Genomic DNA, 56,865 nt, shown 5'->3' on the forward strand with positions numbered 1-56,865 from the left:
CTTGTGCGAAGTCATGAGCATGGTCCTGAGCGTAGTAACCAATGTTGCTGTTTTCAGACCACTTAATCACACCTTCCATTTGCGTCATAGCACCAGCAAGCGTGTTAAGGAAAGTTGATTTACCGATACCGTTCTCACCGATGATTGCGATGCGCTCACCTACTTCAACCATTAGGTTTACACCGTTGATCAGGATGTTGTCACCGTAACCCTGTTTCAGGTCAGTCACTTCTAGTGCGTTACGGAACAGCTCTTTTTCCTGTTCAAAACGGATGAACGGGTTTTGACGGCTTGAAGGTTTCACTTCTTCAAGTTGGATCTTGTCTAGCTGCTTCTGACGAGACGTTGCTTGTTTTGCTTTTGATGCGTTTGCAGAGAAGCGGCTTACGAACGTTTGAAGCTCGGCCATTTGTGCTTTCTTCTTCGCGTTGTCAGCATGCAGACGGTCACGTGCCTGTTCAGCAGCGATCATGTATTCGTCGTAGTTACCGTGGAACAGACGCAGTTCGCCGTAGTCTAGGTCAGCCATATGAGTACATACGGTGTTTAGGAAGTGACGGTCGTGTGAAATGATGATCATTGTGCAGTTACGTGCTAGTAGAATTTGCTCCAACCAAGCAATAGTATGCATGTCCAAGTTGTTGGTTGGTTCGTCTAGTAGCATGATTTCTGGTTCAGCAAACAGAACTTGAGCCAATAACACACGTAGTTTTAGACCCGGTGCAATTTCGCTCATCAGACCGAAATGTTGCGCTTCTGGGATACCCAGACCTAGCAGTAACTCACCTGCGCGAGCTTCTGCTGAGTAACCGTCCATCTCAGCGAATTCAGTTTCTAAGTCACCAACGCGCATACCGTCTTCGTCAGACATTTCAGGAAGTGCGTAGATACGATCACGCTCTTCTTTCACTGCCCAAAGTTCTTTGTGACCCATAATAACGGTATCAACAACCGTGTATTTTTCGAAAGCGAACTGATCCTGACCCAGTTTCGCCATACGCTCGTTAGGGTCTACAGAAACGTTACCACCAGATGGTTCAAGCTCACCACCTAAGATCTTCATGAATGTAGATTTACCACAACCATTCGCCCCAATAAGGCCGTAACGGTTGCCATTACCGAATTTGATCGAGATATTTTCAAATAATGGCTTATCGCCAAATTGCATGGTGATGTTTGCAGTTGTTAGCACGTGAAATTCCTAAGTAGTAAACAAGAAAAAAGTTGGCTCAACACCAACTTTTCAAACTGGCGCAATAGTAGCAGCTTTTGTGATAGACATCACCCCTCATTGAAGGCTTTTATTTCTACTCATTACGCGTTTTTGAAGCCCATTTTGCCACCAAATAGCATAAAGATTAGCTAACAGCAGGCACTGCAACTGGTGGAAATACTTTAAAAAATGCTGCTCGTGCGATAGGGCCGACCACGACAAATTGCAATGGCAAAGCAACCACAATATTTAACGCAAAAGTTTTTGCGTATGCCGCTAATAACGAGCCTTCATAGCCTTGTGCGATGGTTGCAATCAGCGACATCACGGTACACATGAACAGAACCATCAAGCTAGAAATGAGCATAACTTTCTTAATAAACGGTGTTTGTTCAGTGGTCATTTTCTTCACCAAGCCTTTCACAATCGGTGCAACCACATACCAGTCAATGGCAAATGCTACGGCAAAAATGGCAACGAAAGTGATTGATGTTAAAGCACTAACGATATTCACATGCCCAGTGGCTGCGTGAAGGTAGGTATTGTAGATGGTCATACCTAAAACCATTAAAAAACAAACCATTAATGAAAAAATAAAGTTCTCAAACTTGTTCTTACCCATGAATTCCTCAAATCTTATTGTCAACTTAATTGACAATAATGATAACTGCGACACATTTTTTGTCAACTAAATTGACAATTAAAATTCCCAGCAATACCATCGTCACTATTAGAGATATCAGCAGTGACAGATCAAATGGAATCCACCGACTTTCTAGAAACCCTTGGTATGATTGACTTAATCAGTGAAAAACATAAACAGCTGCGTCACACCACAATGAGTAAAATAGCGCAGCAACTCGATGATAAATTTTCTGAAATGGATATTTATTTGCTAAGCCTAAATCAACATACTTCGATGAGCTTGAGTGAATCAGCACGTTATATGAACATCAGCAGACAAGCGGTTCACAAACACGCCCAGTACCTCACTTCTCTTGGATATATTGAAATGACGACTTCTGAAACCAACCGTAGAGATAAAATGGTGACACTGACTGACTCAGGTGAAGTGTTGGGAAGTAAAATTGCGGCAATAAAAGCGCAGTTGGAAGCAGAACTGGAAAAAGAGTTAGGAAGCGAAAACTATCAAAAGATCATTGGATTGTTTCGCTCCCAGTGGCATTTACCTTCCTAATCGAAATTCCTTAGATAACAAACTGACTAAGGAAAATGCCTTTTAAGCAAAGCACTTCTGAATAAACTGAGCCGCTAACATCGCACCTTCCGAAGAGATGGTATGCACAGTGTTAGGCTCATAGCTTTGCTCAACACTAACGTTCAATTCGTTCAGTATTTTGGCGGCATTTTGGCTTTCAGACCAAGGAATAACCGGATCGCTCTTACCGTGAATCAACAGCACAGGTGTTGAAAGACTTGGCTCATAAGGTTGCGGTGAAGAAAGACGACCGGAAAACGCCACTAATCCCGCCAATGGGAATCTCGCACTCACCAAAGCATCCAGTGACATAATTGAACCTTGTGAGAAACCAACAAACACAACTTTGTCTTTGGTTGCATCGATATTGTGTTCAGCGAACAGACCTTTAATCGTCTCATCGAATGTTTTTCTAGCTTCAACTATGCGTTGTGGACGATTCTGCGCGGTCACGCCAATCAGGCTAAACCACTGATAACCGACACTGGCTTGATCAAAAGCGAACGGAGCATTCGGTGACAGAAACAGAGTATCAGGCAACATTGGCTGCCAGAAATCCCCTAATGCACTTAAATCTTCACCATTACTTCCCACCCCATGGAGCAGAATAACTACTTGCTTAGACATTTGATTAACCCTTAAAACTGACTGATGTTTCAATCATAACTTAAAATGTTTTGATGATTATGTAGTGTTTATATGAATGATTAACAACACTGTGAAGATAAAAGTACTCTGTCTTCTTTATCTTTGATCTTCTCTGACTTCGAACACTAAACACCTCGCGAAGCGTGTTTAAGATCGTCAACCAGAAAGTCCAAAAAGGCTTTGTGCAACTTAGGTTGATAGTGTCTTGAAGCATAAAGAGCCCAGATGCCAAATTGATTGACGTGATACTCATCCAGCACGGTTGTAAGCAAACCAGACTCAATATAATCGCGAACATCTGGCACAGGAAGGCAACATAAACCGCGACTGCTCAAGGTTGCTTTGAGCAAAATAGTGGTGTCATTAACGGTGTAATTACTTTTGACCTTCACACTGAGCCCATTTTTGGCGTTGCCTTTGTCCGTAAAACTCCACACCTGACCGAGCTTCTTGTGCACCAGACAATTGTGTTGAGTCAGATCTTGCGGTTCGCGAATTGGCTCATGGGTGTTGATGTATTCGGGCGTCGCGCAAATCACTGAGGGGAAATCCGCCAGTCGGCGACCAATCAGCTGATCGGGAAGTCGGTTTCCGCCTTCGATAGCAATATCAACCCCCTCTTTAATCGCATCAACCGGTTTATCAAAAATATGCAGTTCAATGGAAACATTTGGATGACGCTCTAAAAAGCGTTCTACACTTTGCGCCAAGTAGAGTTGCCCAAATGAGATACTGCTTGCCAGCGCGATTTTGCCTTCTAAAGCACTATGTTGGTGTTGCGCTACGTGATAGAGCATCTCACTCTGCTTTAAAATCTCACGACAGAAAGGCACGAGTTCCTCGCCATTTGAAGTCAGAACTAAATTGCGGGTTGAGCGATACAGAAGCTTAACGCCCAAAGATTCTTCCAAAGCGTTTATGTGACGTGTCGCCATCGAGCGAGAGATATCCAGCTTGGATGCAGCAGCCGTCAAACTTTTCTCATCGACCACAGCAACAAAGACTTCCATCGATTTCAGCCTGTCCATTCCCTCTCCATATGTTCGATATGTGCAACAATCTATTGACTGATACCATGTTTATTCAGCCACATCAATCATTCATACTCGCAGCCAATTGCTTAGAAACAATAAAGACAATCAATATCAACATGTACCGATAGGAGTATGAATGATGATAGTCGGTCCTGTGTTGAACAGTTGTGCGATTATATTAGGCGGAATCATTGGCGCATCTTTAGCGAAATACATTCCGAAAAGACTTGAAAAAGGGTTACCAGCCACCTTTGCGCTCTCGTCTATAGCGATTGGTATTACCATGATAATTAAGGTTCACGATGTCACCGTCGTCGTCATGGCATTTATTCTCGGCACAGCGTTAGGTGAACTCATTTTTCTTGAATCTGGTATTGGTAAAGCAGCGACTTACATTCAAAGCAAATTTGAACGCTTTCTGCCATTACCTAGAGGATTAACCAAACTCGATTTCACCATGCAGTTTACCGCCCTAATCGTGTTATTCGGCGCTAGTGGTTTGGGTGTGATTGGAGCCATGACCGAAGGTTTAAACGGTGATTATCAGCTACTGGTTGTGAAATCCCTGATGGACTTCGTCACTGCCATGATCTTCGCCATTACATTAGGTCCCAGCATTGTGCTGATTGCCATCGTACAATTCACCGTTCAAGTGGCATTATTTTTGGTTGCGAAATCGATCATGCCGTATATGGATGCTGAGGTGTACGCCAACTTCGCGGCAATTGGAGGCATCATCATGCTAGCGGTAGGTCTGCGTATTGCCAAAATCATGAATTTTGCGGTGGTGAACTTCTTACCGGCTCTGTTCTTGGTCGTCCCATTTACCTATTTGTGGCGCCACTTTATGTAGTAGAACCCCTTATAGACACCACTGATTTTATCTAAATTGGCTTATATCAAAGACGATGAGAAAAGGCTCTTTTATGCTGATGCAAATTCCATCTTTTGAATTCAGCTATGAGCCAGCCAGACATACTCAAAACCATCGCAAGTTTTACCTCTATCGAGCAGGCTCTCGACCATTTTGAAATTGAATTTGATAGCCGTTTTATCAATGAATACCGAATGCAGGTAACAAAGATATTTAACGGCTATTTGATCATGCAAAAACCCGATGACTGGTTTGCAGCAAGGCGGGCTTTGAAAAATGCCTACTGTAAAGTTCAGCGAGGTAGATTAGATCCACATACCCGCTCAGCCTGCCGAGGCTGTACCTCTTGTCAACGCCGATAATGCTCGTTTTCGTTTTGCAGCGTTAACCTCCTATATAAATACCCTTTGTTCTCGTATTTCCATTTACATTGTAAATCACAGTTTTATCCCGCTAGCGCATATCAGTATTGAGCATTTCTTTTGAAGCTGATTGAATGGATGGGAATCTGCGTAAGGAAACACTATGTCTGACAAACTCTCTACCTCTGCATTGGCCAAACTGCGTAACATCGATGCAAAGCAGCTATTTTCCGATCTTTCTAAAGCGGGCTATCTCAGTCGTCACGAAGGACAGTGGTTGCTCACCGATCTCGGTGCAAAGTTTGGTGGTGAGTATGTTGAACATGCAAAGTTCGGCAAGTTTGTCGTCTGGCCGGAAAACTTGCTGATTGATCTTGTGGCGACCGGCGGCAATACCTTAACGGCGACCCAAGTTGGGGATTATTTCAAACTTAATCCTAAGAAAATCAATCAGCTTTTTAGCGAACTCGGTTGGATTAATAAACAGGAGGATGGTTGGATTGCGACCCCTTCTGGTATCCGCGTAGGTGCAAAACAACGTGAAGATAAGCAGTCTCAGCAAAAGTTCGTCGTCTGGCATGATTCGATTCGCCACAACCCTCATATGCGTCAGTCTGTGGTTGAGTTTTTAGGGCAAGATGCGCAAACACAAGCAACTGATAAGTCCTATTCCAACTTCCGTCAAAAGTTCGAAGCCAAACACCGAACTCTGGACGGACATTACGTCCGTTCAACTGGCGAATTGCTGATTGATAACTGGCTTTACCTAGCGGGAGTGATGCATGCCTATCAGCGCCCTCTCCCTATTGAAGAAGCCGTTATGAGTGACTTTTATCTTCCGACAGGCAAAGTCTACATTCAGTATTGGGGAACCGATAACGGAGAGCTCTCCCAGAAAGAGCAAGATAAAACTCGCCAACTTTATGTAGAGCATCAATTTAATTTAATTGAGATTTCGGCTGAGGAAGTTCATCAATTAGATGACATTTTGCCTGAGAGACTGCGTCAGTTTGGTATCAAAGCTTATTAATAGCCTGTTTATCAAGAGCGGTTTATTGCGAGATCTGCTCTGATACCAAACCTATATTGGGAATTAATGGCGCCCGTATCTCGCGCCGTACGCCACTTCTTTTGGCACAATAGTTTGACCGATCGGCGCCAGAGAAATCACAGCCAATTTTAGATGCTGTAACGCGAACGGAATGCCAATAATAGTCACGAAACACGCTACTGCGGAAAGCACGTGGCCAATCGCTAACCAGATACCTGCTAACAAGAACCAAATAACGTTGCCAATTTTACCCCAAATGCCCGTACCCACATCGTCTCGGAATGTGAGTTCATTGCGATATACCGCTTCTTTGCCAAACGGGAAGAATGAGAAAGTGCCGATGACAAAGCACGCGCGTCCCCATGGAATACCAATCAAACAGACGAACGCAATCAAACCAACCAGCCACCACGCCAGTCCCATAAAGACGCCGCCACATAAAAACCAAATAATATTTCCGATCGTTCTCATTAAAACCTCTGACTTGAGACGTTAATAGCAATGCCCCAGTGTCCATGCAAATGAGGGGAAAAATCACCCTGTTTAAACAAGCGACGGCTGAGTAAACGGCTCATATAAAACTAAAGAATCCTCAGACCTTCAACGCTGAGATGGCTAATGCTACTAGACCAAGACTTAAAAGACTTTCTGCTAGCGCCAAAATCAGCGTTTTCCCATGAGGTTTGTTGAAAGAGTATTAGTGAAACTTCCTTAACAGGAGATGAACACTAAAAACTCCCAAGCAGATTGAGCTTGTTGTTACATAAAACTGCGCCAAATCGCTGTTGTGCCACTGATCAAACACAGCGCCAGAGCACCTAAGCGAATTTTCTCTTTCGGCAGAGCATGAGTCGTTTTACGCGCCAAAACATAGCCTAACCAAGCTGCTGGTAACAGAGGAAGGCTCAACATCAGATGATGGCTGTTTAAGAATCCTGCTGGCACTTGAATCGCTAATGAGATAACCGAACTGAACAAGAAGAAAGCAGATAGATTTCCGCGTAACTGGTTCGCTTCTTGATGCTGAAGAAGAAGCGCCATTGGTGGACCACCGATAGAGCTGCTAGTACCAAAGAAGCCTGAGAAGAAACCAGCCACCACCATACGCCCCGGTGTCGGTTCAATACGATATGGCAGCAAGCTTACAATAACGGCAAACCACACCAACAAACCAAGCCATAATGCCAGAATGTCGCTCGACACCATCACCAACATTACGCCACCAGCGATAGAGCCGGGTACTCGCCCTATCAGCGCCATTTTCAATCCGCCAATCGAAATGTCCGAACGTAACTTAATGGCATTCAGCAGCGAAATAAACAGAGCACAAATAACGATAGGTGCAGGAACATAATCAGGAGAAATAGAGAATAGAAGTGGCGCTGCAACTATAGCTAACCCAAATCCTATTGCCGTTTGAACATACGAACCAACAAATATCAGAAACATTGCAATAAGAGTGGTACTACTTAAATATTCCATCGTGCTGCCTTAAAAGACCAAAATAGGGAGATTTTTCCTTTGGTAAGATCGATTGACCTCATAGATGGTGCATTCTTACACAATATGGTGATTTTGTAGAGCCACACTTTGATTTGATTAATACGCACAGAAGCAAGGGGTCATAAGTCAGCGCATTCCTACACGCAAACCTCTGTTATGTAAAAAAGGCGTAAGAACCCGTCAGAGGTTTGTCAGAACCCAACTGGACTGATGTCTTTTCATACTGGCTTTGGCTTAAATCCGCCCTCCAATTTATAGAGGTGCCACACCAATGAAGACAACACCATTACTGATATCGATGTCAGCTCTTGCCACTGCAAGCTTGATTTCGGCTACTGCAACAGCAGCCGGCTTTCAGGTCAATGAGCACTCGGCTACAGGTCTTGGTCGTGCTTTTTCAGGTGATGCAGTTATCGGTGATAACGCTTCGGTACTGAGTCGCAATGCAGCAGCAATGACGCTGTTTAAACGCGATGCCATGTCTATGGGGTTGACTTATGTTCGTCCAGATTCGACGGTTAAAGATGCGCAATACCATTCAGCGCAAATTGGTGGAAATGTACATGCCGTCAATAATGGCACTGTCCTCCGTCCAGACTTATCTCTTGAGGTCACACCTTACGCGACCTCAACCGTCACCGATGTCGATGATGTTGAAGGTATCGGCAAGCAAGCTGTGGTACCTAATATTTATTACATTCATCGCCTAAGTGATGATTGGTATCTTGGCCTAGCCGCCTATTCCAACTTCGGTACTGATATTGAATTCGAACCAGACTATGCGGCTGCTGTGTTTGGTGGCACTACCAAGGTCACCAGTATGAATGCTGGGATAAGTTTGGCGTATAAAATGAATGACCATCTGAGTTTTGGTGGTGGTATCGATGTGATCTACGGGATCGGTACTCTGTATCGTGATATGGGATTAGAGCTGTGTTTGAGCGCAACTGTCCCTGGCTCTGGTACTTCGGAGCGATGCAGCGGTGTTCAAGGCAATGCACTGAGTGTTGAAGCTTCGGGCGTGGGCGTGGGCGCTAACTTCGGCATGATGTACGAAGTGAATGAAAATCACCGCTTTGGCTTGAGCTATAAATACAGCCCAGAGATAGAAGCACAAGGCGACATTCACTATGTCGGCCAAACGCTCGATACATTATATCTAGCCTTGCCTGATATCGCTGAGTTCTCCGGTTATCATCGTGTGCTACCTCAAGTTGCTCTGCATTATTCCGTACAATGGATCAGTTGGTCTAAATTCGATGCACTCAAAGCCGATGACATGGCACTGAAAGAGTTTGAATGGCAGGACTCTTATCACTACTCGTTGGGTGCAACTTGGTACGCCACTGATAACTGGACGCTACGCACTGGTTACATGTTTGACAAAACTCCGGTTGATCAATTGGCATCTATCTCTATTCCAGACTCAAATCGTCAGTGGTTATCAGCAGGTGCAACCTATCATTGGTCAGCCAACACCAGTATTGATTTCGGTATGACATATCTGATTGGTGAAGATGTAGAAACCACTGAATATTTGGAAGAGCATGTTTCGCTGCCTCGTATCGATGCAACTACACGTTCTGATGCGATGCTATTTGCAATGCAGTTCAGTCACAGCTTCTAGGAAAAAGGCGCTTATTAAAACAGCTTTTCAATTGATAGAATTGCTCTACAATAGCGCCTCTTCCGAACTCATCCGAACTTAAAAAAGCAGGCATTTCTTTCATGTCGAATACGATTACGAGATCCATTTTATTATTGATTCTCGCAAACTTAGTGGCGTCGTTTTCCGATGTTTCACTAAAAATACTCAATGGCGAAGTGCCTACTTTCCAATACGTATTTATTCGCCAATTTATTGGTACATTGATACTGCTGCCTTTCTGGTTGAGATTACCTAAAGAACAACGTCAACAAGGGCGTTGTAAAGTCGCATTCACCCGCGCGCAGCTCATTCTGCTCGGCAGTGCTTGTGCGATGATAACTATTACTTACATTCCACTAGCGACCGCGAACGCGATTTTCTATGTTGGTCCAATTCTGATGCTGCCACTTTCCGTGTTCTTACTCGGCGAGAAGCCAGCACTGAAGCAGATCATTGCTACCATTATCGGTTTTATCGGCGTGTTAGTGGTTTTACGTCCTGAGCAGTTCCACTGGGCAGGTATTGCAGGCTTAGGCTGTGCACTATCGATGGGCTTAGGAAACATCTTGATTCGCCGCTTGCCATCGAATCAACCTCTGGTCAGCACTTTATTTTGGACCAACGTGATGACGCTACCGCTCGCGTTAATCCTCGCGATTCCAAGCTGGTCTGCTATTTCTTGGACACACCTTGGTTGGATTGTGATTATTAACCTCTTGGTTCTGGCTTGGCACGCATTGGTTGTGATGGCTTATAAGAAGGTTGAAGCAAACCGTATTGCACTTGCAGAATACTCAGGTTTGGTGTTCGTTACATGGTTCGGCATCATGTGGTTTGACGAAATACCAGACATGCTAACTGCGATTGGTATTTTGCTGATTGTTGTACCTATGATGCCTGTTAAATGGTCGAAACTGTTTAGAATAAAGCAAAAGGCAGAACCAGTAGCTGCCGAAAACAGCTAAAAGCAATAACAGTGATAACCCAAGACGAAGCAATCACCACAGCGCTGATTTAGAACTGACAACTAAGAACAGACAACAAAAAAGCGAGCTAATAAGCTCGCTTTTTTTATTCATTTTACGTGAGCAAGATTACTTGTCTTGGTTCTCTTGCTCTTCCTTCTGACGCTTGTGCTTCGGCACATAGTTCAGAATAGAAATAGGCACAGGTTTACGAGGTTGGAAACCTTCCACTTCGCGACGCTCAATCAAGTGACCTAAACGGCTCTCAATCATGCAAAGGTTCTTGAAGTTATCTTTCGATACGAAGGAAATCGCTTCACCACTTGCGTTTGCACGGCCAGTACGACCAATGCGGTGCACATACTCATCTGCTGGGAATGGCAAATCATAGTTCACCACGCGAGAAAGCTCTTCAATATCGATACCGCGCGCAGCCACACCCGTCGCTACTAGGTATTTAATCTTGCCGTTTTTGAAATCTTCCAGTAAGCGCGTACGCACTTCCTGACTACGACCACTGTGGAATGCTTCAGCGGCGATTTCACGCTTTTCTAGCTGTGATACCAACTTCGCTGCACCGTGTTTTGTCTCGATGAAGATCAAAGCCTGATCCCACTGGTTTTCTTTAATCAGATGGCTGAGTAGTGCTGATTTCATGTCTTTATCGACGGTGATCAACCACTGCTCAATGTTGGACTTCGAAGCCTGATTCGCCGCAATTGAAATTTCATACGGATCGTTAACAGCTGTTTTTGCAAGGTCACGAACCTTATGAGACAGCGTCGCAGAGAAAAGTAGACACTGAGCATCGGTTGGAACACGGTCAATGATCTTGTTAATAGATTCAATGAAGCCCATGTCTAGCATGCGGTCAGCTTCATCCAGCACCAGCATTTCGATCTCTTCGAAATACACTGCGCGCTGACCATACATATCAAGTAGACGTCCCGGTGTCGCCACCAGCACATCCACGCCATCAATCAACGCCTGTTTTTGCGCCTTTTCGTCTACACCGCCGTACATCGCAAGCGAAGTGAGCTCAGTAAACTGACCGTACTCTTTGACTTTTTCGGCTACCTGAATTGCCAACTCGCGAGTTGGAACCAGAATCAGTGCACGAACACGTTTTTTCTTCTGTGTTTTTCCGCGCTGTAATTTTTCCAGAATCGGCAGAACAAAACTCGCGGTTTTACCCGTACCCGTTTGTGCCGCTGCAATTAAATCCTGCCCTTGCAAAATCACTGGGATGGCTTTGGTTTGAATAGATGTAGGTTTTTGATACCCAAGATCCGCCACTGCTTTCGACAGTGCTTCACTCAATCCTAGTTTTGCAAATGACATGAATCGACTCTGAAAAGATTAATTTACGAAAAAGATAGAACAGCTTTTGAACCTTTGCTCTAAGCCGCTCAAAATTGAGCCGCGAATTCTAACATGAAGTTAAATAAGAAGAGACATAAAAGAACTTAACGGTGGCTGCTTTCTTGGTTAAACACTCAAATAAACCAAGACCAGACTGCCTGTAAGCCTGCGTAATGTGGGAACGCACCAGCCACCGTTAAGAAACTGGTATTACTTATTATATTTATCGTTGGATTAGAGATTTGACCGATATTGACAAACAAACCCTATTTGCCATGGATGGCAAATAGGAGCCCCAAGGATGGGTTTATGCGTGTTTGTGTTCAATATCGGTCACTTTCATTGCTACGCAAAGTATCAGAGGTTCATCTCGGCACTAATTTGCTCAACCCAACCTGCGATGCGTTGCTCGGTCATACTTGCTTGATTGTCTTTGTCGAGAACTAAACCCACAAAGTCATCACCATCAACCGCATTTGAAGCGTTGAACTCGTAACCTTCCGTTGGCCAGAATCCAACCATCTCAGCGCCGCAGTTCGCCACGTAATCATAAAGCTCACCAAGAGCATCGACGAACTCATTGCTGTAGCTCACTTGATCACCTAAGCCATATAACGCAACTTTCTTGCCTGTCAGATCCATATCGGAAAAGTTAGGAAGAAACTCTTCCCAGCTCTCCTCTTGGCAATCCACTGACAAGCCCGGAAGCTGACCTTGTCCTAATGTCGGCGTACCGAGAATCAAACATTCGTAGCTGGTGAACTCTTCCACATCGACTCGGTTGATGTTCTTTGGTTTGTCCGCAATTTCATCACCCAGTTGCTTTTGAATCAGCTTCGCCATTTTGCGAGTGCTACCTGTATCGGTACCAAAAAAAATGCCTACTTTAGCCATACATCACTCCTTTGAAAAATATGTCCTGACCATTCCTAAATCGTTTCAGTGACATTGATTGACCTCTATCTGTAGTGCAATAGCTGTACCTGATTGAGATCTTTTAAATTCAATAAGTTATAAACATCATAAAACGTACAAACGACAAATTGTCACAAAGCCGACATCAATCGTCGTCATCATCGTCTTCCTCGGGTTTCCATATCAGAGGACGATAAATTTCCACTCGGTCACCATTTTTCAACGGTGCATCGAGAGTGGTGATCTTGCCGAATATGCCAACCTTCTGGCTGTCGAGTTCAATGGTCGGATACATTTCTAAGATCTTCGAACCATGAATGGCACTTAAAACGGTCGCCTGTTCATCCACCGTCACGGGAAGCCACACTTGCTCGGTTGGCAAAGCATAGACAACGCTTACTTTCATCCTTGCTCTCCTTGCATATCCAGTTTCTCAAGGCGATTGCTTTCTAAAACCGCAAGCAGTTTCTGCTTCAAAGCCAGAACCAAGCCCAATGCGAGAAAACCGCCGGGCGGCAAGATTACTAGCAACAAACCGTGATAATCAGGAATGACGGTGGTTTCCAAAAACGAAAAACTCTTGCCGAGTAACAAGCTCGCATTACTAAACAAAGTGCCGCTACCAACCACTTCTCGGATACCTCCAAGTACGGTCAGCACCCAAGTAAAACCTAAGCCCATGAACACGCCGTCAATAATGGAAGGCACTAAGGGAGAACGGCTGGCATAGGACTCAACCCGTCCTAAAATTGCGCAGTTGGTTACGATGAGCGGAATAAAAAGCCCCAGCACTTTATGCAGTGGATGCAGATAGGCGTTAAGTAAAGCATCGATAACAGTCACAAGAGTCGCGATGATGATAACGTTCACGGGGATCCGAACCGCTTTGCTTATCACGCCTTTTGCTAGGGAATTGAGAGCATTCGAGAGCACCATCACCACCATAGTCGCTAGCCCCAAACCTAAACCGTTGGTGGCACTGCTGGTAACCGCCAACAGTGGACATAACGCTAACGACTGACTGAGGATAATGTTGTTACTCCACAGCCCTTGCTGAATGATATTTTTGTACTCACCATTTGACTTATTGCTTGAAGAACAATCACTCATGGTTTGCCTCCTGCTCTTGTGCTAATGCGAGTAGCGCTTTATGGACACCCTTTACCACACTGCGTGGCGTGATAGTCGCGCCACTGAACTGATCAAAGTCACCGCCATCTTTTTTCACTGCCCAAAGTGGAGTGCTTTCTAGTGAACGTTTGGCAAAACTCAAAATCCATGAGCTTTTCGCTAATTCGATTTTGTCACCCAAGCCCGGCGTTTCACTGTGGCTGATGATCCGAACTCCAAGAATTTCGCCTTGTGGTGTAGTCCCTACCAAATAGCTGATAGGGCCGCTATAACCATCTTGCACGCCACGAATAACCCAACTGATCACTTCGTGTTGACTGTTCTCAACCGCAAATAAATCAAACTGTGAACCTTGATACTCAATGACTTTTCCGCTGGCAAACACATCGTTGCTGTACTCCTGACCCGCCAGTACTTCACTCAGAAGCGCGTTCTGATCTTCTGCGATACGCTGTTCAATCAAAGGCTGGGTAATCCACTGAGTCAGCACCAAAAATATGGCAGCCAGACCGCATGTCACCGCAAGCAAACCTGCTTGGTAGCCAACCTGTTCTTTCCATTTTTCAATCTGCTCCATCATGACGATTTCTCCACCGCAGAACGACCAAACACATTCGGACGCATGTAGTAATCAATGAGCGGACTGGCAGCATTCATCATTAATACCGCAAACGCCACACCCTCGGGATAGCTACCAAATGTTCGAATTAACCAGACTAAGAATCCGCAACCCAATCCATACAGCATCTGACCGCGAACACTGGTTGGTGATGTAACGAGATCGGTCGCGATATAGAACGCGCCGAGCATAGCGCCACCACTGGTCCATTGAACCCAAAACGGAAGGTAGCTCTCTGGAGAGATAAAATGCGCCACCAATGCAGGTGTGCCCAGCCCTAACATAAAACTGGTTGGAATTGCCCAATGAATAATGCGGCGATAGAGCAGATACAAACCGCCAAGCAAGATAAACAGTGCGTTAGTTTCACCGAAACTGCCTGATTGCTTACCCAGCAATAGGTCAATAAATACGATAGGTTCGGTACGCTCGGTACTCAGAGCAGTCGCGGAAGTGACACCATCAAAGTGAAACCAAGCATCCGGTACTGAAACCAAGTTATGGCTTAAATCAATGGGAGTTGGGTCTGCCCAAAGCGTCATTTCCACAGGGAAGCAGACCAACAACATCACGCGGGCTAACATCGCTGGATTGAAAAGGTTTTGCCCTAACCCACCATAGATATGTTTACCCAAAGCGATAGCAAAAACAGCACCAAATACCCCAAGCATGACCGGAAAAGTGGGTGGCAAACTCATCGTCAGTAATATGCCAGTAAGTAACGCCGATCCATCCATACAAGCAATTGGGTTCTTTTTCATCGCCATCAAGCATAGCCACTCAGCAACTACAGCAGCTAAACAAGTTGCCAGCATTAGCACTACGCTGTTTAAGCCAAACTGAAAAAAGCCAAAAATGCAGGCTGGCAGCAAGGTCAAAATCACGGTGTACATGATGCGAGTGCTGGAGTTCGCATTGTGGGCAAATGGCCCTATCGCAGCGTCATACTTAATCATGCTTGCTCCTCCTTCGCTTGTCGTTGAGGTCTGGGTGGTCTTGCTGGGCGAACGGGTTTGTCAGAAACCAATGAGATGCTTTCTTCAACCACTTCAGCACTCGGATTTCTCGCTGGACGAGCCGGTCTTGCTGGACGCTGAGGTTTTAATGCCACCTCATTTAATACAGCCTCAGCTGATACAGACTCGTTGTGCTCAACACTTGAAACTCGGCTTGGTCTAGATGGACGTGCTGGTCTGCGCGTTTTATCCGCTGCCATATCTGCAATGACACTTTCTGAAACGGCAGCAACACGAGCAGTTCGGGAAGGTCGTGGTGCCGCTTTCGCAGCAGCAACAGCAAGCGCCTCTTGTTCTAAGCGTTGCTTGCGAGCTTCATTGAGCGCTTTCACTTGCGCTGATTTTCTCTCTTGCTGAGCGTTAGAATTAATCACTCCTTTGGCGTGCATAAAGTACTGCACTAACGGAATGGAAGAGGGGCAAACATAGCTGCACGCACCACAAGACAAACAGTTTTGCACACCAAGTTCTTGAGTGCGTTTGAAATCAGAAACTCGCGTGTACGCGGCCATCTGAAACGGCATTAGATTCATCGGACATGCACGAACACATTGACCACAACGAATACACTCCTGATGTTTGTATTCATCGATCACTTCATCTTCTGTCAGAGCTAGAATGCCGCCGACCGTTTTATCTATCGCCGCCTGAAGTGACGGGATCACTTGCCCCATCATCGGTCCACCAAAGATCAAGCGTTCTGTACTGTCACTTAACCCGCCACAATAGTTGATCACATCATTGACGGGTGTACCGATAGGTATATCTATGTTGCATGGCTGATCAATACCTTTGCCTGAAACCGTCACGATGCGCGAAACCAAAGGTCGTTCAAAACGCACCGCATGATACACAGCGCGAGCGGTCGCAATGTTGTTAACCAGAATGCCGATTTGAGTCGATAATCCACCCGCTGGCACTTCATGACCAGTGAGGGTTTTGATCATGTGCTTTTCTGAGCCCATAGGGTAAACACTTGGCACCAGACGGATCTCAACATCCGGTTCGGCATTGGCCGCATGGAACATCTCATCAAAAGCATCGCGCTTGTTGTCTTCAATACCGACGATGGCTTTTTTCGCACCGCTTGCGGTCATCATTAGCTTTATGCCGGCAATGATTTCAGCCGGATACGACTGCATAGTGAGATCATCACAGGTGAGATAGGGCTCGCACTCGCCACCATTAATGATGAGCGTCTCCACATTCGCTTTGCGTGCAAACATCAATTTGGCGGCGGTTGGGAAACCTGCACCTCCCAAACCAACAATCCCCGCTTCTTTTACTCGCTCGATAATTGTTTCAGGGTCGAGGTTAGTGATACTGCCACTGGATGCTGGTTTTCCCCATTGGCGATCTTCGTTTGCACGAATGATGATGGTATCGCACTTCACTTTGGCAGGATGGGTAGTCAAATGCTCAGTAATCGCTGTCACAATACCATTCACTGGCGAATGAACCGGAGCTACCATATCGGTATGCCCGACTGCAATTTTCTGACCGCGATAGACGTGTTCACCCACAGCCACCAGCGATTTTAAACGTGCGCCATTGCGTAATTGCAAAGGCAAGAAAACATTACGAGGCCAGAAGCCAGTATCAATTTTCTTATCACTGGTTAACTCTTTATAAGCTTTTGGATGGATCCCACCACGAAACGGATGGCCGCTTAAACTCAACATAATCTACTCCTACACCGCGACCGGTAATGTTGGTTTTGGCCAGTACCAACTCGCTGCATCTGGCTGAACTTCAACCATAGATAAACAGCCTTGAGAACAGGCTTTCTGACATAACTGACATCCGGTACACACATCCTTGATAACGGTATGCAGTTGTTTTGGAGCACCGACAATGGCATCAAATGGGCACGCTTTATAGCAGCGGTTACACCCAGTGCACTGGCTTTCTGCAATGTACGCTACTAACGGCTTATCTTGGTCAGCAACATCGATAGACACACCCAGCATTTCAGCAACTGACACTGCCAAATTCGAACCACCCGGAGGACACGCATTCGGGTTGAGTTCACCTGCCACCATTTTTTCAGCTGCTTGTCGGCAACCCGCTTCACCACATTGCCCACATTGACCTCCGGGCAAAATAGCTTCAATTTGGTCAACCAGTGGATTGCTCTCTACGCGAAACAAAATGGCTGCATAACCGAGCGCGATACCCAGTAAAGCCCCCAGACAGACAAAAAACACTAAAGCTATGACTAACATCGACAGTCCTCCTTGACCGCTACCTTCTTCTGATCTCTACCTTGTTTGACCTCTAGCTTACTGAACAGCTAATCAGGGTTGTCGCTTACCTAAGCCATTCCTGAAAAGCCCATAAAAGCCATCGATAGAAACCCTGCGGTAATAAATGCGATGGGTGTACCTTTGAATGCAGCGGGAACACGGCTGAGTACTAGCTGGCTACGTAACCCAGCGAACAAAGTAATCACAATTAAGAAACCTGCTGCCGAACCGACACTGAACATCAAGGTATCGATAAAAGAGAGATCATCTTGAACAGCGAGCAGCGCAACACCGAATACCGCACAGTTAGTGGTGATTAGCGGAAGATAGACACCCAAAGCCTGATACAGAGCGGGGAAACTTTTCTTTACGTACAACTCGGTAAACTGAACCACAGCAGCGATGACAAGAATGAACGCGATAATACGCATGAATTCGAGCCCCAGAGGGCGCAAAATATAGAACTCCAGCAGCCAAGTTGATACCGTTGCGATGGTGAGTACGAATGTGGTCGCCACCCCCATTCCCACAGCGCTACTGATCTTGCTCGATACCCCCATGAACGGACACAGACCGAGAAACTTAGCCAATACCACGTTGTTCACGAACGCGGCACTGAGCAAAATAATCAATCCTTCAGACATAACTTCATTCCTTTTCTACTAGGGTTAGACCAGGGTCAATTGACCTTTCCCTAGCTTGGTGCATACGTTATGCCAGCCGTCTTTTTTGCACTAAATTGATTCGCACAGCCCTGAAAATACAGATGTTAACGCGCGATTAAGCGCTATTTTCAAGCCCACTTTTGCTTTGTCAGGAAGGTGACAAAGTTCAAAATTTCTCTTTCATTTGTCTTAAATCAAACAAGCTGATGTTAGGTAATCTCAATCATTCCCATAATTTATATATGGAATAAGAAATGCATTGTTGCCTATGACGAACGACCAAACAGAGCAAAGGATGGCACTTATGGGACAAGTAGACACACTCTTAGAAGGCGCAACTCCGCCTATTTTCGATTATCAAGCATTTGAACAAATCGTCTCGCATGCGCCAGTCGCGATTAGCATCACAGACCACAAAGGCACTATTCTGTTTGTGAACCAAACATTCTCGGACATCACAGGCTACAGTTTTAGTGAGCTCATCGGCAGAAACTCTTCTCTTCTCTCTTACAAAGCCACACCAAGAAGCGTTTACGAAAATTTATGGAAAACCATATCGGAAGGGAATCATTGGCAAGGACAGTTGGTTAACCGCAAAAAATGTGGCGAAGCTTATATTGCTGAAATCTCTATCTCTCGACTATCACACCCTCATGGCGAAGTCTGTTACTACGCGATTCATAAAGACATTACCGAGCGTCACCAACTCATAACCGAACAGAAAAACCAATTTACGATGTTTCAGGCGGTGCTTAACGCTGCACCTATCGCCATCGCACTTGTTGATAGCTCACACCGTGTTCTGTTTAGTAATCAGAAGTTCAGTAATATTGAAAAGAGCATTGGACAGTCTCCGATTGATGCACTGCTCAACAGTTTGCTCAACGATTACGGACATGACTCAGTCGCAGATTTCCTTGGTAAAAAGGACAACCGCTATAAAGGGGTTTATATCGAATCCAATGAACCCGTTCGTGAACGTTGGTTTGAGTACGCTTTGGTGAAAACACCTGTAGCAGCCAGCAGTGTGGATTCCTACTTCCTACCTGAAGATGACGACTATACCGTTATCGCAATTTCAGAAAGAACCCGTGAAAAACAACTGGTGGAAGAGCGCCGCATTAACGCCATGAAACTGATGGCGCGCGATAACAAATACGTGCATGCCATGCAGGAAGCCCTGATGGGTACGCTGCATCAATTGCAAGGTCCATTCAACATGATTGAATCCGCGGTACGTATTCTTAAACGTACCAACCCCGCTTGCCCAGGCTTAGTAGCGATGGATGAAGCGATGGATACTGCATTAGATGCAATGCAAGACATCAAACTAGCGATTCCTGAACGAACCAGCGAAGCATTTCAACCGGTTAATCTCAATCAGGTAATTCGTGATGTCAGTGACATCAGCACCGATGAACTGCTCAAGTCATCGTCTAATTTGGAACTGATACTAGCTCCTCGTCTTTCAACCATTAACGGTATGTCACATCGCTTGATTCTGGCACTGAAACAGTTGATTGATAATTCAATTGATGCAATTCAGGCGGCGAAAACCAGCGACCGAACCATCATCATTTGCTCTTACGAGAGTGACGGTGAAATTAAGGTGATTGTCGAAGACAGTGGCATTGGTATTAAAGAGTCACAGCGACTCAAAATTTTCCAACCGTTCTTCAGCACCAAACCAAAACACCAAACTGGCTGCCGAGGTATCGGGCTTTCGATTGTGCAGCAGGTTCTCAATGAACACTCAGCCACCATTAATGTCAGCAATAGTGAGCGCTTACGTGGCGCACACATCTGTCTTACTTTTCCCATCAGCCAATGGTGATCGACTATGACAGACGAAATGACTTTATTGAACTTGGAACGTCGGTTACTGGCGGCCATGTACAAGATTTCCAGTGTGCTGAATACCAGCCTCAACTATGTGGAGTCGTCCGATAAAATCCTGCAAGTGCTGCACGATGAGTGCGCTTTGCAATGCGGTATGTTAACGATACTCGACAGTACACGAGACATACTGTTAATCAAATCGGTTCACTCTCCACAACCTAACTCAGCAGCGCAACACAAGCAGGTGTCTTATAAAATCGGCGAAGGATTGGTGGGCGAAGTTCTGCGCCAAGGCAGCTCTATCGTGCTGCATAATCTTGGCAGCGACCAACGCTTTGCGGACAAGTTGGCACTGTATGATTACGAAAAACCGTTTATCTGCGTCCCTTTGAAAGATGCTAATGGCAAAGTGATTGGCGCTTTGTCCGCTCAGCCGCCTAAGTTTGTGGAAGGCTTCATCACCCTGCAAACCAACTTCCTGAACATGATTGCCAACCTAATCGCCAAAAACGTTCAGTTGGCATACAAGGTGGAGACGCATCAACAGCAATTGGTGGATGAGCGCGACAACTTACGACGTAAAGTTCGCAACAACTACAGCTTTCGCAATCTGGTTGGACATACTAAATCCATGCGTCAGATCTTTGAGCAGATCAGGCTGGTCTCGCGTTGGGATTCTACCGTGCTTATTCGTGGTGAATCCGGCACAGGTAAAGAGCTGGTTGCCAACGCTATTCACTACAACTCGCCAAGAGCCAACTTGCCCTTTGTAAAACTGAACTGTGCAGCTTTGCCAGATAACTTGCTTGAATCAGAGCTATTTGGGCACGAAAAAGGCGCGTTTACGGGAGCGGTGAAGCAGCGCAAAGGTCGATTTGAAATGGCGGACAACGGCACGATATTCCTCGACGAAATCGGTGAAACCAGCCCTGCGTTTCAAGCAAAGCTGCTGCGAGTCTTACAGGAGAAAGAGTTTGAACGTGTGGGTGGAACCACCACCATTTCGGTTAACGTGCGCATCATCGCAGCCACCAACCGTTACCTTGAGCAGGAAGTAGCGCAAGGCAATTTTCGTGAGGATCTTTACTATCGCCTCAACGTCATGCCAATGTATTTGCCTCCACTGCGTGAACGTCTGCAAGACATACCAGAACTTGCCGAGCATATGATTCAGAACCTGAGTAAAACGCAGCAGCGGAAACTGACGCTGAGCGACGAAGCGATTCGTTTGATGATGTCGCACCCTTGGCCGGGTAACGTGCGAGAACTTGAAAACACTCTCGAGCGAGCGTCGGTACTGTGTGAATCAGGGGTTATTGGTCCAGAACTCATCACGCTGAATAAGTCGCAGCCTGTGTTCCAACCCCCTGTTCATCAAATAAGTAATTATCTTTCCCCAAATAATCCTGTTCATCATCAGGCTAGCCATCCTACGCATCATGCTTCAAGCAACGGATCATCAATGCCGGACTACCCTCATTCGCCACAGGATATGCCAACAGGAGACGAAAGAGACATGGTGATTGATGCACTTGAGCGGTCAGGTTGGGTGAAAGCGAAAGCGGCACGATTGCTCAATATGACACCTCGTCAAATTGCCTATCGCATTCAGATTATGAACATTGAAATGAAGCAAATTTAGCGAGGAGATCAAACAACCGCTGGGAAGGTTTGTCTGCTTTCAGACATTGTGGCAGACAAACCTTAACTAACAATCTTCTAACCTATTGAATAATTGAATTTTTACAGCGGAACAAAGCTTGCAGAACAACCGTATCGTTTGATTTCAGCAGTAAACAAGAGGTAGACATGGAAAGTCATTCTCGCGCTGTCGGGCCGCAACATTCAACCCAAGATAAGGTGCACCATTTCTTCACCAAACAGGTACAAGAAAAAATTCAGCAGCACCCTTGTTACTCCAAAGAAGCGCACCAGTATGCTCGGATGCATCTGCCTGTAGCACCAGCCTGTAATATTCAGTGCAACTACTGTAACCGCAAATACGATTGTAGCAACGAGTCCCGTCCCGGAGTGGTTTCAAGAGTGATGGACAGCAGTGGCGCCCTAAGACAATTCAACGCAATTAAAAAGCGTGCGCCAAATTTAACCGTGGCGGGAATTGCAGGACCGGGGGATGCGTTAGCCAACCCTAAAGCGACCTTCGCTACGCTTCGTTTATTGAAACAAGCTCAGCCCGATGTTCAGTTGTGTATTTCAACCAATGGCTTGGCTTTGGCCGATCATGTGGATCAGCTAGCGGAAGTAGGCGTTCACCATCTTACGATCACCATAAACACCATCGACCCTGAAGTGGGTGAGAAAATCTACCCTTGGATCTATTTCAATCATCAACGCTTACGCGGCAGAGAAGCGGCGCAAACCTTAATCGAAAGGCAGTTGCTTGGTCTTGAAATGGCTGCTTTAGCGGGCATGTTAGTGAAGGTAAATACAGTACTGATTCCCGGTATCAATGATCATCACGTGGCTGCGGTCTCTGAAGAAGTCAAAAAGCGTGGCGCGCTGCTGCATAACATCATGCCTTTGATTTCAGACCCAAGTCACGGCACCTATTTTGGTCTAAGTGGTCAACGGGGGCCAACTGAAGAAGAAGTCGCACTTGCCCGTGAGCAATGTGGTGGACACATGCCACAAATGACTCACTGCCAGCAGTGCCGAGCGGATGCCGTCGGAATGTTGGGCAACGGTGAATCACCATGTTCTAGCGCTTCCCAATCGAATGAGCACGATCAGGCGAATATGGGCAAGCTATCGAGTATGAGCAAGTTATCGAATATGAATAAGCCGTCGAGCAAGAACACATTCCGTGTCGCAATTGCCAGTGATGGTAGCGACAGTGAGCATATTCAACTTCATTTTGGTCATGCGAGACGTTTTGAAATTTACCTGTTCAGTGAGAAATCACAGCAGTTTCTCTATCAGGAAACCCGCCATGTTGAATTGTACTGTAATGGCAAAGATGACTGTGATGATGGTGGTGATGTCGATAAGCAAACTCTGATTCAGTCCATCGCCGACTGCCAAATGGTATTGAGTGCCAGAATGGGGATCACACCATGGCGGGAGTTAGAAAAAATCGGTGTTCAACCCAATGTCGATTTTGCTTTTCAGTCTGTCGCAGCGAGCCTAGACAGTATTGCGAAAGATCTTATCGCGAACCAAAGTAAGGAGGTGGACTATGAGCTTTGTCATCAGCAATAAATGCGTTGGTTGCCATGCATGTATGGTGGTGTGCCCAAATCAAGCCGTCTACCCAGATGCGGATCTCGCCAATCAGTTCCATATTCATCCTAAACGGTGCGATGAATGCTCTGCGCATTACGACAATCCTCAATGCGCAAGTATCTGCCCTGTTGAGGAAGCGATTCTTGATAGCACGAGAAATCCGCTCAATCCGATAGGCAGCTTGATGCCCGCTATCATTGCAAGCCAGCTGTCACAACAGCAAAGTATCGCTGATAGTTAACGTAGTCAGTATATGTCAGAGACTAGCGAGACAACGCATGATTGATAACGTCATCCAAGAGTATTGGCAACCAATAATAGAGAGCTATCGACGGGGTGAAACCGCTCTACCTCTCTACATGGGTTTAAACCAGAACGGATACGACGCTCTAATGTTAGCTATGGGCATAGAGTTAGCCATGGGCTTAGAATCCATTCCTTTATCACGAGAAGTGGAAGAGAAACTCCAGCTCAGATTAGAACTGATGAATATGCGGGTCAGCGAGTTGGAAGAACTGGAAAGACTGTTGGTTGAGTCGCTTAATTCAGACGTTGTGCTTGGCAGCGAAATGGTCACAGTCTTAGCCAGCGCTTGCTTGGGCAGTCAGCATTTATGGCGAGATTTAGGCATGCCGGAACGCCCTCGCCTTACAGCACTATTTCGTGACTACTTTCCATCACTGCATGACAGCAACAGTAAAAACATGCGCTGGAAACGCTTCTTGTATCGCCAATTGTGTGAAAACGGAGGCGACTATGTTTGTCGTTCGCCAAGTTGCGAAGCGTGTGCGAGCTATTCCGAGTGTTTTGATATTGCGGCAAAGTAAGATGCTGACAGTATGAGTGAAATATGGGATGTCTGTAGGCTGAAGAACAATCTTCAACCTACAGACAAGAACATAAACGATCCCAGTCTAATTTTGCCTGCGAGAAGGCTCTGCCTGATGTAAATAACGAGTAAAAGTGTCTTTAGGGCGTTCAAGACCATTGGTAGCCAATGTTTTTGAAGCCATACCTCGATGGTTACTACCATGGGTCAACAAGTGTAATAAGATCTCTTCAACTGTGAGTCTGCCGGTGTCACCATCAACAAAGGTAAAGACAACATTTCTCTCAAGCTCCTCAGGTGTCAGCGACTTAGCATAGTTCACTAACCATGAATCATTCTCTGTCATTGTCTGACGAAGCTCTGCGAGTGTAGGTGTTTCAACGGTATTATCAGCACTGTATTTCTCTGGCTCACCCAAAATTCGACTGATAAAAAGACTGTCTACAACAGTGGTATGGTTGAGAATTCGAATAAAGAAAATCGCGTCATCTTGCGGAAGTCGATCAAACTGCTGCTCACCTAACGCTAGTAACTCAGCGTTTGCCCATTGCTTGTATTGAAATGCTTTTGCTAGCTGCATTTTTGCTCCAGTAATAGTCCATTATAAAAACGCGTTTAATTTCGCCCCTTGGCAGCGCCTAATCGAAAACCTAGAATCACTTAGCCTGATGCTTTTCGATAAACGGTGTCACCTTTTCCAGTAACAAATGCTGTTTTTTCTGCGCTTCAGTCATGCCAAATTGCGCACCTTGCTGAGTCAACGCTGGTGTTTTTAGGACTAGTTTTTGCCCTGTTGGCGTTTCAAAGAAACGGATAATGTCTTCCATTTCACTGACGGTAAATGTCTGTGTGTACAGGACAGCGATTTGTCTTTTTAATCCTTCACGATCCAAATCATTGTTGAACCAGTCTCGATAGATATTTTTTAGCTCAACCGTTTCAGAATCATTGAGCTGCAAACTGTCAGCAAGCTGATTCACCATCGGTAACATACTCTCAAAACCACCCAGCATCTGCTCATCAACCTTCATGGTCGATAACAGTTTTTCTGCCGTCGCTAACTCTGTATTACTATTCGCCTGAGCATACCCGACAATCATCAATGACAACATCACTGCGATAAATTTGTTCATTTCCTTCTACTCCCAATATGCAACCAATCTAAAAACCCAAACCGACCATCGCACTTTCTGTGCACACAATCAAACGTTATTTTTATAAAAATCATAACGTTAATACGTAGGATAATATTTACCAATTCACTCGCAAAAAACTCAAAAAGCAATCATTGAGAAGCGTAATACAGCAATGGTAAACGTTGTAACAAAGCCATCACTGATTCAGATAACAGATAGGGGAAACAAGTAAACTCATAAGATAAAGATGAGTGCTAAAAACTAAACTCTCTTAAATTAGAAACGCAACTCAATTAAATCAGACGAATGGGGTCGTCAGGACAGTGAATCATCAATAGTTCGGGGAAAGTTCTATAAATCTTATAGGCGGTGGATTTGGCTAGTCGGGCGGTAAAGTGAATTTGGTGCCCAAAGCCCCATTTCACACTCATACTCGCACCATTTTCTGCTTGTGCATCGCAATGCGGGTTAATCCTCAGCACTACAGCTTGGCCGGGGAATTCAATGGTCAGTCTGTCTGTATTAATCATGAAATTGCCATCTTCGGTGCGATAAAACTCAAAATCACCGCTTTTCGAAACCACATGCTGACAAGTTAGCGCCATTTCATCATCCACCTTTGCAATTCAGACCATGCAATATTATGCAACATCAGCATATGGGTTAATGATTTAACGCATCATTAAACACAAACAGGAATACACCTACACATCAGCAAGAAAACTCCTATTGAAGTCACTTCAGCCAATCAAAAAGAGCTCAAGTTATGACTGAGAGAAATTAAAAATACTTCGCCAGCCATAGCTCTTAACGCCGAATAGATCCATAATTCGCACACTCGTGAGCGCTAAGTGCTCTCTTCAAGAAACCAGAAATAGAAAAACAGTAATGACAACAGAGTCGACAGCCATTATTGGACTGCATAACCCTAAGAACCCAACCAATGTGGGCGCAGTATTGCGCGCAGCAGGTTGCTATAACGCTTCGCAAGTTCGTTACAACGGAACACGCTATAATCGTGCAGCGAAATTCCAAACCGATACCAAACATGCTCACGAAAGAATTGGTTTAGTGGAAATGGAAGATCTCACCTCGGCACTGGCTGAAGATGTCGAGATCGTCTGTGTTGAGCTGGCACTAGGTGCAGTCCCTCTTCCTCACTTCACTCACCCAGAAAAAGCAATATACGTATTTGGCCCAGAAGACGGTTCTCTTCCACAAGAAGTGGTCGATAAAGCCCATCACGTTGTTTATGTGCCAACAACGGGGTGTATGAACCTTGCTGCCACCGTAAACGTGGTGCTGTATGACCGTATGGCAAAAAGCATGGGCAACATCGATCACCACCAGCAGGTGTTAGAAAACCGCGATAACAAGAACAGACTGATAGTAAAAGACTGTGCTTAAGCGTTAACCTGCAACTATTGAAGCGGTCTATCGTCCTGTTTTCCGAAGCTGTTCTACTTGCGATTCAAAAAGGGTTTTGACCTTTTTATTGTTGGTTTTGGCGATGGAAATCCACTGTAGACCCGTTTCATCAGTGTGCTCGAACTCCACTTGCAGTTCGTATTTTCTTATCGTGGCAAACGCCAAAATCCCCCCAATAAGAATCGATATTGGTCCTGCATAAATTCCAAAATAGTTAGGTGTCACGAACCAAACCACGCTCGAAACAATCAAGCCAAAAACGACAAGTCTAAGTGCATGGTCTTTGATTGTGTTCGATTTAACTCGTGAGCCTTTGATTTGAGCTAACGGATACTCGTCATTATTAAATCTCAGTGTAGTGCCACTAATTTGGAAACTGCTCTCGGTAATCATTTCATTCTCCAGCGATTGCAACCGCGACATCATCTTACGCAACCAACGCTGTGCAAACTTAAAAAAACATCAAATGACAACAATGAGAAATAAGCTAAAGATTAATGATTTTTTACTGACATGTTGAACAACTCACGGCCAAAAATCAGAAAATTGCTTATTTAATAACAGAGGGATACACGCTAGACTCAACCCACAAGATGCTCATTTTTTCTCTATAAATTCCAATAATCTAATTAACGCAGGTATGGCACCTTAGGAACCGTGAATGGCAAATCCGTTACGTACTTTCACCGCTTTATATGGCACAACACTGCTCACCGTGTTGGCAAGTGGCTTACTCACGACCTACTTAGGTCTGAAACTATCAGTAATGCAAGTCCCAGAATTATGGATTGGTGGCATGATGTCGGCGTATTACGCAGGGCTAGTTGCGGGTTCTAAGATCGGTCACCGATTGGTTGCTCAAGTCGGTCATATACGTGCGTTTGTAGCAAGTGCTGGCATCGTCACGGCGTCCGCACTTGGGCATGCATTAGTGGATGACTTATCCATCTGGATAGTGCTGCGTTTGATTGTCGGAATCGGCATGATGTGCCAGTACATGGTTCTGGAAAGCTGGTTGAACGAGCAAGCCGACAACAACCAACGCGGAGCAGTGTTCGCCAGTTACATGATTGTTTCCTACTTGGGTTTGATTCTCGGACAAGGGGCTATCAGCTTCTATCCTGATTTGGGCTTGGAGCCACTTCTACTTATCGCTATCTGTTTTGCGTTGTGTATTGTGCCAATTGCTCTGACAAAACGCATTCACCCAGAACCATTAGTGCCAGCGCCGCTGCACATTATGTATTACTGGAAAAAAGCGCCCCAAGCGATGACTACTGTTGCTATCGGTAGCATGATCGTCGGCTCGTTTTATGGTCTGGCGCCCGCCTATGCAAGTAACCTTGGTATGCACCCAGAAGAAGTCGCAAGATACATGACCACGACGATTTTGGCAGGTTTGTTGGCTCAATGGCCAATGGGTAAACTTTCCGACATGATTTCTCGTAGCACCCTGATTCGTATCAACTGTTTGCTGCTCGGCGGTTTAACCTTAGCGATTGCTTTTGTCCCTCATCAAACGCATGTTGCGCTAGTGATGACTTTCCTGTTTGGTATTTTGGGCTTCACGCTCTATCCGCTGGCGACTGCACTGGCGAACTCGCGTGTAGAGCAAAATGAGAGAGTAGGCTTATCTGCAACGATATTGCTGACCTTCGGTCTGGGCGCCAGTATCGGTCCGCTGATTGCTTCCACCATCATGCAATGGTTTGGCAATGAGATGCTCTACGGCTTTATGGCGGCTTGTACCCTAGTGATGTTTGTTCGTCTGCAATACATCAATTCTCAGCAGAAAGCCGAAGTGCCAGTATCCGAAGACTACATTATGGCGACAGGTGACTTGGTATCCTCCCCTCTTGCTGTCGCACTTGACCCACGTGTCGATGTTGAAAGCGTGCAGGAAGAGATGACACCTTCTTATGAGCCTGAAGAGGACGCAGAAGATGATAGTGATTACGAAGACGACGAAATTGATGGTGACCACGATGACATTGTGATCATCAATTCAGAAATTGAAGATGAACGTAAGTAACCACTTCAACCAGCAAAATTGAACGATGAAGATCCCCCAAGCTTTACGGCTTGGGGGATTTTTACTTTAGGCAACCCCACCCGAACCAAACGCTTCGGCAAAAATTTGGTTATCTGCCACACCTAAATCTCGCAACTGAGCCATATAGTGAGCCATAAAACCTTTCGGCCCACACACGTAGTAATCGGCCTCTGCGAAGTTATTCGGCAGTACTTGCGCTAAACCGATGGGTGCAGGTTGAGCGCCGTTGGCAGGTGTTGCGCCTTGATCATAGAAATAACTTACCTTCATACCTTTCTGTGCAAACTCATCTGTCACACTCTTAAAGGCGTGAACTTGAGGGGTACGAGCGCTGTGAATAAAATGTACCGCGCCTAAAGCCTCTTTCTTGTTCAGATAGCTACTAATGGACATCATCGGCGTTATACCTACACCGCCACTTAGTAGCACAATTGGACGCTCAATTTGTTCATTCAACACAAACTCACCGTAAGGAGCAGAGACTTCAACTACATCGCCTTGCTGAATCTCATCATGCATGTAGTTTGAAATCAGACCAGCTGGTTGCTGCTCCACCGCCGATTCTTTCTTAATTGAAATGCGCAATGATTCTTCACCCGGAGCTTGAGACAAGCTGTACTGACGAGGCTGATAAAGACCTGTCTCTTTCACAAACAGTCGAACACTAATGTATTGCCCCGGCTTAAACACGGGCAGTGAACCACCGTCTGTCGGCTGCAAATAGAAAGAAGTGATCTCGTCACTTTCAACCACTTTGCTGCTGACACGGAAGGGTCTCCAACCTGTCCATCCTTGCGCCTGTTCAATTGAAGCCTGATAAAGCTTTGATTCCACATCAATAAACAGATCAGCCAGTTGCTGATACGCCGCTGCCCAAGCATCGATCAGTTCATCGCTTGCCGCATCACCCAACACTTCTTTAATCGACGCAAGAAGGTGTCTACCAACAATGCCATATTGTTCAGCGCGAATCCCCAAGCTGGTGTGTTTATGGGCGATGCGCTCGACTACCGACAACAATACCGAAGGGTCATTGATGTTTTCTGCATAGGCAAGAACCGCCATTGCTAAAGCCTGAGGTTGATTACCAGTTTTCTGATGCGACTGGTTAAAGACGTTTTTCAGCTCTGGGTTATGTTTGAGCATGCGTTGATAAAAATAAGTGGTCAGCGCCACACCGCTCTCGCGCAAAACTGGAACTGTCGCTAACACTAATGACTTTTGACTTTCTTTCATTTGAAATTTCCTATGCAATTTCGTTTTAGTTTTTAATTTATTAATAATAAGCAAGTTATAGAACTTGAGGGGCTCAACCTTAAATAACAAACGCATCAAGCCATTAGCCTCATTGAAATAAGACTTGTTGAGCAAGACTAAAACTATCCGCGTTTGTCAGTTGATGGGGGTTATCCTGGATGACCATCTGCTCTTGGGCGCAAAAGCATAGTGCCGAACTTCAGGACGAATAAGCTGAATGCAATAATCCAAAGCACTGCGGCGGCATCGACCAACAGAAGCATATGCGCAGGCCAGAAGGCTACGCCGAAACCGCGGATCAAAGCTGCGAGTACAATGGCAGTAAAAGCGAGCCACATGCTCGGGCCTTGATAGATCATGCGACCGGTGTGACCCATAGTCACACGGGAGATCATAGACAAAATAAGTCCACCAATCGCACCAATTGCAATTACGTGAAGCATGTTATGAGAGATATAAAAGCCATTCGATAGGATGTTCAATTCGGCTAACGCTTTAATAAACAGCCCTAAAGGAATACAGGCATAGGTTAAATGTAATGACCACACTAACGGCTCTTTGAGCGTTGTCCATGGCTTCCAACGTAGCCAGCGAACCATTTGTGTAATAGCGGCAAAAGCCATGATGGCTGGGCTTAATTGCGCACTGGTTAGCGGGAAGAAACTCAGAGCAAACAGCAGAACCAAAGGCACGTTAGCGACTGCATCCAACCAAAGCAGAGTGTTCGCTTTCTCGAAGTTAAATCGACGCGCGGTAAAAAACGGAATCACTCGGCCGCCCATAATTGAAATAAGCAGAACAAACCACCACAACATGGCTTGCCAAACTGCAATTGGCGGGAAAGGAGGCATTCCTTTTATCGTCGCGTAACTGGCAAAGTTCGCCACTATTGCCAAGACAAAAAACGGCAGGAAAATCAGGTTTCGATAGCCTTTTGCCTTAACCACTCGAAACGAAATTTCATACGCAACCAGTGCCAAGAACAGCGCTTCGATAGAAGAGGTGAGCCAAAGCGGAGTCTCTGTCCAAAGCAAGACCCTTGGCAACATCCATAACGTTACCAGCACACCCAACCATTTATCTTTTGTACCATTCACCCCAGTCCAGTTCTGAACCGCAGTGAGTAGAAATCCAGCCACAATTGCCATGGCAAAACCGAAGAACATTTCGTGAACGTGCCACCATAGTGCCGGAACTCTAAGCTGAGCTGGTTGACCATGTTGAAACGCATATACCCAAATGCCTATCGCGATAACGGAATAAATGCTGCCAAATAAAAAGAAAGGTCTGAAGCCTAAACGCAAAATGGGGATGATTTTATCTTCCACACTCTTATCGGTGATGTTGAGCATAAACAAGCGATTCCTAACAATACATCTTAATAACGATGCAAAACTCAATGTACAAATCTATTACTCGAATATTGCACGAATCACGCCAACTTTAATTAATTGATTTTTAACAACTTTGAATTTAACCGCTTGACATTTATGTTGTATTAAACACATCATCCCCTCGTTTTGTCGCCTAACGGATCGCTAAATAGCGGATCGTTAAATAACGGATAGCTAAATGGACACTCAACAAACCAAACCTTCTATCGAACAGGTTTTGCTAAACATCGCTGTTGAATTGAATATGGGCGAGCCATCAACTCACCACTATCAAAAGCTCATTGATGCTTTGCACCAGTTGCTTCCTTGTGATGCCAGCGCTCTATTTACTCTCGATAACGAAAAGCATTTGGTGCCGATTGCTATCAGTGGGTTGTCTTCAGAAGTGTTCGGTCGCCGCTTTCTGCCCGATGTTCATCCACGTTTGGCAATGATATTAGCCAATCGCAAACCGGTACGTTTTCCTGAAAACTCAAGCCTGCCCGACCCGTTTGACGGCCTGCTAAGCGAAGATATTCACCACAGCATCGATGTACATTCGTGCATGGGTTGCAGCCTTTATGTGGGTGATACTTTGGTTGGCGCGTTGACGCTGGATGCCGCTAAACCCGGAGCTTTCGACAACATTGACGACAAAACCATCGAAACCTTCGCAGCTCTGGCGGCTGGAATCATCCGTAACATCAGCCTGTTTGAGGCTTTAAACAAAGCAAACCGACAGCAGCATTCCGTGAATCAATTGTTGATCGACGAAGCACGCAACAAAGGCGGAAAGTTAGTCGGCATAAGCCCCCAAATGAAGCGACTTATCGCCAATATTGAGATGGTTGCGCACTCTAACTACGCTGTTTTAATCAGTGGTGAAACTGGTACAGGCAAAGAAGTCGTCGCTCATCAGGTACATGCGCAAAGCCTTCGCAGTGACAAACCTATGGTTTACGTTAACTGCGCAGCGTTACCCGAATCCATTGCTGAAAGTGAATTGTTCGGACATGTTAAAGGGGCATTTACTGGCGCCAATAGTTCACGCGCGGGCAAATTTGAACTCGCAGACGGTGGCACTATTTTCCTTGATGAAATAGGGGAACTGCCTTTGCTACTGCAGGCTAAGCTGCTGCGAGTGATTCAACAAGGTGAAGTTCAACGAGTGGGTGCAGACAAAAACCATATCGTCGATGTTCGTATCATTGCCGCAACCAACCGAGAGCTGGCTGAAGAAGTGACACAAGGGCGTTTTCGATCCGATTTGTTCCATCGTCTAAATGTCTTTCCAATTCATGTCCCGCCCCTTCGAACTCGCGAAGGTGATATACCTGTTTTGGTCGGATATATACTCGATAATATACGTCGCCAGTTCCACCTCAAAACACTGCACATACATCCTAAAGCACTGCAATTACTGGAACGACAACCTTGGCTTGGTAACGTGCGTGAGTTAGAGCACACCCTGATGCGTGCAGGCTTACACGCGATGCGAACCCAATCAGAACTGATTGAACCTCAGCATTTTATCAATGACTTTGATTTGCTTGGTCACACCAATCATGGCAGATCGAAGAAAAACGCTTCGGCACACTTGCCAACCTCTTCTACACCAATGCGCGAAGCCGTCGAAAGCTTTCAAAAGCAGCTGATTGAGCATGCGCTGGAGCTTAACAACGGAGTTTGGTCGCAAGCGGCAGCTTTTTTACAAATGGACAGAGGTAACCTATTCAAAATGGGTAAAAAATTGGGTGTGCAGGCCAGTGAATCAGCCAAATAAACGTCTAGCGTTGTGTTATTCACCACGCACGATGTACTTATAACATCAAACACATATTAAAAAAGAAGCTATAACCAAATAAAATCAATAACATACATAATGGCACACTCTCTGCAATATCAGTGACGAATTTTGATGCCCCCTTTACACGACCTTTTCCTTCAGGGGGCAATACCAATAATAATCACTGGAGCCCAAATATGTTCTGTATTCAATGTGAACAAACCATTCAAACCCCAATCGCAAAAGGTTGCGCGTATTCCCAAGGTATGTGTGGCAAAACAAGTGACGTCTCTGATCTGCAAGACATTTTGGTTTATACGCTGCAAGGCGTTTCTTTCTGGGCTCAACTAGGTCGCGAATATCAGATCATCGACAGCGAAATCGACCAGTGGGCACCGAAGGCTTTCTTCGCAACATTGACGAATGTGAATTTTGACGAGAAACGTATCATTGAATTTGCAAGCCAAGCCTATCAATACAAGCAACGTTTAGAGCAACAAGTCAGAGCCGCAGCAACTTTAGCGAACAATACCATTCCAGAACTTTCTCCAGCGGCACAGTTTGAACTGCCAACCGATCGTGAAGCCTTGTTAAAATTTGCCCCTTTGGCGGCAGTCAATCGTGGTCATGAAACTGTAGATCCAGATGTGATGGGGCTACGTTTACTGTGTTTGTATGGCTTAAAAGGAGCAGCAGCATATTTAGAGCATGCCCGCGTTTTGGGTCAAAGTGATGTAGAGGTTCACACCGAATATCATCAGATCATGGCTTGGCTAGGTACAGAACCACAAGACCTCAATGCACTGCTGAACTGTTCAATGCAAATCGGCTTAATGAACTACAAGATCATGGCCATGTTAGATAAAGGCGAAACAGACACGTTTGGTCACCCATCTCCTACACAGGTGAACGTCAAGACCAAAAAAGGTAAATGCATTTTAGTCTCAGGTCATGATCTTCATGACTTAGAAAGAATCCTCCAACAGACGCAAGGGAAAGGGATTAATGTCTACACCAATGGTGAAATGTTACCTGCTCATGGCTACCCCGAGCTAAACAAGTACCCTCACCTAGCAGGTAACTACGGCAGCGCTTGGCAGAACCAGCAAAAAGAGTTTGCAAACTTCCCAGGAGCCATTGTGATGACATCAAACTGCTTGCTCAATCCGCAAGTCGGTCAATACGCTGATCGCTTGTTCACACGCAGCATTGTCGGCTGGCCGGGCGTAGCTCATTTAGAAGGGGATGATTTCTCTGCTGTGATCGAATGCGCATTAGCTCAGGAAGGTTTCCAGCACGACGAAATAGAACAGATGATCACGGTTGGATTCGGACGTAATGCTCTAATGGAAGCAGCTCCGGCTGTGATTGATCAAATCAAGCAAGGCAATATCAGTCACTTCTTCTTGGTGGGCGGTTGTGATGGCGACAAAGCAGAGCGTAACTACTACAACGAATTTACCAAACAGACACCAGAAGACAGCCTGATCCTCACTCTTGCTTGCGGTAAATTCCGTTTCAACAAAGAGCAACATGGCGAAATAAACGGTATTCCTCGTCTTCTCGATGTGGGTCAATGTAACGACTCCTACTCAGCTATACAGCTAGCTTTGGCACTGGCGGAGGAATTCGATTGTGGTGTGAATGACTTACCACTGACCTTGGTACTGTCTTGGTTTGAACAAAAAGCAATTGTGATCCTGCTTACCCTCCTCGCTCTTGGCGTGAAAGGTATCTACACCGGACCAACTCAACCCGCTTTCCTGACCGATAACTTAATGGCGATTATTCAAGACAAGTTCGACTTACGAGCTATCTCAACCGTTGAACAAGACCTTGCACAAATCCTTGGCGAAAAAGCTGCTGCTTAATTGCATTGGGCGACAGGTGGGTTTATCGCCCACCTGCACTGATTGAAGAGAAAACTATGAAACAATTTCAATGGCCAACCCAAGGTGCTGCGCGTTTGATCTGTAAAAGTAGATGGCAAGAAACTCCAGATTGCATCAGTTTTACCCTATCTACCGAAGAGCAAAACGAAACCTTCAACTTCATTGCAGGACAATTTGTCACTCTGGGTTTAGAAGTCGATGGCGCGATGGAATACCGCGCGTATTCTTTGAGTTCACTACCCAACCAAACCGAAATGCAATTTACGGTTAAAAGGGTTGCTGGCGGTAAAGTATCAAACTATCTCAATGACCATTTACAAGTGGGGCAATCTGTACAGGTGCTTCCGCCAGCAGGACAATTCCACATTGCTCAGCCACATACAGATAAGATTTTGTTGCTGAGTGCAGGTTGCGGCATAACACCTGTGATGTCGATGGCTAAAACTCTATTAGCGGATAGCCAAAGTTATACCGAACAAAACTGCGCTGAGATACATTTCATCCACGCTGCAACCTGCGCAGAACAATTGATTTATCATGCTGAACTAATGCAAATGGAGCAGCAACATTCTCGTTTCAAACTCGACATTATGCTTGAGGATGCAACGAACACTGGCTATTTAGAGGGACGTTTAACCCAAGCAGCACTTGCCAAATATTGCCCAGATATCGCATCGAGAACTGCCTTCCTGTGTGGTCCTGTTGGCTTCATGCAAGCGATGAAAGAAAACCTCGAAGCCTTGGGAATGGATATGAACTTGTTCTATCAGGAGAGTTTTACGCCTACGGAATCAACACAACCAGCAGTAGAAAACACCATGAGTAAAGCAACCGCTTTATCGCAAGCTACGGTATTTGTTCCAACATTCGGTACGACTACTCAAGTAGCGACAGGGAGTTTACTGATTGATGCTCTAGAAGGTGCCAAAGTGCCAGTTATTGCAGCCTGTCGCAGTGGCATTTGTGGTTCTTGCAAATGCAAAGTGATGAGTGGTGATTTCGTCAGAACCAGTACAGAAACATTAACAGAGCAAGAAATTGCCGAGGGATATGTCCTTGCTTGCTCATGTCAAATTCATTCCGATGTTGAAGTGGCGTTAAGTTAATCGTACTAGCAGTTGAAACTGACAAGCAGCCTTTCTCCTTACTCGGCAAGAAGAGAGGTTTGCTTCAGCATTTCACTCAATACCACGCCATATCCAGTTCGAGTGTATGGCATTTCCCGGTCCGTAGCTCGGTTGTTTCATCTCAAGTATTGCCCAGCACTCTTTTATTTCCAGATCGATATCGTAGGTAATCTTATAAAATTTATAAACAAAATCAGGGTTTTGATATTCATTACTAAAAGGACAACGTGCACGTTTTATCAAATCAATACTGACAACGCTTCCATCCATCGAACGGATCTTGTTATTGATCACCGTCATTCTTTGCCGCTCGGTCCGTTTAGCAACTCTCATCAACAGCCACACGGATACCCCGCCAGCGATAAAAGTTAGCAAGAATGCAAGTTGTAGACTCATAGCAGACCTACCCGTTCAAAAGCACCTTACGTTAAGTATAGGTAGAGTTTTAGAGTAAAGATCCTATGTATTATCACGCATCTCAATAGTACCCCTCACACTTTAACGTCATAGAGATTTGAAGCTCAGTGGGTATTTCAGTAAGATCCACGCACCATGAATTAGCGAGAAACTCAGCGTGGCAAAGCGTACTCCGGTTATCCAAATCACTTCTTACGGCATTTACACCCATTGGGATGCAAAATCCAAAGACCTACCTAAAATCAAAAAATTCACTCAGGAGGTCATCGCCGAAGAAGGCATTGAATTTGGCTTCACAGTCAACATTAAAAAAGCCAAAGGCAAGCTGCTTGAGTTTTGTATTTATCATCCCGGCATCATAAATAAAAAGGGCAAAGTGCTTGAGCCTTTTGATGGTGAAGTATACGTGCGCAGTGACGACTGGAACTTTTACTTAGGCGACACTGTTCAGTTGCTATGCCCGATTAACGGATTGGAAAGTAACTTAGGCGAATGGCGTATGGTGATGGAAATGGAAGGCAAAACCATCGCTGAGAAGAAGTTTAAAGTAGTGGCGCGTGATGAAGGTCAGTTCTGGAAGCATAGAGGCTTCTGATTTTCTAACAGCAGTACGTCAGACCATCCTATCCAACGTACTTGCTAGGATTAATCGTCATTATTCACATTGAACAAATCGCATTCAATGCCCGTTAAGCGATGATTAATTGGCATTGAATGTTTGAAAAATAGTCTTGAAGCGATGATGAATGTTCAGTGCATACCAAATAATCCAATTCCTGTGAATCCAAGAAAGGATAGGACGCTAAAGCTTCCACTTTGTCATCGGTACACAACACAGCAAGTGCACCTGAACGGGTGACAACTGAACGTTTAAACTCACGGTCTTGATAGTGAATGGCACTAAAGCCCACTTCCGATGACCATGCGCACACACCAAGAAAACTTAAATCGAATCGAAACTTATTGATCGACTCCACAGCAGTAATATCGATCGCCCCACCTACTGAATAATCCAGTTCACCACCAATTAAGATGGTTTTGATGGTCTTGCGCTCCAATAAGCGTAAAGCAATAGCAGGACTGTTGGTCACTACCGTCAAATCCAAGTTATCCGGTAGTACACTCGCTAACAACATATGAGTACTGCTGGCATCCAAGAATATCAACTGCCCTTTTTTGACCAGTTTCAACGCCGCTAGGGCTAACGCTTGTTTCTCAGAATTTCGGTTTGTTAATCGCTCTTCCTGAGTACCGCTTGGGGGAGCAAAAGATAATGCGCCGCCATGAATTCGCTTACACAGTCCTTCATCGGCAAGAAAACGAAGATCTCGGCGAATTGTCGCTTCAGTCGTTCCAAGCTGTGTGGCAAGTTCCGTTGCCATCACTTTACTGCGCGAATTCAACAAATTAAGAATGAGCTGATGTCGTTCTTCTGGGGAGTATTTATCCATTGTCACCGATTTCTTGTTTAACGATTTTTCATAGGATACTCGAACATTATAAATGTTCATATGTGTACGTTTTGAATATTTGTGCTAGAGCGCTATCTGAATAATTCGGTTCGCAGACACTTATTCGAACGATTCATCAATTTGGCAAGTTCAGCAAACTTACACTTTCGATTGCAGAGACAAAAACTGCAATATGGTGTGCATTACGCCATCTTCATCATTGGAGCGAGTGATGTAGTTAGCAGCGGCTTTAGTTTCTTCAAAAGCATTACGCATAGCAAAGCTGAAGTGAGCGCGTTCCATCAATTCGATGTCATTAAAACCATCGCCAAATACCATGGTTTCCGCTTGAGTCACATTAAGCATTTCTTGTAGACGCTCAACCGTCGTTCCCTTGTGCACGCCAACATTGGCAATATCAATCCAAGCGGCCTCCGACACCACGATATAAGCCTTTTCATCAAACTGTGAAAGCTGAGGACGCAAAGCTGGGCACTGCTTGTTCTCATCATAAACCGTGATTTTTACGAAGTCTGACTCTATCTCATGATAGCTTTCCACCAGCTTCACGTTCGCGTAAGAACGCCTTACAAGATCGCGTAAATGCTCAGGGGTATCCCTCTTAATCGCCGCGAATTCAGGTGTGCAAGCAATCACGATATGTGAACCTTCTATCGCCTCAAGCTGTTGGATGATGTCTCGACCTAACTTATTGTTTAGCAATGATTGGTAGATGTATTCACCCTGATATTTAATGCGTGTTGCACTGTCGCCGAGTATCCAAAAGTTTTTGCTTTCTTCGCCTAGCAACTCTTCAACTCGCTCCACTTGCTTACCGGTACAAGGCGCGAAGTGAACGCCCTGCTCACGCATTTTTGCGACCACATTTTTAAACAAGTCTCGGTTATAGTCGCCTTGGCTATTTAAAAACGTGCCGTCCATATCCGTAATAATCAACTTAATCATTGTCACACCATCGAATTGAAATTTCTCTGCTGCAATCTAACAGCTCGCTTAAATGAACACAAACGAAAATTAATTTTCATTTTATGTTTATTTAAGTTCATTTTGATTTTTATTTGTGTATCCTGTTTGCTTCAAACGCCTTATCTTTCCAATCAAACAATCACGACAGGGAGTAAGTATGCTGTCAGCAATGATCATCAAGCGTGGTGATATCGATAGAATCGCAACACGCTCAATGTTTTTCGCAGCCGGTTTCATTACCGCAGCTTGGGCAGCCATCATTCCATTTGTGAAAACCAACGTTCAAATCAGCGATGGCGTCATGGGTTTGCTACTCCTCTCTCTTGGGATTGGAGCGCTCGTCGGTATGCCAGCAGCCGGTTTTTATACCAGCAAGTACGGCTGTAAGCGTGTATTGCTAATTTCAGTGTTGGGCTTTTCGTTGTTGTTTCCGACACTGCTGTTTGCCAACTCGATAGTGACATTGTCAATGTTGCTGGTCTGCTTTGGCATGTGTCTTGGCATTACTGACTGTACGATGAACATTCAAGCCGTGATAGTTGAAAAAGAGGCAAACAAACCTCTTATGTCTGGTTTCCATGGTTTCTACAGCTTAGGAGGGATGACTGGCGCAATCGTACTCACATCGATATTGTCTGCAGGTTTAGCGGTTTCACTCGCCTGCTTACTGACGTCACTGTTCGTTTTGCTGCTTTTGACTATCAATAAGTCCGGTTTGCGCTCTGACACCTCACAAGAGCAAGGTCCTTACTTTGCTATTCCAAAAGGTCCTGTGTTTTTCATTGGTGTAGTCTGCTTTGTATTTTTCTTATCCGAAGGCACTGTGCTCGATTGGAGCGGTATCTTTCTAAGTGAATATAGAAATATTCCGGCTACGTCTGCGGGAATGGGTGTTGCTTGCTTTTCGGTAACCATGACGATTGGTCGTCTGCTGGGAGATAAAGCGGTAAGCATAATCGGCGCGAAGCGAATGATTGTGTTGGGCTCATCCGTAGCAATCATAGGATTTCTGGTCAGCTTGTCATTCAACCACTGGCAAAGTGCGCTAGTTGGCTATGCCCTTATCGGTATTGGCTGCTCCAACATAGTTCCGATTATGTTTTCTGCCACAGGTAAACAAACTGCTATGCCTGAGTCACTCGCTGTAACCGCGGTGTCCACATTAGGTTATGTGGGTGTATTGGCAGGTCCCGCCTTGGTCGGTTTTGGCGCAGAACTTTATGGTCTTATTAATGCTCTTTACGTTATCGTCGGACTGATTTTCATCGCGGTATTATTGAGCTTCAAAATCCGAGTATAAGTTGCACCTATGTTGACCTCAGCTTCCATTGTCCAGACAAACTGAAAAGTTCACGTAAGTTAAAAATGGAAGCTGAAATGAATAGGCAAGCATGAGAATATAGTTGTCACCCTCTCTGATAAGAACAAAAAATGCTCAACATTCTGTCAATTACCGGACCGATTTACCTCTCAATACTGCTTGGGCTGCTGGCTACCCGACAGGGCATTTTCAGCAAGAGTGAACTGCAAATATTCGGCAAGTTTGTGCTCAAATTTGCTCTTCCAGCACTGGTGTTCAATTCGCTGGCACAACGTCCATTTGCAGAGATATTGAACGTTACTTATCTCGCTACTTATCTTTTCGCATCACTGTTCACACTGGCAGTGGGTTACTTTGTTTCCATCTACGTTTTAAAAGAAAATAAACAGGCTTCGACATTCAATGCCATGGGTGTGTCTTGCGCAAACAGTGGCTTCATCGGTTTTCCGATCTTGCTTCTTATCGCCCCTGATATTGCTGGTGTTGCTTTTGCGCTGCACGTTATCGTAGAAAATCTGGTCATGATTCCTCTGATACTGATTATGGCAGAGCGAAACAATTCAACCGAAAAAGTGACACTGGGTAAAACACTGGGAGGATTGGCAAAGAACCCTCTAATGATCGCTCTGGTTGCAGGCACTTGTGTTTCGATGTTGCAGATTCCACTGCCTCAAGCCATTACGCGAACGGTCGACCTGTTTTCCAAAACTAGCGGCGCGCTTTCGCTGTTCATCATTGGCGGAACTCTGACTGGGCTTTCGATAAAAGGGATGAGACACAAAATATTTCCAGTGGTATTGGGCAAACTCGTTCTGCATCCGGTAGCCGTGATCATGGTTCTTTGGCTACTGATGCAACTTGGTTTTCCAGCTTTGGATTCAGAATTGCATCGCGCGATCATTATCAGCGCCGCAATTCCAATGATGGGAACTTACACCATTCTTGCCCAAGCTTACGGGCAAGACCAAACCGCCTCCGCCATTATGTTAGCCGCGACTATGATGTCCTTCTTTACGTTAAGCGGTTTGCTGGCAATTCTTTAATAGCTTAAAGGGCAATAATGGCTTCAAATTCGATCAGTAGATCAGGGTGAATCAGTTGAGATATTTCCACCAGAGAACACGCAGGAAGATTACCTTCATAGAATTGAAATAGCTCTTGGCGGATAGTGGCTAACATGGTGATGTCTTTTACGAAGATCGTTACTTTGACGATATCGCTTCTCGAGCGTTTCTCAAGTTCAAGTATGGTTAGAACTTGGTTTAAGATTTCTTGGGTTTGGGCACTGATATCCGAAGACTGAGCATGCGTTCCGTAGGCGGTTAATCCAGAGATATAAAGTGTTTGATTGTGTTTCGTAGCATGAACATACGGCCCAACAATTTGAGGTAACTGTTCGTAATTAATCCTTTCTACCACGTGTGTTTCCTTAACTCATTAACTAGGTTAGAGCCGCACATCGCGGCTTATTGCAGTGCTCATAATGCAATGTTTCGTAAATAAGCTCAAAGACTATTCCGTGTAGGCGATTAGACTCCCATTCAATTAAAAAGCCACAGTCCCTAATGAACTGTGGCTTTTGGTTTTACAGCTTGAGTGATGCTGTACTGCTTCTGATGATTACCAAGAGTAGTTTAAAGCAGCATTAAACGAGCGACCTGGGTTGTAGTAGTTTGCCGTACCAGAACCTACCACATACTGCTTATCCGTTAAGTTGTGTACGTTAAGTGACAGCTGTGCAGACTTCGAAATTCGATAGGCAAATGCCGCATCAAATAGCATTGCAGCTTCACTTTTCTTCGTATTCGCCGCATCAAAGTAATATGAGCCAACATAACGAGTACCTAAACCAATATCCATAGTTTCGATTGGCAACGTGTAGTAACCCCAGAAGGAAGCGCTATGGTTTGGGACGGTGGCAAATTCATTACCATCTAGAACCGCACCACTACGAGTACTACCGCGAACCACTTCAGACTTCATGTAAGAGTATCCACCCGTAACATTGAAGTTGTCTGTAATTTCTGCTTTTGCTTCCAAATCAAGACCACGAACACGCGTCTCGCCGATAGTCTCACGTTCAATTGTGCCGTTGTCCTGAACAATCGCCATAGTAACGTCATTCTTCTCTAGATCGTAAACCGCAGCAGAAAACAGCGCATTCATACTCAGTGGTGCAAATTTAACTCCCACTTCTAACTGCTCACCTCGCTCAGGTTTTACACCAATACTTGGTGGTGCTACCGATTCAACTTGGCTGATATACGTAGACCACTCTTGCGTCACTTTTACAGTAAAGGCGCCGCGCAGAGAAGTTTCGGAGAACTCATCGCTTGAATAGCTATTGCTGATATCGCGACTTGCTAAATCCATGTAATCGTGGCGAGCACCCAATGTAAGGATGTATCTGTCATCCAAAGATAAGTTCTGCTGAATGAACACCGATTTTGTAGTCTCATCCTGATCATTTTTGCTGTAAGGAGCACCAATCGTCGGAGTGCCTGAATACGATGGGCTATCGATGTTTATACTGCTTGTCGTCCCATAAACTGAGGCATCCTGCGTAGAAGCATCACGATACTCTAGTCCAATCAAGGTGCTACTATCAACACGCTCAAAACTCGCATCGTATTGCAGAATGGTGTTACCAATAAGCTGCTCTGACTGAGAATCGGTTCCGAAATAGTAACGAGCAATATCGCTCCCCGTTCTTCCTTCGTAATCATACAAATAGACATAACCGAAATCGTCTTCTAGCTTGCTGTAACGCAAGTTACCGCTTAGAGAGATACCATTGTCAAAATGATGAGCAATTTGAGCGGTAATGTTGGTGCGTTCTACATCGTGCTTGTTGTAGTCAGGTTCACCGTAGAATTCACTGCGGTCATATTCACGGTCTAGTGGATAACCAGCACTGTTCGGTGTGGTATCTCGACCAAGATAATCAACGATTAGAGTTGCCGTAGTCTGTACAGATGGTTGCCACGTAATACCTCCCATCACAAACTGAGAGTTGTCTTTTGAATGATCATATTCAAGCTCACTGTCTTTGATTTTGGTGGTAAAACGGTACGCGACGGTTTCGGATTCATTCAGTGTGTCGCCAAAATCCAAACCAATCTCTTTATTGTCGAATGAACCATATGAGACATAAGTATTTCCGAAGCGCTCAAATTTAGGTCTCTTGCTGACAAAGTTCACTGAACCACCCGGATCTGCAGGGCCAAACAGTGTTGAGTTTGCTCCGCGAATCACTTCAACTCGCTCATACGCATAAGGGTCTTCACGTACACCTCGCATCGAACCGAGTGTCATACCGTCGCGATATGTTGTAGCCTGATAACCACGAATCATAAAGTAATCGTTACGATCGTCAGAACCGTAATAATCGGTCACCAAACCCGGTGAATACTGCAAAATTTCTTCTGTCGTAGTGGCGTTGCGCTGGTTTATCTCTTTTTCCGTGATAACCGAAACTAACGCAGGCGTATCATGTACGTTGGTTGCTACCTTGCCGCCAACCCACAGCTCTTCTGCAACCGTGGTATCGGCATCAGTTGCAATTGGCTGCCCATAAACCGTAATGGTGTTTACACGGTAAGCTTGGTCTTCTTGAACACTATCTTGAACTTCTGAATAAACAGAACCTGAATAAGAAAGAACAGGAACAAAACAAAGAAGTAAGTGCATCGCACTCCTACGTTCCTTACCACTTCTGATATTTTCCATTTTTAATAATCCTATACTGCTAATTTTTATTGTTATTTCATACTATTGATAATGCAAACGATAATGCTTACTATTTGTAATAAATTAAATTGATATATAGTTATCAACCGATGCCGAGAGAGAAATAGCCTGATGGAGCTACGCCACCTTAAATACTTTTTAGCTGTCGCTGAAACACAGAACATTCGCTTAGCGGCGCAGAAAGTGCACGTTACCCAACCGGCTATATCAAGAAAAATCAAAGAATTAGAAACAGAACTAGGCGTACTATTGTTCGATCGTTTACCAAAAGGATTACGGCTAAATCGCGCAGGGAAAATCTATCAGAAGCAGTTAGGCGCCGTAATTAGGCAAATTGATGACGCCAACGAGCGTGTGCGTCAGTTTACCCATACGGAATATGGTTCTCTGGCTTTGGGCGCTCCTGATTTTGTTCTGTGGGAAGGGCAAATCAATCAGTGCGTCAATCAGTTCCGTCATGACAACCATGATGTTGAACTGGAAGTCTATTCCGACACACCTATGGTGCTACTAAAGCGGCTAGAGCTAGACCAAATCGATGGTGCCTTTCTTTATCATTTCGCAGAGTTGTCTTCGGAGTACTCGGTACAACCTATCGCACAGGACAAGTTAGTTCTCGCGTATCCTTCCAGTTGGGGAAAAACGCTATCACCTTCAGCCACGATTGAAGAACTTAATCTGCTACCTTCAGTTCGGTTACCAAGAAGCGTTGACCCTTACTATTACGACTGGCAAGAAATCCTGTTCAATGAAATTGGCTGGTCACCAGAAGTGACCCAATGGGCGCACGGCGAAAGCACCATGTTAGGTTTAGTAGCGGCGGGCAATGGGGTGGCTATTGTCAATGAACGACACTTTACTCGACCATCAAATATGCTTTGTTATACAACGCTAGATGTATTACCCCACACATCACCACTAAGCTTTGTATATAAAAATACTTCTGATAATCCGGCTCTGATGGAGTTTCTGCAGCTACTGTCCAACTAACTGTTGTCTTTGACGTATCCGCTATTTCAGCTTGTGCCGACCGATTGGAATCATCATAGGAATGTTCGAAACCGGATCGATAATGATGTGGTTGTTCAAACCAAATACCGCCTGAATGATCTCATTGGTCAGCACGTTTGAAGGCTCACCGTGTGCGTGAACCTGCCCATTGATCATCGCCAGCAGATAGTCTGAATAGCGAGCCGCTAAGTTAAGATCATGCAAAACCATCACAATAGTGATCCCGCGCTGTAGATTCAGGTCCACCAGCAAATCCAACACTTCCACTTGATGAGTCACATCCAAAAATGTCGTCGGTTCATCAAGTAACAAGATGTCCGTCTCCTGCGCTAGCGCCATGGCAATCCACACACGCTGACGCTGCCCGCCTGACAGCTCATCAACTTCTCTGTCTATCAGGTCAGTAAGCTTTGTAACCTCTAAAGCATTAGCGACTGCTTCGTCATCTTTACTATTCCAACGAGACATTAAGCCGTGATGCGGATGACGCCCACGACTGACAAGATCACCGACAGTAATCCCTTCGGGAGCTATCGGGGACTGAGGCAATAAACCCAAAGTGCAGGCTAATGCTCGTGTTGGGCTTTTATGTACCGATTTTCCATCAAGCAAAACTTGACCGTTTGAAGGCGTTAACAACCGAGATAGGGTTCTTAACAGTGTGGATTTACCACAGGCGTTTGCTCCAACAATTGAAGTAATTTTTCCCGGAGCAATCTTAAGCGAGAGATCTTTTACTATCGTTTTTTCGCCATAACCAGCAGACAACTGCTCTACTACAAGTTCATGAGCTTTGGTCACAACGCTCCCCCTTTACGATTAACGCGAATAATTAAATAAATAAGATATGGAGCACCCAACGCACCCGTGATAACCCCAACCGGATAGCGGCTTGGAAGAATAAATTGTCCGATGTAATCCCCAGCTAACACTAATACGGCACCAACCAGCGCAGCAGGAACGAGTAGAGAGCCGTTAGAACCGACAATACGAGCAGCGATAGGTCCGGAAAGAAAGGCGACAAATGCGATAGGTCCAGTAACGGCGGTCGCGACCGCAATCAAACAGACGGCACAGACAATAACGGTGATACGAGTGAAAGTGACGTTAACACCCAGCGCCGCTGCCATATCGTCCCCCATTCTTAATGCTTCTAAAGACTTAGTTTGACTCAGCAGTAAGCCACCGAAGATAACCAGTGACACCAACAACGCTACACTTTGATCGAGTTGTACTGAATTGACACTTCCGGTTAACCAACGCATCGCTTCTTGTAAATCCCACGATGACGCTTGCGACAAAAGGTAAGCAATATAGCTTTCAATCATGGCTGAAACGCCAATACCGACCAAAATCAAACGCGTCCCCGCCACACCATTTTTATAAGCGAGTCCATAAACAGTTAGTGCAACGGCCAAACCTGCCAAAATGGAGAAAACCGCAACGGCAGAGCCATCCATATTAAGAACGATGATTGCAAAAACTGCTGCAGCGCTGGCTCCAGAACTTACACCCACAATGTCTGGGCTGGCTAAAGGGTTACGCAGCATGGTCTGAAATGCGACACCCGCTAAACCAAAACTCATCCCAACCAGTAGGGAAATTACCGCTCTCGGTAATCGCAAATGCCCAACGGTAAAACTCGCGCCGGGAATACTCTCGCCCTGTAATACCTTCCAGACGATAGATGGTGGAGTATAAGATTGCCCTAACACCAACGTTAAACACCAAGCTGACACCGCTAAAATGGTTAAACCAACAATGATTAGCGCCCAGCATCGCATACGTTGCTTACGGGCTTTTTTCACCCTTTGTAAAAGGAATAATTCAGCGGACATCATAGTTCCCTAACTCGCTGACGACGTACTATCCAGATAAAAAACGGCGCACCAATAAACGCAGTCACTACGCCAACAGATAATTCACTCGGACGGGAAATGATTCGCCCAACAATGTCTGCCAGTAGAAGCAGACTTGCACCACCTACCGCAGAGAAAGGCAACAACCAGCGATGATCTACTCCCACCAATAGACGGCAGAAATGCGGCACAACTAAACCGACAAAGCCTATCGGCCCACAAATTGCCGTTGTCGCACCACAGAGCAGTATTGCGCCAAGCCCAGCAGCACTTCGAGCCAGAACCACATTCTCACCCAAGCCTGCAGCCAGATCGTCCCCCAGTGCCAAACTGTTTAGTTTTCTCGCGGTTAATGTGGTAATCACTAAGCCAACGATCAAAAAAGGCAGCACAAGTACAATGGTTTCAAATGTCGCACCACCGACACCTCCTATCTGCCAAGAACGAGCCCCACCTGCAATATCATTGCGTGGTAACACCACCGCAATAGTAAAACAGGACAAAGCCGCTGACGTTGCAGCGCCAGCTAACGCTAACTTAAGCGGTGTAGGCCCACCTCGCCCCATAGAGCCGATGGTGTAAACAAATGCGGCAGTCAGTGCTGCTCCTAGAATTGCCATCCAGACATAGGTTTGAATTTGATTCATTCCAAACCAAGCCAATCCGATGACAACAAAAAATGAAGCACCAATATTGACGCCAAGAATGCCAGGGTCTGCGAGCGGATTGCGAGTGACACCCTGCATCACAGTTCCTGCTAAGCCTAAAGAAGCGCCCGCAATCACTGCCAATACGGTGCGAGGAATACGCATAGCAACCGCGGCTTCACCTACGGTATTTAGGTTTCCTTGAATAGCACTGAAAATTTCAGCCCAAGATACTTCTCTCGTCCCTAACGCGACCGAGAGTAGAGACAAAAGAAACAAAACGATAAGTAAAGCAACGAGAGTCACTGAACGTGATAGTTCAAAACCCCACAGCGAAAACTGATTACTTTTGGAAATAGATATACTCATTGCGCTTTGCGTGCCGCCGCAGCCAACGCTTCAAGGTAATCATCCAAAACCCAAGAGATGGATAACGGGGTCGGATTAGCAGCAGTGGCTAGCGGACCACTTCCAAGCATGACAATTGAACCATGTTTAACCGCATTCATTTTTGCCATCAGTGGATTATGCGAGAGTGGCTTCAGTAGCTCTTCTCCGCCATAGGTAACGAAGATATCGACATCGTTAAATGCGTCGATTTGTTCAATACTGGCTTCACCTGAAAACTGTCCTGAACGACTCAAATCACGAATGCTTTGTGATGAGACGAGATTTAAGTCACTGAAGAATTTCACTCGCGTATCGTTGCCAGTGTAAAAGTGAATCACACTCAGATCTGTCGGATCTAAGTGGGTAATAAACATCGCGGACTTACCTTTCAGCTCTGGATATTGTGCCGCACGTGATGCTATATCTTGTTCAATACTCGCAATCAGATTATCCCCTTCTTTCGACATCCCCATACCAGCACTGTTTATGCGGATCATACTTCTCCAGTCCGTAGACCAAGGTGCGTTGGGATATGCCACCACTGGTGCAATCATACTCAGCGTTTCGTAATCGGAGCGACTCAAACCTGAATACGCTGCAAGAATCACATCCGGTTGCGTCGCTGCAACTGCTTCAAAATCAATACCATCACCTTCATCAAATAGTGTTGGCGTTTGTGCACCTAACTTATCTAAGCGTGCTTTTACCCAAGGCAGCACACCATCTCCATCATCGTCACCGAATGTCGCCGCAGCGAAACCAACCGGTACTACGCCCAACGCAAGAGGTACTTCATGATTAGCCCAAGCAACCGTCGCAATTCGCTCTGGCTTTTGCTTGATGATCGTTGTGCCAAAAGCGTGCTGAATTTTAATGGGATACCTAACGCTATCGTCAGCCCGACTGATTGTGGTGGTTAAAGAGAAAACTAAAACGGTAAAAATGGCTTTGAGATTTAACATATGGTGGCTTCGATTTTGGCGTCAACTTTATAACAGCGGCATCTCGTCCGAGATGGCATTTGACTCTGTCCTATGAGTTAGAACATGATAATGCAAACTAATTTCAAATGACACTAAGTATCATTTACAAATAGTTTACGACTGATAACCAAAACGAAAGTATAAAAACAGAGAAAGTAAAATGACTCAAATAACGACACTGAAAGAACTAAGAAAGCTCTATAGCACACCTCATCCACTAGCTGTGGCTAAAGACATTAAACACATTGACCAGCACACTCGAACTTTCATTGAAAACAGCAGACTGTTTTTTCTTTCGTCTACTAATCAAGATGGATTTTTAGATATCTCTCCACGCGGCGGTGATACAGGGTTTGTCAAAGTTTTGGATGATAAAACACTGGCTTTCCCAGACAGCCCAGGCAACAACCGTTTAGATACCCTAACTAACCTCATCACCAATCCCAAAGTAGGCTTGCTGTTTATAGTTTCTGGTGTCGAAGATGTGGTACGGGTGAAAGGTACAGCCTCTATTCATATTGATGACGAGATTCAAGATCTATGCCTTGACGGAAAAACCAAGCCAAAATTGGTGGTTAAAGTCACGATAGATTCACTGCTTTTCCACTGCCCTAAAGCGCTGATGAAGTCCAAAATTTGGAACAACGAATCCTTTGTAGAACGAGAGTTCCTCCCTTCTCTGCTTAAGATTATTCAGGATCAGCAAGTCGAAAAAGAACAGCGCGGTGACTAGATTTCACTCGGGCTTTATAGCTGCTCTATGGGAGTGAAATGCACCCATAGAGCCACTCTCTCAACAATATGATCGATTACGAATATCTTATAAGGAATAAGATATTGATTATTCTTGCAGAAACTTCATTATTCAACTGCCGTAACGTCTGGCAATGCTAGACAAAAACAACACAACAATAAAAATACGTGGATGTATCAAATGAAGTTAAAGCCTTTCACACAACAGGTTCGAGGTGCGTTAGTTTCCTCTATCGCGATTTTCTCTCTTTTTTCGTCAGTAAACGCAAACGCTGCTGAATCAGCACTGAATGGAATTTTAAGCTCAGGTGAGCTCAAGTTCTGTTTTGAGTCTGGTTACATTCCATTTGAAATGACCGATAAAAACGGTCGTTATGTGGGCTTCGATATTGATCTGGCTAAGCAAATGGCACGTGCAATCAATGTTAAGTTTGTACCCGTGAATACCGCTTGGGATGGTATTGTTCCAGCTTTAAAAACGGGTAAGTGCGATTTCATCGGTGGTATGACTATCACGCCAGAACGTAATTTAAGCGTCAATTTCGCAGATCCATACATTGAAGTGGGTCAAACCATCCTCATTGCACCTAAACTTGCTGATAAGATTAACTCTTTCCGTGACCTGAACACTGAGCAATACACCATCGCAACACAAATGGGTACAACGGGCGCAGAAGCAGCTAAGAAATACTTATCCCGCTCGAAAATCGATCTTTACGACACTTCAGCTGATGCAGTGCTGCAAATCGTAAATGGTCAGGCAGATGCTTTTGTTTATGATTTCCCTTACAACGCAATGTATGAAGCACAGCACAAGGGGAAAGTAGTTCACCTAGATCAGAGCTTTACTTACGAGCCGCTCGGTTGGGCTATTCGTCAGGGAGATCCCGATTTCCTTAACTTCCTCAACAACTTCTTACGTCAAATCAAAGGTGATGGTACTTATCAGCGTATCCATGACAAATGGTTCAAATCAGACGATTGGGTAAATAGCGTTCAGTAATTCGGGTTTCAACGCTAGTTAGTATGAGTTGAATAGGGCTTGTTAACGCAAGCCCTATTGGTTTCATCATTTTCCCTTACGCCACACCAACAGCTAACTCCTGACCTCGGTTTAACCGCATCATCATAAATACCGCTAAAACCATAACGACTGCTGCCAAGAAAAATCCAATTTGAGTCATGCCAAAATGACTTAACAGTGCGATAGCGACATAGCTAATACTCTGAGCAAAAGTAGCAAACATCTGTAAACCACCATCTGCCCGACCGCGTTGATGAATGCTGATGCTATGATGCATCCAGTTTGTACGAGCAATACGGTTTAGCGCATTGAAAGTGCCAAAGAAAAAGGTGAATGCCAGCAGCATAAGCGGTGTTGGAGATAAACTCATGCCAATCAGCATAATAGCTGCCAGCCCCATTGCGCCGATCATGATCCCTTGATGCGTCCCCAATCCTAATAATCGACCAACCATCAAACCAGTGATTAACGATCCCATTCCAAAGGCGATGTTATAACCGGCGAACCAATCACCAGAAATGCCCGTTTCAGCAAACCAAATCGGCACTAACTTAGTGAGAAAGGTTAAAATTGGATAGCTTAAAGCGGAGAGCATCAAGAACGCATAAAACTGCGGCCGTTCTACAAAGATGTCTTTGCTCTCTTTCATTTGATCAACAAATGACACTGAATTTACTTGGCGTAACTGGCGACGATAAGGCGTGATCATGTAGCTAATACTCGCTATTGCAGAAGCAATAGCAGCGAACGAAGCAAACTCCAGCATTCCCCACATCTCAAGCAGCACGACACCTAATGCGCCAGAACCTAATGTGGTTCCCTGCATGATCACTTCCTGCTTGCCGGAGATAGTGGCATATTCATGCTGATGGAAGTTTTCCTGAGTAAAAGCATTATTGGTTGCCCACGCTAAGTTACTGGAAGTCCAAAATACCAATTGCGCTGTCGCCAGTAGCCAATTCGACTCATATCCAACCCCGTAAAACACCGCAATAAGGGCTGCCATCCCTGCTTGCACAAATTGTACGGATACCAGTAATTGTTTTCTTGAGTGTCTGTCAATCAAGGTGGAAAAAAAAGGTGTTAGGAAAAACGAAATCGCCGTACATGCCAACGCGACCATCGCAACAAATGCGCCCATGTTGGGAGTGGAGAGCATGGCCCAAGGTAACGCCATCATAAACAGCCCAGATGATATGCCATCAAAGAATCGTCCTGTGAGATAAGCCTTGGTGCGCGTTTTGTTTTCCATGATTTTAATTCCATCTACTGTTAACTTGGTGCTACGGTAATACCTCAAGTTAACTTTAGGTAAAGCACTTTTTTGAGCTAAATTAACTAAATGGACAGAATTGTTGGAGAAGCTTGTATGGAAATGACTGTGGGAGAAGTGGCTAAACGCTCAGGAGTGAATGTTTCAACCCTGCATTTTTACGAGCAAAAAGGGCTTATCTATAGCTGGCGCAATCAAGGAAACCAACGCAGATACCACAGAAATGTGCTACGCAGAATCGCCGTGATTAAAGCCGCGCAGATGGTTGGTCTTACACTGGAAGAGATCTCAGCTTCACTGGCTGACTTACCAAAAAATCAGGCGCCAACTCGCCAAGAGTGGGAGCAGATGGCTTCAGATTGGAGTGCCATGCTTGAGCACCGCATTCAACAGCTACAAGCATTAAAAAACGACCTTGGTGGATGCATTGGTTGCGGTTGTCTATCAATGGATTCATGCGCCATTTATAACCCGCAAGATATCCGAGCAATAACGTTTGAAGACAAAACACGCCTCACCAATCCAGAACAATGGTCAGGAGATGTGGAACCATCGAGCGATTCAGTTCAATCATCAAGTGGAGGGTGATTGTTCATCCACTCTTCAATCGTCAGATAAGTTTTACCGCCGCTTTGTGCAAATGGGCTCGAACTATCAACGTTTATCAATGCATCGTCAGCGACATTCGCCATCGTGTACCATTTTGGCTCAGTGGTTAAATAAACAAAACGACTTGTGCCTGCACCCGGAAGATAATTGGCATCCGCAAAGTCGCCTTTGGACACTGAGCTGTCGATGGTCGGATAATAATCCACACCCACACTGATCAGAAGTTCTGCATCAGAGTCATCACTATCGATCCAAGCTTTGGTGCGAACAAAAACCCCTAACACATCGTCACCATCAAAAGCGACTTTGCTCGTTCCACCATGCAAAATATCGGGATGTTGAAATTCGTAATAACCTGAGCTGTCATCAGGCAGTGCACTGCCTTGCCAAGTGACGATATCGGAGTCGTAATATGATGCCCAACTAGTTGGTGTAACAGTCAATTGCTCCCATTTGGCGTGGCTGACATCACTGCCTTTCAACAACCAAATTTCAAAATCGCTGTAGTAGACCTTCACGTTTTGGTCGACATTAGTGTTAGATTCAAAAACCGTAAACCAGCCAGTCAGCGCATTCCACGAATTGGCTGTTTTCAGACTGTCATCAAGGATGGAATCTGCCCACCAGCTTGGCGCTGCGTCACCTCTCGGTAAACCTTGGGTTACGTGGCCGGTCTTAGACCAACTGGTATCTTCTGAGGTGTTTAATAACGTTGCATCATTGGCTAGCGTCATACTATCGACCACATCCGAAGCAAAACTAGAAACGGTCGGTAGCGTTTCTGTCGAGCCTGATTCTTCTCCACCACATCCATAAAGCAGTAGAGTGAAGGCAAAAGTTGATATGAGTTTTAGCATGATAGTTCGGTAAACTTAGAGGTGACAAAGAACACCACAAGACTACCATTTAAAGGATAACGTCCTCTAACGTATAACCGCTTGTTAAGCCAATACTGACAAACAATTAAGCCCTTCTCTCGCCCACTTCGATAAGCGCTTCTTCTGAGGTCGCCAGTGTTTCAATATCATCCTGTTCGATAATGCGCGTTTTCTTCCAGCTACCACGGGCATACCAAGCTACCGCCACCAAAGCAACCAAGACGTTGGTTACCGTGAACGACCACCAAATACCTTTTTCTGCTAACACAGTATGTTTAGAGAGAATGTAGGCTAGCGGGAACTGGAACACCCATTGAGTCAGCAATGAGAGGATCATACTGTTGGTCATATTGCCTGACGCGCGAAACGCCGACATGATAGAAAGCTGCACACCTATAAAGCCCCAAGATAGACACATCACTTTCAAAAACTCAGCGCCTTGTTCAACCACTGCTGGGTTATCTGGAATGAAAAATTTCACCACGCTTGGTGCAAGTAGGTAAGCAAACACACCAAGAACAGTCAGCATCACAAAGCTCCAAACAGAGCCAATTACCGTAATTTTCGCTGCACGATCGACGCGATTTGCACCCAAATTCTGCCCAACCAGTGTCGATACCGCCATCGCCAAACCCATGCCAGGAATCGTGATCAATTGCAGTATGTTTGAACCTACACCATAAGAAGCAATGGTAACGGTGCCGAAACTCGCCACCAGAAACGACATGGTAATCAAACCTAGCGCACGAGCCGAAAGTTCTACTGATCCCGGAGCACCTAAAAAGAAAGCACGCTTGATGTATGTCCAGTCAGGTGATAAATCACGCCATTTGAGATGAATACCGTGTTTGCCCTTGGAAAGAATATAGAAACCAGTTAACGCAGCTAATGCTTGAGTGACCAGAGTAGCCAGCGCCGCACCGGAAACACCGAGACCGTCGAACATACCCATACCGAAGATGAATAACGGGTCTAGCACAAAGTTGAGCAACACCGTACCAAGCACGATATAAAGCGGGACTTTTACCTGACCAATACCTCTCATTAAGGCTTGGAACATGTTGTAAACAAACACAAAAATCACGCTCACAAAGGAGATACGCATAAAGGCGAGAGCGTTGGTATACACCGCTTCTTCAACACCGAGTAGCCTTAGGAAATAAGGAGAGAGCAGATAACCGAGAAACCCCAACACTACCGAAGTAATAAACACCATCAACATGGTTTGACCTGCGACATGATTCACCTTGTCATATTGCCTTGCGCCCATGTATTGCGCTGTCAGTGTCGCCCCAGCCATGGCAAGCCCCGCGCCCAACGCTATGACTAAAAATGTCACAGGCATACTGACAGAAACTGCGGCGACTTCATTCGCCCCTAAGCGGCCAACCCAGAAAGCATCGGTAAGCTGATAAGCCGACTGTAATAGCTGCCCAAAGACGATAGGGATGGCGAGAGACAATAAGGCTTTGTTAATTGGACCATCGATTAACTGTTGTGTTTTCGCCATGCTGTCACCTTTTTATTCGACCGATTTCACATTCATCATAGACCGACAACGTCGTGAGAAATACAATTTAATGAAAAAAATCAAAATGTTCAGCTTTGAATTTAAAAACTTCTAAACTACTGCAATTCGATCCCGCAGAGAAAGATTTAATTGGTACAATAGCCGCATTATTTGTTTTAATGCCCTAGTCAGCACATGCAGTGAGAGTGTTAGGAAGCTAGGTATTTCAAGGCCGTTATTTAAGGCCATAGCAAAACTCTCAATGCTTGGAACTACCAAAGAACCCCGAGACAACTATGAACAATTTTACTTATTTCAACCCAACCAAAGTGCATTTTGGTAAAGGTCAAATCGCGACTCTAAAACAAGAAATCACACCGAACAGCCGTGTTCTTATTACTTACGGTGGCGGCAGCATCAAGAAGAACGGCGTTTACGACCAAGTGATCGATGCGCTTAAAGATTGCACCGTATTCGAGTTCAGCGGTATCGAACCAAACCCGCATTATGAAACGCTGATTAAAGCGGTGGAGCTTGCCAAGAAAGAGAAAGTTGATTTGATTCTTGCTGTGGGCGGTGGCTCTGTCATTGATGGCAGTAAGTTCATTGCTGCGGGCGCTTGTTACGACGGCGATTACTGGGACATCATCACAACCGGTGGTAACTGTGTGAAAAAAGCTCTGCCACTGGGGTGTGTTCTTACACTCCCAGCAACAGGCTCAGAGATGAACCGCAACAGTGTGGTAACGCGCGCAGCCACTCAAGACAAACTCTCTTTCGGCTCTGATCTGGTTCGCCCTGCGTTCTCAATTCTCGATCCTGAAACCACCTATTCTCTTCCGGCACGCCAAATCGCTAACGGTGCAGTAGACAGTTTTGTTCACATCATGGAACAGTACATGACCTACCCTGTGAACGCGAAAGTCTCAGACCGTTTTGCTGAAAGCTTACTTCTCAATATTCTCGAAGATGGTCCGGTAGCACTGGAAAAACCAAATGATTACGAAGTGCGCGCAAACCTGATGTGGACAGCAACCATGGCGCTGAACGGCACGTTAAGAAATGGCGTACCTACTGACTGGTCAACACACGCGATTGGTCACGAGCTGACTGCACTATTCGGTTTAGACCATGCACAAACATTGGCGATTGTGATGCCATCGCTGTGGCGTTACAAAAAAGAGCAGAAGAAAGGCAAACTGCTTCAATACGCAAACCGAGTGTTAAACATCACTTCTGGCAGCGAAGATGAGCAAATCGAACTTGCAATTCAAAAGACGGAAGAGTTCTTCGCGTTAATGGGCAACCCAACCACATTGTCTGCTTACGGACTGGATGAATCGGCTATTCCTGCTGTAAAACAAAAACTCACCGAACACGGCATGCTCGCAATTGGTGAACACGGCGACATTACTCCAGATGACGTGGTAGAGATCCTTAAGCTCGCGCTGTAAAAATCTTAACCCACATATGGTTAGAAGCAGCGCACATGGCTAGAAGTAAAAAGCCACCTGCATAGCAGGTGGCTTTGAATAGCCCCCTATAACGGGGCTCACTGTTAGTTCTCG

57 protein-coding genes (1 of these 57 running past the window's edge) are annotated in these 56,865 nt (G+C 45.3%); 24 read left to right on the plus strand and 33 right to left on the minus strand.

What is annotated here, in order from left to right:
• Both ACOSVQ_RS07390 and ACOSVQ_RS07395 read right to left on the minus strand, forming a co-directional pair.
• Positions 1-1,192 carry the 5' portion of an ABC-F family ATPase gene (locus tag ACOSVQ_RS07390; protein ID WP_102939988.1) on the minus strand. Its footprint begins 404 nt before the window's first position, so the window shows 1,192 of its 1,596 coding nt (coding positions 1-1,192); the start codon lies at positions 1,190-1,192; the stop codon falls past the left edge of the window.
• Positions 1,193-1,358: 166 nt separating this feature from the next.
• On the minus strand, positions 1,359-1,835 hold the full coding sequence (locus tag ACOSVQ_RS07395; RefSeq protein ID WP_491981907.1) for a DUF2798 domain-containing protein: 477 nt from the start codon (positions 1,833-1,835) through the stop codon (positions 1,359-1,361).
• A 123-nt stretch (positions 1,836-1,958) separates the two neighbouring features.
• On the opposite strand from ACOSVQ_RS07395, the gene ACOSVQ_RS07400 reads away from it, so the two are divergent.
• Positions 1,959-2,411, plus strand: a complete 453-nt coding sequence (locus ACOSVQ_RS07400) for a winged helix DNA-binding protein (RefSeq protein ID WP_491981908.1) — start codon at positions 1,959-1,961, stop codon at positions 2,409-2,411.
• A 42-nt stretch (positions 2,412-2,453) separates the two neighbouring features.
• On the opposite strand, the gene ACOSVQ_RS07405 is transcribed toward ACOSVQ_RS07400, so the two are convergent.
• Positions 2,454-3,092: an alpha/beta hydrolase gene (locus tag ACOSVQ_RS07405; RefSeq protein ID WP_491981909.1), complete on the minus strand. Its 639-nt coding sequence runs from the start codon at positions 3,090-3,092 to the stop codon at positions 2,454-2,456.
• 113 nt (positions 3,093-3,205) lie between these two features.
• Positions 3,206-4,108, minus strand: coding sequence for a LysR family transcriptional regulator (locus ACOSVQ_RS07410; protein WP_491981910.1), 903 nt, complete (start codon positions 4,106-4,108; stop codon positions 3,206-3,208).
• A gap of 142 nt (positions 4,109-4,250) precedes the next feature.
• Between ACOSVQ_RS07410 and ACOSVQ_RS07415 the strand changes: the two genes are divergently transcribed.
• The 3 genes from ACOSVQ_RS07415 to ACOSVQ_RS07425 all read left to right on the plus strand — a co-directional run bounded on the left by ACOSVQ_RS07415 (position 4,251) and on the right by ACOSVQ_RS07425 (position 6,380).
• Positions 4,251-4,967: a DUF554 domain-containing protein gene (locus ACOSVQ_RS07415; RefSeq protein WP_207621657.1), complete on the plus strand. Its 717-nt coding sequence runs from the start codon at positions 4,251-4,253 to the stop codon at positions 4,965-4,967.
• Between the two features lie 107 nt (positions 4,968-5,074).
• On the plus strand, positions 5,075-5,350 hold the full coding sequence (locus tag ACOSVQ_RS07420; protein ID WP_165313461.1) for a nitrogenase-stabilizing/protective protein NifW: 276 nt from the start codon (positions 5,075-5,077) through the stop codon (positions 5,348-5,350).
• Positions 5,351-5,513: 163 nt separating this feature from the next.
• Complete coding sequence (locus ACOSVQ_RS07425; RefSeq protein WP_491981911.1) at positions 5,514-6,380, plus strand: glycerol kinase; 867 nt, start codon at positions 5,514-5,516, stop codon at positions 6,378-6,380.
• 63 nt (positions 6,381-6,443) lie between these two features.
• On the opposite strand, the gene ACOSVQ_RS07430 is transcribed toward ACOSVQ_RS07425, so the two are convergent.
• On the minus strand, positions 6,444-6,872 hold the full coding sequence (locus ACOSVQ_RS07430) for a YccF domain-containing protein (protein ID WP_491981912.1): 429 nt from the start codon (positions 6,870-6,872) through the stop codon (positions 6,444-6,446).
• Positions 6,873-7,160: 288 nt separating this feature from the next.
• The gene (locus ACOSVQ_RS07435; protein WP_165313458.1) at positions 7,161-7,883 is read right to left on the minus strand and encodes a sulfite exporter TauE/SafE family protein; all 723 of its coding nucleotides are present in this window, start codon (positions 7,881-7,883) and stop codon (positions 7,161-7,163) included.
• 292 nt (positions 7,884-8,175) lie between these two features.
• Here ACOSVQ_RS07435 and ACOSVQ_RS07440 point away from each other — a divergent pair, with 292 nt between their 5' ends.
• Positions 8,176-9,531 (plus strand): outer membrane protein transport protein, encoded by a 1,356-nt coding sequence (locus tag ACOSVQ_RS07440; protein ID WP_491981913.1) that lies wholly within the window; start codon positions 8,176-8,178, stop codon positions 9,529-9,531.
• Positions 9,532-9,632: 101 nt separating this feature from the next.
• Positions 9,633-10,517 carry a DMT family transporter gene (locus tag ACOSVQ_RS07445; RefSeq protein ID WP_491981914.1) on the plus strand — a complete coding sequence of 295 codons (885 nt, stop codon included), beginning with the start codon at positions 9,633-9,635 and terminating at the stop codon, positions 10,515-10,517.
• A 129-nt stretch (positions 10,518-10,646) separates the two neighbouring features.
• Here the strand turns inward: ACOSVQ_RS07445 and ACOSVQ_RS07450 are convergent, their stop codons facing one another.
• From ACOSVQ_RS07450 to rsxA, 9 genes are all read right to left on the minus strand, one after another.
• Complete coding sequence (locus ACOSVQ_RS07450; protein ID WP_165313456.1) at positions 10,647-11,858, minus strand: DEAD/DEAH box helicase; 1,212 nt, start codon at positions 11,856-11,858, stop codon at positions 10,647-10,649.
• A 378-nt stretch (positions 11,859-12,236) separates the two neighbouring features.
• The gene (locus ACOSVQ_RS07455) at positions 12,237-12,773 is read right to left on the minus strand and encodes a flavodoxin (protein WP_171136946.1); all 537 of its coding nucleotides are present in this window, start codon (positions 12,771-12,773) and stop codon (positions 12,237-12,239) included.
• A 166-nt stretch (positions 12,774-12,939) separates the two neighbouring features.
• On the minus strand, positions 12,940-13,200 hold the full coding sequence (locus tag ACOSVQ_RS07460) for an RnfH family protein (protein WP_491981915.1): 261 nt from the start codon (positions 13,198-13,200) through the stop codon (positions 12,940-12,942).
• Positions 13,197-13,904 (minus strand): electron transport complex subunit E, encoded by a 708-nt coding sequence (locus ACOSVQ_RS07465; RefSeq protein WP_392477030.1) that lies wholly within the window; start codon positions 13,902-13,904, stop codon positions 13,197-13,199. Before ACOSVQ_RS07465 ends, ACOSVQ_RS07460 begins: the two co-directional genes overlap by 4 nt.
• Positions 13,897-14,505 (minus strand): RnfABCDGE type electron transport complex subunit G, encoded by a 609-nt coding sequence (locus ACOSVQ_RS07470; RefSeq protein ID WP_102939978.1) that lies wholly within the window; start codon positions 14,503-14,505, stop codon positions 13,897-13,899. Before ACOSVQ_RS07470 ends, ACOSVQ_RS07465 begins: the two co-directional genes overlap by 8 nt.
• Positions 14,502-15,500, minus strand: a complete 999-nt coding sequence (locus ACOSVQ_RS07475) for an RnfABCDGE type electron transport complex subunit D (protein ID WP_491981916.1) — start codon at positions 15,498-15,500, stop codon at positions 14,502-14,504. Before ACOSVQ_RS07475 ends, ACOSVQ_RS07470 begins: the two co-directional genes overlap by 4 nt.
• On the minus strand, positions 15,497-17,242 hold the full coding sequence (gene rsxC, locus ACOSVQ_RS07480; RefSeq protein WP_491981917.1) for an electron transport complex subunit RsxC: 1,746 nt from the start codon (positions 17,240-17,242) through the stop codon (positions 15,497-15,499). Before rsxC ends, ACOSVQ_RS07475 begins: the two co-directional genes overlap by 4 nt.
• A 9-nt stretch (positions 17,243-17,251) precedes the next feature.
• Positions 17,252-17,785 carry an RnfABCDGE type electron transport complex subunit B gene (locus tag ACOSVQ_RS07485; protein ID WP_102939975.1) on the minus strand — a complete coding sequence of 178 codons (534 nt, stop codon included), beginning with the start codon at positions 17,783-17,785 and terminating at the stop codon, positions 17,252-17,254.
• A gap of 89 nt (positions 17,786-17,874) precedes the next feature.
• Positions 17,875-18,450, minus strand: coding sequence for an electron transport complex subunit RsxA (rsxA, locus tag ACOSVQ_RS07490; RefSeq protein ID WP_042479343.1), 576 nt, complete (start codon positions 18,448-18,450; stop codon positions 17,875-17,877).
• 325 nt (positions 18,451-18,775) lie between these two features.
• Here rsxA and nifL point away from each other — a divergent pair, with 325 nt between their 5' ends.
• From nifL to ACOSVQ_RS07515, 5 genes are all read left to right on the plus strand, one after another.
• Positions 18,776-20,305, plus strand: a complete 1,530-nt coding sequence (gene nifL, locus ACOSVQ_RS07495) for a nitrogen fixation negative regulator NifL (protein WP_491981918.1) — start codon at positions 18,776-18,778, stop codon at positions 20,303-20,305.
• A gap of 6 nt (positions 20,306-20,311) precedes the next feature.
• Positions 20,312-21,952: a nif-specific transcriptional activator NifA gene (nifA, locus tag ACOSVQ_RS07500; protein ID WP_102939973.1), complete on the plus strand. Its 1,641-nt coding sequence runs from the start codon at positions 20,312-20,314 to the stop codon at positions 21,950-21,952.
• Between the two features lie 167 nt (positions 21,953-22,119).
• A complete protein-coding gene (nifB, locus tag ACOSVQ_RS07505; protein WP_491981919.1) occupies positions 22,120-23,529 on the plus strand; it encodes a nitrogenase cofactor biosynthesis protein NifB in 1,410 nt (469 codons plus the stop codon).
• Complete coding sequence (locus ACOSVQ_RS07510) at positions 23,507-23,794, plus strand: 4Fe-4S dicluster domain-containing protein (protein WP_463597892.1); 288 nt, start codon at positions 23,507-23,509, stop codon at positions 23,792-23,794. The genes nifB and ACOSVQ_RS07510 overlap by 23 nt, the downstream gene beginning before the upstream one ends.
• 37 nt (positions 23,795-23,831) lie before the next feature.
• Complete coding sequence (locus ACOSVQ_RS07515) at positions 23,832-24,380, plus strand: nitrogen fixation protein NifQ (RefSeq protein ID WP_491981920.1); 549 nt, start codon at positions 23,832-23,834, stop codon at positions 24,378-24,380.
• 87 nt (positions 24,381-24,467) lie between these two features.
• Here the strand turns inward: ACOSVQ_RS07515 and ACOSVQ_RS07520 are convergent, their stop codons facing one another.
• The 3 genes from ACOSVQ_RS07520 to ACOSVQ_RS07530 form a co-directional block, all read right to left on the minus strand.
• Entirely contained in the window at positions 24,468-24,962 is a 495-nt protein-coding gene (locus ACOSVQ_RS07520; RefSeq protein ID WP_392477047.1) for a DinB family protein, read from the minus strand.
• 76 nt (positions 24,963-25,038) lie between these two features.
• Positions 25,039-25,515 carry a DUF2059 domain-containing protein gene (locus ACOSVQ_RS07525; protein WP_491981921.1) on the minus strand — a complete coding sequence of 159 codons (477 nt, stop codon included), beginning with the start codon at positions 25,513-25,515 and terminating at the stop codon, positions 25,039-25,041.
• Positions 25,516-25,811: 296 nt separating this feature from the next.
• Positions 25,812-26,123 (minus strand): hypothetical protein, encoded by a 312-nt coding sequence (locus tag ACOSVQ_RS07530; RefSeq protein ID WP_491981922.1) that lies wholly within the window; start codon positions 26,121-26,123, stop codon positions 25,812-25,814.
• Positions 26,124-26,406: 283 nt separating this feature from the next.
• Here ACOSVQ_RS07530 and ACOSVQ_RS07535 point away from each other — a divergent pair, with 283 nt between their 5' ends.
• Entirely contained in the window at positions 26,407-26,925 is a 519-nt protein-coding gene (locus ACOSVQ_RS07535) for an RNA methyltransferase (protein ID WP_491981923.1), read from the plus strand.
• A gap of 27 nt (positions 26,926-26,952) precedes the next feature.
• Here the strand turns inward: ACOSVQ_RS07535 and ACOSVQ_RS07540 are convergent, their stop codons facing one another.
• Positions 26,953-27,339: a hypothetical protein gene (locus tag ACOSVQ_RS07540; protein WP_491981924.1), complete on the minus strand. Its 387-nt coding sequence runs from the start codon at positions 27,337-27,339 to the stop codon at positions 26,953-26,955.
• Positions 27,340-27,607: 268 nt separating this feature from the next.
• Here ACOSVQ_RS07540 and ACOSVQ_RS07545 point away from each other — a divergent pair, with 268 nt between their 5' ends.
• Entirely contained in the window at positions 27,608-28,978 is a 1,371-nt protein-coding gene (locus ACOSVQ_RS07545; protein WP_491981925.1) for an MFS transporter, read from the plus strand.
• A 66-nt stretch (positions 28,979-29,044) separates the two neighbouring features.
• Here ACOSVQ_RS07545 and hmpA read toward each other — a convergent pair whose 3' ends face one another.
• Both hmpA and ACOSVQ_RS07555 read right to left on the minus strand, forming a co-directional pair.
• A complete protein-coding gene (gene hmpA / locus ACOSVQ_RS07550; protein ID WP_491981926.1) occupies positions 29,045-30,235 on the minus strand; it encodes an NO-inducible flavohemoprotein in 1,191 nt (396 codons plus the stop codon).
• A 170-nt stretch (positions 30,236-30,405) separates the two neighbouring features.
• Positions 30,406-31,608: an NnrS family protein gene (locus ACOSVQ_RS07555; RefSeq protein ID WP_491981927.1), complete on the minus strand. Its 1,203-nt coding sequence runs from the start codon at positions 31,606-31,608 to the stop codon at positions 30,406-30,408.
• A 220-nt stretch (positions 31,609-31,828) separates the two neighbouring features.
• On the opposite strand from ACOSVQ_RS07555, the gene norR reads away from it, so the two are divergent.
• From norR to ACOSVQ_RS07570, 3 genes are all read left to right on the plus strand, one after another.
• Positions 31,829-33,412 (plus strand): nitric oxide reductase transcriptional regulator NorR, encoded by a 1,584-nt coding sequence (gene norR, locus ACOSVQ_RS07560; protein WP_491981928.1) that lies wholly within the window; start codon positions 31,829-31,831, stop codon positions 33,410-33,412.
• 200 nt (positions 33,413-33,612) lie between these two features.
• Entirely contained in the window at positions 33,613-35,286 is a 1,674-nt protein-coding gene (hcp, locus tag ACOSVQ_RS07565; protein ID WP_491981929.1) for a hydroxylamine reductase, read from the plus strand.
• Between the two features lie 56 nt (positions 35,287-35,342).
• Positions 35,343-36,413 (plus strand): FAD-binding oxidoreductase, encoded by a 1,071-nt coding sequence (locus ACOSVQ_RS07570; protein ID WP_491981930.1) that lies wholly within the window; start codon positions 35,343-35,345, stop codon positions 36,411-36,413.
• A 72-nt stretch (positions 36,414-36,485) separates the two neighbouring features.
• Here ACOSVQ_RS07570 and ACOSVQ_RS07575 read toward each other — a convergent pair whose 3' ends face one another.
• The gene (locus ACOSVQ_RS07575) at positions 36,486-36,830 is read right to left on the minus strand and encodes a hypothetical protein (RefSeq protein ID WP_491981931.1); all 345 of its coding nucleotides are present in this window, start codon (positions 36,828-36,830) and stop codon (positions 36,486-36,488) included.
• Positions 36,831-37,008: 178 nt separating this feature from the next.
• Between ACOSVQ_RS07575 and ACOSVQ_RS07580 the strand changes: the two genes are divergently transcribed.
• On the plus strand, positions 37,009-37,446 hold the full coding sequence (locus ACOSVQ_RS07580; RefSeq protein ID WP_491981932.1) for a DUF3859 domain-containing protein: 438 nt from the start codon (positions 37,009-37,011) through the stop codon (positions 37,444-37,446).
• A gap of 94 nt (positions 37,447-37,540) precedes the next feature.
• Here ACOSVQ_RS07580 and ACOSVQ_RS07585 read toward each other — a convergent pair whose 3' ends face one another.
• Positions 37,541-38,302 (minus strand): DeoR/GlpR family DNA-binding transcription regulator, encoded by a 762-nt coding sequence (locus tag ACOSVQ_RS07585; RefSeq protein ID WP_491981933.1) that lies wholly within the window; start codon positions 38,300-38,302, stop codon positions 37,541-37,543.
• A 159-nt stretch (positions 38,303-38,461) separates the two neighbouring features.
• Entirely contained in the window at positions 38,462-39,268 is an 807-nt protein-coding gene (locus tag ACOSVQ_RS07590) for an HAD family hydrolase (protein ID WP_491981934.1), read from the minus strand.
• A 178-nt stretch (positions 39,269-39,446) separates the two neighbouring features.
• Here ACOSVQ_RS07590 and ACOSVQ_RS07595 point away from each other — a divergent pair, with 178 nt between their 5' ends.
• Together ACOSVQ_RS07595 and ACOSVQ_RS07600 are read left to right on the plus strand one after the other, a co-directional pair.
• Positions 39,447-40,589, plus strand: a complete 1,143-nt coding sequence (locus ACOSVQ_RS07595; RefSeq protein WP_491981935.1) for an MFS transporter — start codon at positions 39,447-39,449, stop codon at positions 40,587-40,589.
• A gap of 131 nt (positions 40,590-40,720) precedes the next feature.
• Positions 40,721-41,653 (plus strand): AEC family transporter, encoded by a 933-nt coding sequence (locus ACOSVQ_RS07600; protein WP_491981936.1) that lies wholly within the window; start codon positions 40,721-40,723, stop codon positions 41,651-41,653.
• A 4-nt stretch (positions 41,654-41,657) separates the two neighbouring features.
• Here ACOSVQ_RS07600 and ACOSVQ_RS07605 read toward each other — a convergent pair whose 3' ends face one another.
• The gene (locus ACOSVQ_RS07605) at positions 41,658-42,029 is read right to left on the minus strand and encodes a RidA family protein (RefSeq protein WP_491981937.1); all 372 of its coding nucleotides are present in this window, start codon (positions 42,027-42,029) and stop codon (positions 41,658-41,660) included.
• A 201-nt stretch (positions 42,030-42,230) separates the two neighbouring features.
• Positions 42,231-44,339, minus strand: a complete 2,109-nt coding sequence (locus ACOSVQ_RS07610; RefSeq protein ID WP_491981938.1) for a TonB-dependent siderophore receptor — start codon at positions 44,337-44,339, stop codon at positions 42,231-42,233.
• Positions 44,340-44,471: 132 nt separating this feature from the next.
• Between ACOSVQ_RS07610 and ACOSVQ_RS07615 the strand changes: the two genes are divergently transcribed.
• A complete protein-coding gene (locus tag ACOSVQ_RS07615) occupies positions 44,472-45,350 on the plus strand; it encodes a LysR family transcriptional regulator (RefSeq protein WP_491981939.1) in 879 nt (292 codons plus the stop codon).
• Between the two features lie 21 nt (positions 45,351-45,371).
• Here the strand turns inward: ACOSVQ_RS07615 and ACOSVQ_RS07620 are convergent, their stop codons facing one another.
• Genes ACOSVQ_RS07620 through ACOSVQ_RS07635 form a run of 4 tightly spaced genes read right to left on the minus strand, consistent with a single transcriptional unit; the run spans position 45,372 to position 49,229 of the window.
• Positions 45,372-46,172, minus strand: a complete 801-nt coding sequence (locus ACOSVQ_RS07620) for an ABC transporter ATP-binding protein (protein ID WP_491981940.1) — start codon at positions 46,170-46,172, stop codon at positions 45,372-45,374.
• A complete protein-coding gene (locus tag ACOSVQ_RS07625) occupies positions 46,169-47,209 on the minus strand; it encodes a FecCD family ABC transporter permease (protein WP_491981941.1) in 1,041 nt (346 codons plus the stop codon). Before ACOSVQ_RS07625 ends, ACOSVQ_RS07620 begins: the two co-directional genes overlap by 4 nt.
• On the minus strand, positions 47,209-48,246 hold the full coding sequence (locus ACOSVQ_RS07630; protein ID WP_491981942.1) for a FecCD family ABC transporter permease: 1,038 nt from the start codon (positions 48,244-48,246) through the stop codon (positions 47,209-47,211). The genes ACOSVQ_RS07625 and ACOSVQ_RS07630 overlap by 1 nt, the downstream gene beginning before the upstream one ends.
• The gene (locus ACOSVQ_RS07635) at positions 48,243-49,229 is read right to left on the minus strand and encodes an iron-siderophore ABC transporter substrate-binding protein (protein WP_491981943.1); all 987 of its coding nucleotides are present in this window, start codon (positions 49,227-49,229) and stop codon (positions 48,243-48,245) included. Before ACOSVQ_RS07635 ends, ACOSVQ_RS07630 begins: the two co-directional genes overlap by 4 nt.
• A gap of 181 nt (positions 49,230-49,410) precedes the next feature.
• On the opposite strand from ACOSVQ_RS07635, the gene ACOSVQ_RS07640 reads away from it, so the two are divergent.
• Positions 49,411-49,983: an MSMEG_1061 family FMN-dependent PPOX-type flavoprotein gene (locus tag ACOSVQ_RS07640; RefSeq protein ID WP_491981944.1), complete on the plus strand. Its 573-nt coding sequence runs from the start codon at positions 49,411-49,413 to the stop codon at positions 49,981-49,983.
• A gap of 201 nt (positions 49,984-50,184) precedes the next feature.
• Complete coding sequence (locus ACOSVQ_RS07645) at positions 50,185-51,006, plus strand: transporter substrate-binding domain-containing protein (RefSeq protein WP_491981945.1); 822 nt, start codon at positions 50,185-50,187, stop codon at positions 51,004-51,006.
• A 76-nt stretch (positions 51,007-51,082) separates the two neighbouring features.
• On the opposite strand, the gene ACOSVQ_RS07650 is transcribed toward ACOSVQ_RS07645, so the two are convergent.
• Positions 51,083-52,279, minus strand: coding sequence for an MFS transporter (locus tag ACOSVQ_RS07650; protein ID WP_491981946.1), 1,197 nt, complete (start codon positions 52,277-52,279; stop codon positions 51,083-51,085).
• A 117-nt stretch (positions 52,280-52,396) separates the two neighbouring features.
• On the opposite strand from ACOSVQ_RS07650, the gene soxR reads away from it, so the two are divergent.
• A complete protein-coding gene (gene soxR, locus ACOSVQ_RS07655; RefSeq protein WP_491981947.1) occupies positions 52,397-52,888 on the plus strand; it encodes a redox-sensitive transcriptional activator SoxR in 492 nt (163 codons plus the stop codon).
• On the opposite strand, the gene ACOSVQ_RS07660 is transcribed toward soxR, so the two are convergent.
• Both ACOSVQ_RS07660 and ACOSVQ_RS07665 read right to left on the minus strand, forming a co-directional pair.
• Entirely contained in the window at positions 52,867-53,766 is a 900-nt protein-coding gene (locus ACOSVQ_RS07660; RefSeq protein WP_491981948.1) for a hypothetical protein, read from the minus strand. The two genes, soxR and ACOSVQ_RS07660, sit on opposite strands and share 22 nt — an antisense overlap.
• A 106-nt stretch (positions 53,767-53,872) precedes the next feature.
• Entirely contained in the window at positions 53,873-55,297 is a 1,425-nt protein-coding gene (locus ACOSVQ_RS07665; RefSeq protein ID WP_491981949.1) for an MATE family efflux transporter, read from the minus strand.
• Between the two features lie 296 nt (positions 55,298-55,593).
• On the opposite strand from ACOSVQ_RS07665, the gene ACOSVQ_RS07670 reads away from it, so the two are divergent.
• A complete protein-coding gene (locus ACOSVQ_RS07670) occupies positions 55,594-56,751 on the plus strand; it encodes an iron-containing alcohol dehydrogenase (protein WP_491981950.1) in 1,158 nt (385 codons plus the stop codon).
• The last annotated feature ends 114 nt before the right edge of the window (positions 56,752-56,865 follow it).

This window comes from Vibrio sp. HM8-C, from assembly GCF_058630515.1.

Coding starts and splice junctions, on each gene's coding strand:
- ACOSVQ_RS07425 (WP_491981911.1), top strand. CDS start 5,514: ATGTCTGACAAACTCTCTACCTCTGCATTGGCCAAACTGCGTAACATC.
- norR (WP_491981928.1), top strand. CDS start 31,829: ATGGACACTCAACAAACCAAACCTTCTATCGAACAGGTTTTGCTAAAC.
- ACOSVQ_RS07410 (WP_491981910.1), bottom strand. CDS start 4,108: ATGGACAGGCTGAAATCGATGGAAGTCTTTGTTGCTGTGGTCGATGAG.
- ACOSVQ_RS07430 (WP_491981912.1), bottom strand. CDS start 6,872: ATGAGAACGATCGGAAATATTATTTGGTTTTTATGTGGCGGCGTCTTT.
- ACOSVQ_RS07600 (WP_491981936.1), top strand. CDS start 40,721: ATGCTCAACATTCTGTCAATTACCGGACCGATTTACCTCTCAATACTG.
- ACOSVQ_RS07595 (WP_491981935.1), top strand. CDS start 39,447: ATGCTGTCAGCAATGATCATCAAGCGTGGTGATATCGATAGAATCGCA.
- ACOSVQ_RS07485 (WP_102939975.1), bottom strand. CDS start 17,785: ATGTTAGTCATAGCTTTAGTGTTTTTTGTCTGTCTGGGGGCTTTACTG.
- ACOSVQ_RS07615 (WP_491981939.1), top strand. CDS start 44,472: ATGGAGCTACGCCACCTTAAATACTTTTTAGCTGTCGCTGAAACACAG.
- ACOSVQ_RS07450 (WP_165313456.1), bottom strand. CDS start 11,858: ATGTCATTTGCAAAACTAGGATTGAGTGAAGCACTGTCGAAAGCAGTG.
- ACOSVQ_RS07510 (WP_463597892.1), top strand. CDS start 23,507: ATGAGCTTTGTCATCAGCAATAAATGCGTTGGTTGCCATGCATGTATG.
- ACOSVQ_RS07670 (WP_491981950.1), top strand. CDS start 55,594: ATGAACAATTTTACTTATTTCAACCCAACCAAAGTGCATTTTGGTAAA.
- ACOSVQ_RS07470 (WP_102939978.1), bottom strand. CDS start 14,505: ATGATGGAGCAGATTGAAAAATGGAAAGAACAGGTTGGCTACCAAGCA.
- rsxA (WP_042479343.1), bottom strand. CDS start 18,450: ATGTCTGAAGGATTGATTATTTTGCTCAGTGCCGCGTTCGTGAACAAC.
- ACOSVQ_RS07520 (WP_392477047.1), bottom strand. CDS start 24,962: ATGCAGCTAGCAAAAGCATTTCAATACAAGCAATGGGCAAACGCTGAG.
- ACOSVQ_RS07435 (WP_165313458.1), bottom strand. CDS start 7,883: ATGGAATATTTAAGTAGTACCACTCTTATTGCAATGTTTCTGATATTT.
- ACOSVQ_RS07585 (WP_491981933.1), bottom strand. CDS start 38,302: ATGGATAAATACTCCCCAGAAGAACGACATCAGCTCATTCTTAATTTG.
- hcp (WP_491981929.1), top strand. CDS start 33,613: ATGTTCTGTATTCAATGTGAACAAACCATTCAAACCCCAATCGCAAAA.
- ACOSVQ_RS07545 (WP_491981925.1), top strand. CDS start 27,608: ATGGCAAATCCGTTACGTACTTTCACCGCTTTATATGGCACAACACTG.
- ACOSVQ_RS07625 (WP_491981941.1), bottom strand. CDS start 47,209: ATGTCCGCTGAATTATTCCTTTTACAAAGGGTGAAAAAAGCCCGTAAG.
- ACOSVQ_RS07555 (WP_491981927.1), bottom strand. CDS start 31,608: ATGCTCAACATCACCGATAAGAGTGTGGAAGATAAAATCATCCCCATT.
- ACOSVQ_RS07535 (WP_491981923.1), top strand. CDS start 26,407: ATGACAACAGAGTCGACAGCCATTATTGGACTGCATAACCCTAAGAAC.
- nifB (WP_491981919.1), top strand. CDS start 22,120: ATGGAAAGTCATTCTCGCGCTGTCGGGCCGCAACATTCAACCCAAGAT.
- ACOSVQ_RS07440 (WP_491981913.1), top strand. CDS start 8,176: ATGAAGACAACACCATTACTGATATCGATGTCAGCTCTTGCCACTGCA.
- ACOSVQ_RS07415 (WP_207621657.1), top strand. CDS start 4,251: ATGATGATAGTCGGTCCTGTGTTGAACAGTTGTGCGATTATATTAGGC.
- rsxC (WP_491981917.1), bottom strand. CDS start 17,242: ATGTTGAGTTTAAGCGGCCATCCGTTTCGTGGTGGGATCCATCCAAAA.
- ACOSVQ_RS07575 (WP_491981931.1), bottom strand. CDS start 36,830: ATGAGTCTACAACTTGCATTCTTGCTAACTTTTATCGCTGGCGGGGTA.
- ACOSVQ_RS07650 (WP_491981946.1), bottom strand. CDS start 52,279: ATGGAAAACAAAACGCGCACCAAGGCTTATCTCACAGGACGATTCTTT.
- soxR (WP_491981947.1), top strand. CDS start 52,397: ATGGAAATGACTGTGGGAGAAGTGGCTAAACGCTCAGGAGTGAATGTT.
- ACOSVQ_RS07465 (WP_392477030.1), bottom strand. CDS start 13,904: ATGAGTGATTGTTCTTCAAGCAATAAGTCAAATGGTGAGTACAAAAAT.
- ACOSVQ_RS07445 (WP_491981914.1), top strand. CDS start 9,633: ATGTCGAATACGATTACGAGATCCATTTTATTATTGATTCTCGCAAAC.
- ACOSVQ_RS07475 (WP_491981916.1), bottom strand. CDS start 15,500: ATGATTAAGTATGACGCTGCGATAGGGCCATTTGCCCACAATGCGAAC.
- ACOSVQ_RS07590 (WP_491981934.1), bottom strand. CDS start 39,268: ATGATTAAGTTGATTATTACGGATATGGACGGCACGTTTTTAAATAGC.
- ACOSVQ_RS07640 (WP_491981944.1), top strand. CDS start 49,411: ATGACTCAAATAACGACACTGAAAGAACTAAGAAAGCTCTATAGCACA.
- ACOSVQ_RS07455 (WP_171136946.1), bottom strand. CDS start 12,773: ATGGCTAAAGTAGGCATTTTTTTTGGTACCGATACAGGTAGCACTCGC.
- ACOSVQ_RS07530 (WP_491981922.1), bottom strand. CDS start 26,123: ATGGCGCTAACTTGTCAGCATGTGGTTTCGAAAAGCGGTGATTTTGAG.
- ACOSVQ_RS07395 (WP_491981907.1), bottom strand. CDS start 1,835: ATGGGTAAGAACAAGTTTGAGAACTTTATTTTTTCATTAATGGTTTGT.
- hmpA (WP_491981926.1), bottom strand. CDS start 30,235: ATGAAAGAAAGTCAAAAGTCATTAGTGTTAGCGACAGTTCCAGTTTTG.
- ACOSVQ_RS07660 (WP_491981948.1), bottom strand. CDS start 53,766: ATGCTAAAACTCATATCAACTTTTGCCTTCACTCTACTGCTTTATGGA.
- ACOSVQ_RS07540 (WP_491981924.1), bottom strand. CDS start 27,339: ATGATTACCGAGAGCAGTTTCCAAATTAGTGGCACTACACTGAGATTT.
- nifA (WP_102939973.1), top strand. CDS start 20,312: ATGACAGACGAAATGACTTTATTGAACTTGGAACGTCGGTTACTGGCG.
- ACOSVQ_RS07525 (WP_491981921.1), bottom strand. CDS start 25,515: ATGAACAAATTTATCGCAGTGATGTTGTCATTGATGATTGTCGGGTAT.
- ACOSVQ_RS07665 (WP_491981949.1), bottom strand. CDS start 55,297: ATGGCGAAAACACAACAGTTAATCGATGGTCCAATTAACAAAGCCTTA.
- nifL (WP_491981918.1), top strand. CDS start 18,776: ATGGGACAAGTAGACACACTCTTAGAAGGCGCAACTCCGCCTATTTTC.
- ACOSVQ_RS07645 (WP_491981945.1), top strand. CDS start 50,185: ATGAAGTTAAAGCCTTTCACACAACAGGTTCGAGGTGCGTTAGTTTCC.
- ACOSVQ_RS07630 (WP_491981942.1), bottom strand. CDS start 48,246: ATGAGTATATCTATTTCCAAAAGTAATCAGTTTTCGCTGTGGGGTTTT.
- ACOSVQ_RS07635 (WP_491981943.1), bottom strand. CDS start 49,229: ATGTTAAATCTCAAAGCCATTTTTACCGTTTTAGTTTTCTCTTTAACC.
- ACOSVQ_RS07610 (WP_491981938.1), bottom strand. CDS start 44,339: ATGGAAAATATCAGAAGTGGTAAGGAACGTAGGAGTGCGATGCACTTA.
- ACOSVQ_RS07515 (WP_491981920.1), top strand. CDS start 23,832: ATGATTGATAACGTCATCCAAGAGTATTGGCAACCAATAATAGAGAGC.
- ACOSVQ_RS07420 (WP_165313461.1), top strand. CDS start 5,075: ATGAGCCAGCCAGACATACTCAAAACCATCGCAAGTTTTACCTCTATC.
- ACOSVQ_RS07570 (WP_491981930.1), top strand. CDS start 35,343: ATGAAACAATTTCAATGGCCAACCCAAGGTGCTGCGCGTTTGATCTGT.
- ACOSVQ_RS07460 (WP_491981915.1), bottom strand. CDS start 13,200: ATGAAAGTAAGCGTTGTCTATGCTTTGCCAACCGAGCAAGTGTGGCTT.